We start from the raw sequence: 57,671 nt of genomic DNA, 5'->3' as shown, positions 1-57,671 counted from the left end.
GGGAAGGAGGAGATGATGCCCTCGGGGACGCCGTAGGAGCCGTCCGACGGGATGCCCATCGAGGTCCAGTCGCCGTCGGCGGTGCCGTTGACCCAGGTGTGCACGTGGTCGATGGCGGCGTTGGCGGCCGAGGCGGCCGAGGACGCGCCACGGGCCTCGATGATCGCGGCGCCGCGCTTGGCGACGGTCGGGATGAAGGTGTCGGCGAGCCACGCCTCGTCGTTGACGGTCTCGGCGGCGTTCTTGCCGGCGATCTCCGCGTGGAAGATGTCCGGGTACTGGGTGGCCGAGTGGTTGCCCCAGATCGTCAGCTTCTTGATGTCGGAGACGGCGGCACCGGTCTTGGCTGCCAGCTGCGAGATCGCGCGGTTGTGGTCCAGGCGGGTCATCGCGGTGAAGCGCTCGGCCGGTACGTCCGGGGCGGCGGCCTGCGCGATGAGCGCGTTGGTGTTGGCCGGGTTGCCGACGACGAGGACCTTGATGTCGTCCGCGGCGTTGTCGTTGATGGCCTTGCCCTGCGGCTTGAAGATGCCGCCGTTGGCGGCGAGCAGGTCGCCGCGCTCCATGCCCTTGGTACGCGGGCGGGCGCCGACGAGCAGGGCCACGTTCGCACCGGCGAAGCCGACGTTCGGGTCGTCGGTGATCTCGATGCCGCGCAGCAGCGGGAAGGCGCAGTCGTCGAGCTCCATCGCGGTGCCCTCGGCGGCCTTGAGGCCCTGCGGGATCTCCAGGAGGCGCAGGTTGACCGGCACGTCCGGGCCGAGCAGGTGGCCGGAGGCGATGCGGAAGAGCAGCGCGTAGCCGATCTGGCCGGCAGCGCCGGTCACGGTGACATTCACGGGAGTGCGGGTCATGGCGGTCTCCGTTAGACAGCTGGCGGTGGGGGTCCCGGCCCCTGGTGCCGGACCCTGGTGCGGGGAGACCTCTTCGCGCCCCGACCAATCTTGACGTGAAGAGATTTCCGGCGGCCAGGCTATCGGACCCGGCGGCGGTGGACCGCCCGGCCCCCTGTGGCACCGCACACAGCCCGTCACTCACCGCATGCGGGGCTCGTCTCCGGCGGTGCGGCCCGTGCGTGGGTCGCGCTCCCTCAGGCGGTGCAGCCCTTCGTGCCCGCGGTGAGCGTCGCGCAGGCCTTCGCGTCGGCCGCCTTCTGCACCTCGACCATCGGTGTGTACGCCTCCGAGACGGTGACCTGCCCGTTCTGCGCGTCCGCCACCGCGCCGCCGGTGATCGTCACGGTGTCACCGGCCGCCGCCTCGGTGAGCCGGGCCCAGGCGGCGGAGCAGACCTCGCTGTAGCGGACCTCGACGCGGGAGCCGCCGACCTGGGCGGTGGAGACCGTACGGGCGTGATCGCCGCCGCACCCCATCTCGTCGGGGTTCTGGCCGGCGCAGTCGGCGCCCCGGCACTCGACCCCGGCGGGCAGTTCGGGGGCGGGCGCCTCGGTGGAGGGGTCGGCCGTGGTCGTGGGCGCGGCGGTCGGGGGCGGGGAGGCCTTGGCGGGCTCGTCTCCGCTGGGCGCGAGCATCAGCGCGCCGACGACGACGATGACCGCTCCCGCCGCACCGACGACGAGCATGGCCACCTTGTTGGGGCCGCCGGGCACCCGGCCGGACGCGCCGCCGCCGCGTTGGGACTCCGTCCTCCGCCCGCCCTGCCGCTGCTGCGGGAGCGGGGGGACGGTGCCGCGCTGGGTGGGGACGAAGACGGCGCGGCCGTCGGGAGGGTGGGCGCCGGGGCCGTAGGGGTCGGAGCTGTACGGGTCGCTGTCGTACGAGTGACTGTCGTACGCGTGACTGTCGTACGGGGCGTTGCCGTGGCCGGCCAGGCGGTCGGCGTAGGGGCGGTCGGCGTCCGGGCCGTGCGGGTCGGAGCCTCGACCTCCCGGGCGGTCGGCGTCCGGGGCGTGCCGGTCGGAGCCGTAACCCTCCAGCCCGTAGCCGTCCGGTCCACGGAGGCCGGTTCCGTAACCGTCCTCCGCTCCCCGGCCGTCCGTTCCGGTCGCGGTGGAGCCGCGGCCCGCGGAACCGGCCGCGCTCTGCCGGCCCCCGGCGGACCCGCCGGAGCCGCTCCTGTCGCCGCCCGCCGGGTCCATGACGCTCAGCGCCTCGCGGGCCTGGCTCATGTGGATGGCCCCGATCGTCAGGTCGTGGCGCATCTCGGCCCGGCTCCAGGCGCGTTCGGCCAGCTCCCACATGATCGTGAGGTGGTGCTGCGGGGTGCCCGTCACATCGGCGAGGGCCACGACGGCACGGCGCGGGGGGAGGAGGCGGCCGTTGAGGTACTGCTCCCAGGACGTCATGCTGAATCCGGTGCGGTCGGCCACCGCGTTGACGTTCAGCCCGCTGCTGTCCACGAGCCTGCGCAGCTGGCTGGCGAACTCCCTGATCTGCGGGTCGATTTCTTCCGGCAGTGCCTTCCAACGAGGCATCGCGTATCCCCTTGTCGTCCCCTGCACCCCCCGGTGCGTCCCCGGACGTGCTTCCTGTGCCCCCGCTGCGGCCGGTCCCGCCGGCCAGGTGCGTCCCCGGGCCGGTCCGGCCGTCCGTCCTGCCGGCTGCCCTTCCTGCCGGCTGTCGGACCTGTCCGTCCTGACCGTCCGTCGCGCCGTGACAGTCTGCCATCGTTGCGCGACGATCACACCGTGCCGGAATGGTCACTTCCGTGCCACAGGCCCCAGGGGAACCTTGTACCGGCCTTCCGTGTCCATGACGCTTGAACCCGGGACGGGGCAAGGCCGCTCACTCCGCCGTAAGCCGGGGCCGGTCGTCCCCAAAAGCCCCGCACCGGTGCTGTCCGTCCCTCCTCGGGGGTGGGGACGGGCACCCCGGGCGGGCACCTCCTGACGGGTGCCCGCCCGGGCCCGCGCCCTCCGGCGGTCGGCGCGTCTACCGGATCGTGAAGCGGACCGCGTCCTCCAGGATCGGCACGTCCAGCCACGGCTTCGGCTGCGCGACCAGCGCGAGCAGCACGATGAGGGTGCCCATCAGCCCGTACGTCACCAGGTCGGTGAAGCGGGACCGCACCGCGAGCATGCCGACGGACGGCACCACCCAGCGCAGCACGGCACCGGCGATCAGAGCCGCGCCGATCAGGATGGTGCCGATCCGGAACGCCTCGGCGAACGGGTCCAGAGCCACGATCAGCAGGCCGGCGCCCGCCGTGCAGAGCACGGTGAGCAGCGGCCACTGCCGCGCCGGGGCGGGCGCGTCACCCGATGCTGCCCGGCCACCGCCCTCGGGCCGGGCGGTGTCCCGCGTGAAGAGCGGAAACCGCCGGGACCTGCGCGGGGCCGGGGCGGACGCACCGCCCGGGTCGGCGGCGGCGGAGCCGCTGCCCGTTCCGGCACGCTCGGGCGCGATGGGGGCGCTGTCGACACCGCCGCCCGTTTCGGCACGCTCGGGCTCCGTGGTGGCGCTGTCGACCGCGCCCCCAGGGGCCTTGGAGCCGCCGCCCTCCGCGCTCTCGGCCTTCGCACCCTCATCCGGGCCCGCCAACTCCGTGGCACCACCGCCGGGTTCGGCCTGTTCAGGCGCGCGTCCGGGCGGCGTGGAGCCGCCGCCCGCCGCGCTCCCCGGCCCCGTGGAGCCGCCCTCCGTGGCCGGATCCGGCCCGTCGGGCGCCCGGCCCGTGGGGGCCGGGTCGGCCGGACTCGTACCAGCACCCATGGGGTTCCCTCCGGATCCGGCCGTCAGCTCGCGGCAGCCGCGTCGGCGGCCTCGGCCGCGGTCCGCTCGGCCGCCTCGACGACGTTGACCAGGAGCTGGGCGCGGGTCATCGGGCCGACGCCGCCGGGGTTCGGGGCGACCCAGGCCGCCACCTCGCGGACCCCCGGGTGCACATCGCCGACGATCTTGCCGTTCTCGTCCCGGCTGACGCCGACGTCGAGTACGGCAGCGCCCGGCTTGACGTCCTCGGGCTTGATCAGGTGCTGCACCCCGGCGGCGGCGACGATGATGTCGGCCTGCCGCAGGTGCGAGGAGAGGTCCCGGGTGCCGGTGTGGCACTGGGTCACCGTGGCGTTCTCCGACTTACGGGTCAGCAGCAGCGGGATCGACCGGCCGATGGTGACACCGCGTCCGACGACCACCACATGCGCCCCGGCGATCTCCACGCCGTGCGCGCGCAGCAGCTGGACGACGCCCTGCGGGGTGCAGGGCAGCGGGCCCGTCTCGTTGAGGACGAGGCGGCCGAGACTCATCGGGTGCAGCCCGTCGGCGTCCTTCTCCGGGTCCATCAGCTCCAGGACCCGGTTGGTGTCGATGCCCTTGGGCAGCGGCAGCTGGACGATGTAACCCGTGCACTCCGGGTTGGCGTTGAGCTCCCGTACGACGTCCTCGATCTCCTCCTGGGTGGCGGTGTCGGGGAGTTCGCGCTGGATGGAGCCGATGCCGACCTCGGCACAGTCGCGGTGCTTGCCGTTCACGTACCAGCGGCTGCCCGGGTCGTCCCCGACGAGCAGGGTTCCGAGGCCGGGAGTGATCCCCTGCGCCTTGAGAGCCGCCACACGGACGGTCAGATCGGATTTGATCGCGGCAGCGGTGGCCTTGCCATCGAGAATCTGGGCAGTCATGGCCCCATCCTCGCGGATGACCCCGCCCGCATACCAATTGCCCGCGCCCCACCCCTGGCCGAGATTGCACTTGCACAACGTCCGGGGCTCCGGGCTGGACAAACGCGGGTCGCCCTTATAACGATGAAGGCCGCGGTTGTACGGGGGGCAGGCCGCTGACGCCATCCTTCCTCCGTGTGGCCATCCGTCCCCACACGACTGTTGAAGGAACACCCCTTATGAGCTTCGGCGACCCCAACAACCCGTACGGGCAGCAGCCCGGCCAGCCTCCGCAGGGACCGCCGCAGGGACAGCCGGGCTACGGCTACCCGCAGCAGGCTCCTCAGGGCGTTCCGCAGCAGGGCTACGGCTATCCGCAGCAGCAGCCGGGCTACGGCTACCCCCAGCAGCCCGGCCAGCCCTACGGCGGCGGCCACCCGCAGGGGCAGCCCGGCTACGGCGGCATGCCGGAGCTGGCGCACTGGGGTCTGCGGGCGGGCGGGCTGATCATCGACGGCCTCATCATCGGCGCGCCGTACCTCGTCTTCGTCGGCATCGGCGGCGCCATCGGTGACGCGGCGGGCGGCTTCATCGCCCTGATCGGCGTCCTCCTGATGATCGGCCTCTCCTTCTGGCAGCTGTACCAGGAGGGCACCACCGGCCAGACGATCGGCAAGAAGGCCGTGGGGATCCGGCTGCTGCGCGAGGCCGACGGCCGCCCGCTGGGATTCGGCATGGCCTTCGTGCGCCGCCTGGCCCACTTCCTGGACAGCATCGCCTGCTACATCGGCTGGCTGTGGCCGCTGTGGGACGAGAAGAAGCAGACGTTCGCGGACAAGGTCTGCTCGTCGGTGGTCATCCGCTCCAAGTGACCCCCGCCGCACGGCGCTAGGCGCACGCCTCACGGTCCGCAGGCCGCACCCGTCCACCGGGTGCGGCCTGCGCGCGTACGAGGTCGGGTCCGCGCCCATCCCGCGTGGGCCCGCGCCGTCCTCCGGGGGCCCGCCCGGTGCCCCACCGGCTTGCCCGGTGCCCGTAGGCCCGCTCAGTCCCCCCGTACGCCCGGAATCTCCGCCGGCTCCGGCGTCTTACGCTCCATCACCACGAAGCTGCCACCCCGGTGCTTGAGCCGGTAGCGCGCCTCGGGGTGGAGCTGCTGGGCGTATGCCACCGGGTCCTCGATCGGCCGTGACCAGCCGAAGTCCAGGTTGATCGCGACGATGTCGGGCGCGGTGCCGGGGGCGCCCCCGATCCAGTAGACGGTGCGGTCGGAGGTGAGGTGCGCCATGAGCGTGATGTCGGTCTCGACCCGCGCCCCGGCCGGGATGGCCTTCAGCGCCTCCCGGGCCGCTTCCGTACGGGCGTCGGTGCGGTACGACTCCGGGCGCAGCAGGTCGCGCAGCGGCAGGTGCTGGGTCATCGCGACCGCGATCGCCGTCGCGACCGGCACGGCGACCTTCGCGTACGAGGCGAGCCAGGGGCGGTGCGAATCCCGGCTGCGGCGGACGCCGTCGGCCATCGCCAGGAAGAGCACCGGCATCAGGATCGCGCTGTAGTGCCAGACCATGCCCCAGTGGTTGCTGTCCTGGGAGAGCAGCCGCCAGCCGAGCGTGGGGACGATCAGCAGCGTCAGCGGTGAACGCAGCGCCATGAACCCGGTGATACCGATGAGGAAGACCAGCATCTCGACCTTGGTGGCGGAGTTCAGGACGCCGAGGAGCGAGTCCAGCATCGAGACGTCCTGCTCGCCGTTCTTGTCGATCTTCTGCCAGTAGTCGTACGTCCCCGCGCTGGAGGCCGCCGGGATGAGGACCATCAGCGTGACCACGAAGGCGGCCACCCCGTACGCGGCGAGCAGCGCGCCCTGGAGGCGCCGCCCGTACACGAAGAGCAGGAAGCCGACGACGGCGACGGTCGCGCCCAGGTCTTCCTTGACCAGGACCAGCGGGAGCGACCAGAGCAGTGCGGCCGTGTACCGCTTCAGGAGCAGCGCCCGGCAGACGAGGGCGAGGAGCGGGACGGCGAAGGCGATCTCGTGGAAGTCGGACTTCACCGCCTCCTGGATGCCCCAGGAGAGGCCGTAGGCGACGGTGACGCAGAGCCCGGAGCGGCCGCCGAGGAGCTGCTGGGTGGTGCGGCCGACGATGACCGCGCCCAGGGCGAAGAACGCGGCCTGCGCGAAGAGCAGCGATACGGCGGACGGCCAGAGCCAGTACAGCGGGGCCAGCAGCGCGACGATCGGGGAGAAGTGGTCGCCGAGGATCAGATAGCCGGGGCCCTTGATGTCGACGATCGGCGCCCGGAGGCCGGCGTACGCCCGTACCTCCTGCTCGAAGATCCCGAGGTCCCAGGAGGGCGAGCCGAACCGGGCGTACTGGAGGTAGGAGTAGAGGAAGTAGAGCCCGCACAGGACGGCGCCGACGATCAGGTACGGGCGCAGGGGGACGCGTTCGGCGGTGGCGGTCTCCGTGGTCGGGGAGCCGTCCGCCGGGCGGGCGTCGGGGCCTGCCCCCTGGGCGGGCAGCCGCCCCGCCTCCGGCCGGTCCGTTCCACTCTTGTTCAGCTCAAGCACGGTGACTGCTCCCGCTAGGGATTCCTGTCTGTTCTTCGGATACGGCCGCTCATCGGATACGGCCGTTCATTAGAACAGAGCGGTGAAACGTTTCCATACGCCGGACACGGCGGAGGCCGCACCCCGTGGCGGGGTGCGGCCTCACGGCGTACGGGGCGCGGCCTCACGGCGTACGCGTGCCGGTCGGCGGTCCCTACGGCCGCCGGTCAGTGGAAGAAGTGGCGCGTCCCGGTGAAGTACATCGTGACGCCCGCCTTCTTCGCGGCCTCGACCACCAGCTCGTCGCGGACCGAGCCGCCGGGCTGGGCGACCGCCTTGATCCCGGCGGCGGTGAGGATCTCCAGGCCGTCGGGGAACGGGAAGAACGCGTCGGACGCGGCGTACGCGCCGGCCGCCCGCTCCTCGCCCGCCCGCTCCACGGCGAGCTTCGCGGAGTCGACCCGGTTGACCTGGCCCATGCCGACGCCGACCGAGGCGCCGTCCTTGGCGAGCAGGATCGCGTTGGACTTGACCGCGCGGCACGCCTTCCAGGCGAAGGCCAGCTCCTTCAGCTCGGCCTCGGAGAGTGCGTCACCGGTGGCGAGCGTCCAGTTGGCCGGGTCGTCGCCCTCGGCCTGGAGGCGGTCGGTGACCTGGAGCAGCGCGCCGCCGTCGATCGGCTTGACCTCGGTGGTGGCGGCCGGGGCCTCGGGGGCGCGCAGCACGCGGATGTTCTTCTTGCGGGCCAGCACCTCGACGGCACCGTCCTCGTAGGCCGGGGCGACGATGACCTCGGTGAAGATCTCCGCGACCTGCTCGGCCAGCTCCACCGTCACCGGGCGGTTGACGGCGATGACCCCGCCGAACGCGGAGAGCGGGTCGCAGGCGTGGGCCTTGCGGTGCGCCTCGGCGACGTCGTCACCGATCGCGATGCCGCACGGGTTGGCGTGCTTGATGATCGCGACGCACGGCTCGGCGTGGTCGTACGCGGCCCGGCGCGCGGCGTCGGTGTCCGTGTAGTTGTTGTACGACATCTCCTTGCCGTGCAGCTGCTCCGCCTCGGCCAGACCGCCGGTGCCCGAGGTGTAGAGGGCGGCGGGCTGGTGCGGGTTCTCGCCGTAGCGCAGGACGCTCTTACGGGTGAGGGCGTCGCCCAGGAACTCCGGGAGGCCCGAGTCGTCGGCGGGCGTGTAGCCGTCCACGAACCAGGAGGCCACGGCCACGTCGTAGGCGGCGGTGTGCTGGAACGCCTCGGCGGCCAGCCGCTTGCGGGCGGTCAGGTCGAAGCCGCCCGCCTTCACGGCCGCGAGGACGTCCGCGTACCGCTCGGGGCTGGTGACGACGGCCACCGACGGGTGGTTCTTGGCGGCGGCGCGGACCATCGAGGGGCCGCCGATGTCGATCTGCTCCACGCACTCGTCGTCGGAGGCGCCGGAGGCGACGGTCTCCTTGAACGGGTAGAGGTTCACGACCACCAGGTCGAAGGGGTCCACGCCCAGCTCGGCGAGCTGCTCGCGGTGGGTGTCCAGGCGGAGGTCGGCGAGGATGCCGGCGTGGACGCGGGGGTGCAGCGTCTTGACCCGGCCGTCCAGGCACTCGGGGAAGCCGGTGAGCTCCTCGACCTTGGTGACGGGGACCCCGGCGGCGGCGATCTTCCCGGCGGTGGAGCCGGTGGAGACGAGTTCTACGCCCGCCTCGTGCAGACCGCGGGCGAGGTCTTCGAGCCCCGTCTTGTCGTAGACACTGACCAGGGCGCGGCGGATGGGCTTATTCACCGACATGACCGAGATGAACCTTTCGTCCCTCAATGCGATGGCCGTCACGGGCGATCCGCCCCACGGCCTCGACGAGCAGCGAGCGCTCGACTTCCTTGATGCGTTCGTGAAGGGCGGCTTCGCCCTCCGGGGTGTCCTCCTCGGTCACCTCGACCACGCCCTGCGCGATGATCGGACCGGTGTCGACACCGTCGTCGACGAAGTGGACGGTGCAGCCCGTGACCTTGACGCCGTACGCGAGTGCGTCGCGCACTCCGTGGGCGCCGGGGAAGCTGGGCAGCAGGGCGGGGTGGGTGTTGACGGTCCGGCCACCGAAGGCGGCGAGGAACGCGGGGCCCACGATCTTCATGAAACCGGCGGAGACGACCAGGTCGGGGCGGTGCCCGGCGACGGCCGCGGTGAGCGCCTCGTCCCACTCCGCACGCGTCGCGTGGTCCTTGAGCTTGCACACGAACGTGGGGATTCCGGCCCGCTCGGCCCGCTCCAGGCCACCGGTCCCGTCCCGGTCCGCACCGACCGCGACGATCTGGGCCCCGTACGCCGCCGGGTCGTCGCCGATGGCGTCGAGGAGGGCCTGGAGGTTCGTACCCGACCCGGAGACCAGCACGACCAGCCGGGCGGGAGGGGCGGAGGGGGGCGGGGAGGCCACGTCGGGGCCCTTTCTCACATGATGACCGCGCGGTGACGCAGGTGCGGCGAACTCTTTGTAGGGTCGTACGAAAGAATCGCTTCGCCCGATACGGGGAACCCTACGAACGGGCCGACCGTCAGCAACGATACCGGCACACCCGGCGGCCCCCACGGGACGGGGGCCGGGCCGGGAGGTAGCGTCAGGGGGCAGCGAGCCGTCCACCGGGCGGACGAACCGCCTTCCGGGCGGACATGACGAGATGGGGAAGACGTTCACCACATGCCGGACCGACGCCGTCGCACCGCCTTCCGCCTCCCGTCGCCCGCACGGGCCGCTCTGCTGATGCGGGAACGCCAGTCCTCCTCGCCGGACTCCTCCGGAGGGTCACCGTCCACCTCCGGTTCGCCCGCCTCGGGTTCCTCCGGTGCCGCTTCGCCGGACGCGCCCGCGAAGCCCGCCGACGACAATCCGTTCGCCCCGCCGCCGGCCGACCGGCCCGACCAGCCGTGGCAGCCGCGCCACCCCTCGGGGTCGGAGGACGGCGACGAAGGCTCCGGCGGCCGGCCGTCCTGGGGCAGCCAGTGGAGCAACAAGCAGCCCGGCCGGGGTGGCGGCGGCTTCGGCGGCCGCTCCGGTTCGAACGGCCCGGGCGGCAAGGGCGGGCCCGACGGCGGCCCGGGCGGAATGCGCTGGGACCCGACCGACCCCGTGCAGCGGCGCGCCCGTTACGCCCTGCTCGGCGGCATCTGGGCCATCTTCTTCGCCCTGTTCGACTTCCCGGAGATCGCCCTGCTGCTGGGCGCGCTCTCGGTGTACTGGTCCATCAGCTCGCTGCGGGCCCAGCCCAAGAGCCCGTCGACGAGCGGCGGCCGTCCGGCGGTCGGCGCCGCCACGGGCACCGGGGCTCCGGCCACGGGTGACGGGGACGCCTCGCCCGCGACCACCCCGGCCCAGAGCGGCGACCGCCGCCCGCAGACCACGGCGGCCATCAGCGGTCTGGTGACCGCGCTGCTGGCGCTGATCATCGTGATCACGACGTACACCGTGCAGCTCGTCTACCGCGACTACTACACCTGCGTGAACGACGCCCTGACCAAGACGGGCGCGGTGGCCTGCAACGACCAGCTGCCGAAGCCGCTGGAACCGCTCTTCGGCGTCAAGGACTAGCGCCCCGTCAGGAAGCCGCGCCCGGGCCGTCCGCGTCGGCGGGGTTCGTGTCGGAGGCCTCGGCGTCGGCGGGCTTCCTGCCGGCGGGCTCGGCGTCGGCGGGCTTCCGGTCTGCCGACCGGACGGGCGTCTCCTCGGAGCGCAGGGCGGCCGGTACGCGGGCGGGGAAGTCGGCCATCAGTCCGCCGGAGCTCTGTTTGAGGGAGGCCCACCGGGCCTCCCTCGTCTCCTTCTCGTGCCAGGGGTCGGTCGGCAGGAAGTCGTACGGCTCGAAGCCCGCGTCGTCGTCCGCGGCCTCCTCGTCCTTCTCCCTCCCCTTGCCCTTCGGCTCGGGGCCGGGCTCGCGGGTGGCGGCCAGGCTCTTCGGCTTGGCGGGTGCCGCCGCCTTCTCCCCCGGCTCCTTCGTCCCGCCCCCGTCCTCCTGCGGTACGTCCCTGCGCCAGGCCCAGCCCGGTTCGCGCAGCCGCCACCAGCGCAGGAGCAGGGCCGCCGGTACGCCGATGGCCGCCGTCCACACCAGCGCCGCCGGTCCCGCCAGCCACCACACGGGCCCGAACGCGCTGAGCGCCCGCGTCCCCAGCGGACCGCCCGCCACCCCCGCGAGCAGCGCCGTACCGGCTCCGCACCCCAGCGCGGCGAGCCCCGTGACCAGCACCGTCTCGCGCGGGCTCCAGGCCTGGGCGCGGGGGGCGTCGGCGGGGGCCGCCCTGCGTACGGTGCACCAGGCGACGGCCAGGGCGGCCACGGCCGGTACGGCGAGGGCCGCCCAGTTCAGCGGGGTGGCCGGGCCCCGGTCCGGGACCGCCGCCAGCAGCGGGAAGTGGGGCAGGGCCGGGGTCCCGGTCAGGCCCAGCGGGGTGACCATGGCGCCCGTACCGAGCGCGAAACCGGGGCCGAGCCCGTACGCGGCCCCCCACAGCGCGGCGTTGGGCACCAGCGACACGGCGAGCAGCAGCACCGCCACCCGCCCCGACCAGTCCCCGGCGAGCGCCAGGAAGGAATCCTGCGCCGCCGCCATGTCCCGCCCCAGGGCCACCGCCACCAGCAGCGCACCCCCGCCGATCAGCACCGCCAGGCCCACCGCCGCGCCCCGGCACGCGGCCTCGGCCCGGTTGCGGAAGAGGGTCCGGGCGACGGCTTCCTGGAGCACCAGGGGCGACCAGGACGGCAGCGGCCCGAACGGGCGCCCCGCCGCCGTCCACACCCCGGCCGCCGCCGCACCGGCCACCACCAGCGCCACCGGGAACGCCAGCGACTCCGGCTCGACCCGCAGCGCCCCGCCCCGCGCATAGGCCGCCGCCCCCGCCGCGACCAGCAGATATCCGGCAGTCACCGCACAGAACGCCCCGGTCTGCGAGGGCCTGGCCCGCCCCTCCTCCGGCTCCGCCGCATCGCGCGCCGCCCGGTGCGCCAGCCAGAGGGGGCCCACCACGAGGAGCAGCGGGACCACGCCCACCGGGGCGGGGACACCGCTGAGGGTGCCGGGGCGGACGAGTTCGGCGCCGTGCGCGAGCAGCCAGAGCGCGGCCGCCGCGCGCAGCGCACCGCCGGGTCCGCTGTCCGGGTACGGGGAGCTGATCCAGAACACCATCACCAGCACGGCCAGCGAACCGAGACCCAGCCCGGCGGCGGCCACGCCCCGCAGAAAGGCGGAGGCCAGGGCGAGGGTCCTGGTCCGTTCGGGCGGCAACATCGGGCTGCGTTCGGTCATTTGGGTCACGGCGCCCATGCTCCCAACGACACGCGCTTATCCCGCGTAACGCGCGAACAGCCGCCGTGTCGCTCAATATACGTTTATGTACTTTTTCTCCCAGTGCAGCGCTGCCGGGGGTCGTCCATGACCCGGAGCACCACCGACGAGGCCGCCGCACCGCCGCTGCCCTCCCCCAAGGAGCGGCGCAGACTGCGCGAGGCGAAGTCGCTGACGGAGCAGCAGGTGGCGGAGGCCGTGGGCGTCACGCGCGCCACCGTGCGCTCCTGGGAGACGGGGCGCACGAGCCCGCGCGGCCGCAAGCGCGCGCTGTACGCCCGGCTCATCGCGCCCGAACCGAAGCCGAAGGCGGAGCCGGAGCCGGAGCCGAAGGTGAAACGGCCTCCCGTGCCGCCTCCCGTGAGCGGGCCCGAGCCCGCGTCCGTGATCGCGGCCGGGCCCGCTCCCGCGAGCGCGTCTGAGCCGGTGAGCGGTTCGGCGCCGGCGACCGCGTCGGGCCCGGTGACCGCGTCGGCACCTCCCGTACCGGCAGCCCCTCCCCCGCCTCCCGAGCCGGCGCCCGCCCCGCCCCGGCTCTCCCCCGATGAGGCGTTCGACGCGCTGTACGCCCACGCCGCCCCCGGACTCGTACGGCAGACCTACCTCCTGACCGGCCGTCGCAGTCTGGCGCGGGAGTCCGTGGAGCGGGCCTTCCAGCTGGCCTGGCACCGGTGGCCCGAGGTGGCCGTGGACCGGGACCCGGTGGGGTGGGTGCGCGCGGCGGCGTACGAGTACGCGATCTCCCCCTGGCACCGGCTGCGCCGCGTCCACCGGCAGCCCGACGCCCCGCCCTCCGAACCGGCCCGGCGCGCCCTGTTCGAGGCTCTCCTCGATCTGCCCCCGGCCTACCGGCGCACCCTGCTCCTCTACGACGGGATCGGCCTGGACCTGCCGGAGACGGCGGCCGAGACGGAGGCGTCCACTCCGGCGGCGGCGGGGCGGCTGGAGGTGGCCCGGGCCGCCGTCGCCGAGCGGCTGCCCGAACTGGCGGCGGCCGCCTCGCCCGCCGAACAGTCCGAGCTGCTCCACGACCGGCTCGGCGGACTCGCCCGCGCCGAACACGTCCCGGCCCCGGCGCCCGCCCGCACCGTACGTACCGGCGGCGAGAGCAAGGCGCGGCTCTGGACCCGGGCCGCCATCGCCTTCGCCGCCCTGCTCATCGGCGCGACCGCGCTCACCCTGCACACGGCGCCCACACATTACGAGCAGCCGATCTCGCCCCCCGAACGGGTCGGGGGCGTGCCGCCGCGCGGTGGTCCGCAGAAGCTGACCGCCCAGGACCTGAAGCTGCAGAAGTCGCTGAAGGAGCAGCCGGCGCACGGCCCGGAACGGCTGGTGCCGCGCATTCCCTGACCCCGGTCCCGGCCGGCCTGGAACGGCGAACGGCGCGGGCCCGCACCCCTTGCTCAGGGGTGCGGGCCCGCGCCGTTCAAGCGTGCTCGGCTGCCCGGATCAGGCGCCGAGGATCTCGCGCGCCAGCTTGGCGGTCTCGGTCGGCGTCTTGCCGACCTTCACGCCGGCGGCCTCGAGGGCCTCCTTCTTCGCCTGGGCGGTGCCGGAGGAGCCGGAGACGATGGCGCCCGCGTGGCCCATGGTCTTGCCCTCGGGGGCGGTGAAGCCCGCGACGTAGCCGACGACCGGCTTCGTGACGTTCTTCGCGATGAAGTCGGCGGCACGCTCCTCGGCGTCGCCACCGATCTCGCCGATCATCACGATGAGGTCGGTCTCGGGGTCGGCCTCGAACGCCGCGAGAGCGTCGATGTGCGTCGTACCGATGATCGGGTCGCCACCGATACCGACGGCGGAGGAGAAGCCGATGTCACGGAGCTCGTACATCATCTGGTAGGTCAGCGTGCCGGACTTGGACACGAGACCGATGCGGCCGGGCTTGGTGATGTCGCCCGGGATGATGCCGGCGTTGGACTGGCCGGGGGTGATGAGACCCGGGCAGTTCGGACCGATGATCCGGGTCTTGTTGCCCTTCTCGTTCGCGTACGCCCAGAAGGCGGCGGAGTCGTGAACGGCGATGCCCTCGGTGATGACGACCGCGAGCGGGATCTCGGCGTCGATCGCCTCGACGACGGCGGCCTTGGAGAAGGCCGGGGGCACGAAGAGGACGGAGACGTTGGCGCCCGTCTTCTCCATCGCCTCGGCGACGGAGCCGAAGACCGGGACCTCGGTGCCGTCGAAGTCGACGGAGGTGCCGGCCTTGCGCGGGTTCACGCCGCCGACGATGTTGGTGCCGTCGGCCAGCATGAGCTTGGTGTGCTTCATGCCCGTGGCGCCGGTCATCCCCTGGACGATGACCTTGCTGTCCTTGGTGAGGAAGATAGCCATGGTGTGGAGTCCCTCGTCCTTACTTCGCAGCCGCGGCGAGCTCGGCGGCCTTGTCGGCCGCGCCGTCCATGGTGTCCACACGCTGCACGAGCGGGTGGTTGGCGTCGGAGAGGATCTTGCGACCCAGCTCCGCGTTGTTGCCGTCGAGACGCACGACCAGCGGCTTCTCGACCTTCTCGCCCTTGGACTCCAGGAGCGCGAGCGCCTGCACGATGCCGTTGGCGACCTCGTCGCAGGCGGTGATGCCACCGAAGACGTTGACGAAGACGGACTTGACGTCCGGGTCGCCGAGGATGATCTCCAGGCCGTTGGCCATGACCTCGGCCGAGGCGCCGCCACCGATGTCGAGGAAGTTGGCGGGCTTCACGTCGCCGTGCTGCTCACCGGCGTACGCGACGACGTCCAGGGTCGACATGACCAGACCGGCACCGTTACCGATGATGCCGACCTCGCCGTCCAGCTTGACGTAGTTGAGGTTCTTGGCCTTGGCGGCAGCCTCGAGCGGGTTGGCTGCGTCCTTGTCCTCCAGAGCCTCGTGGCCCGGCTGGCGGAAGTCGGCGTTCTCGTCGAGCGAGACCTTGCCGTCCAGCGCCAGGATGCGGCCGTCCTTGGTCTTGACCAGCGGGTTCACCTCGACGAGGAGCGCGTCCTCGGCGACGAAGGTGTCCCACAGCGTCACCAGGACCTCGGCGACCTTCTCGGCCACCTCGGCCGGGAACTTCGCCTGGGCCACGATCTCGCGGGCCTTGACGATGTCCACGCCGGAGTTGGAGTCGACCGGGACCTTCGCGAGGGCCTCGGGGGTCTTCTCCGCGACCTCCTCGATGTCCATGCCGCCCTGCACCGAGGCCATGGCCAGGAAGGTGCGGTTGGTGCGGTCCAGGAGGTACGAGACGTAGTACTCCGCCTCGATCTCCGGCGACAGCTCGGCGATCATCACCTTGTGGACCGTGTGGCCCTTGATGTCCATGCCGAGGATGTCGGTCGCCCGGGCGACCGCCTCGTCGGCGTCGGCGGCCAGCTTGACGCCGCCGGCCTTGCCGCGGCCGCCGACCTTCACCTGCGCCTTGACGACAGACTTGCCGCCCAGCTTCTCGGTCGCCTCGCGGGCTGCCTCAGGCGTGTCGATGACTTCACCGGCCAGCACCGGTACACCGTGCTTGGCGAAGAGGTCCCTCGCCTGGTACTCGAACAGGTCCACGCGCGTCCGTCCCTTTTCAGTGGTATCGCGGTTCGTTCTTCTGCGTGGGCAGTGCCGCGAAGGGCAACGTGACTGCTCTGTCACCAGGAAGGCGCACACGGTGTCCGAGTACGCGGCATGTCCATCCGGCAGGTTATCCCCGCACTCCGTGTGACCCTAAATCGCAGATCACAACTGAGCGGTGATAACGGTCACAGAGGGTGCTGGAGGGGCGCGTCCCTGGCCGTGTCCGATCGTGTCCGAGGCTGGATCGTCAGGTGGCTACGACCCGGTCTCCTTGTCCGGTATGGGCAGGGGCCGCTTCTCGATCGCGGCGGCCATGATGTCCGGGAAGAGGTCCGGCGTACAGGCGAACGCGGGGGCGCCCAGCGCGCCGAGTGCTGCCGCGTGCTCGTGGTCGTAGGCGGGGGCGCCCTCGTCGGAGAGGGCGAGCAGGGTCACGAACTGCACGCCGGACGCCTTCATCGCCGCGACCCGCTTGAGCATCTCGTCCCGGATGCCGCCCTCGTAGAGATCGCTGATGAGGACGACGACGGTGTCGGCGGGGCGGGTGATCTTCGACTGGCAGTAGGCGAGCGCCCGGTTGATGTCGGTGCCGCCGCCGAGCTGGGTGCCGAAGAGGACGTCGACCGGGTCGTCCAGCTGGTCGGTGAGGTCGACGACCGCCGTGTCGAAGACGACGAGGCGGGTGGCGAGGGTGCGCATGGAGGCGAGCACGGCGCCGAAGACCGAGGCGTAGACGACGGAGGCGGCCATCGACCCGGACTGGTCGATGCAGAGGATGACGTCCTTCTTCACCGACTGCGAGGCGCGGCCGTAGCCGATGAGGCGCTCCGGGACGACCGTACCCGTGTCAGGGGCGCCGTCCGCGCCCGGGACGGTCAGGTAGTTCTTCAGGTTGGCCCGGATCGTGCGGTCCCAGTCGATGTCCCGGTGGCGCGGGCGGCTGATCCGCGCGGAGCGGTCCAGGGCGCCGGTGAGGGTGGCCCGGGTGCGGCTCTCCAGCCGCTTCTCCAGGTCGTCGACGACCTTGCGGACGACGGCGCGGGCGGTCTCCTTGGTCGTCTCGGGCATGGCCTTGTTGAGGGAGAGCAGGGTGCCGACGAGGTGGACGTCCGCCTCGACGGCCTCCAGCATCTCCGGCTCCAGCAGCAGCGCGGAGAGGCCGAGCCGGTCGATCGCGTCGCGCTGCATGACCTGGACGACGGAGCTGGGGAAGTACGTCCGGATGTCGCCGAGCCAGCGGGCGACGGAGGGGGCCGAGGCGCCGAGCCCGGCCGAACGCCCGCCGCTCCGGCCGCCGGGCTTCTTGCCGCCGCCCCCTCCGTAGAGCGCGTCGAGTGCGCCGTCCATCGCGGCGTCCTGCCCGGTCAGGGTGCAGCCGGTGCTCTCCGCGCTGTCCGCGCCGAGCACCATGCGCCATCGCCGCATCCGCTCGCTGTCGGCGGGGCGTGCCGAGGGCTGTGCCGTCGCTGTCTCCGTCTCCACCGTCTCCCCCGTTCGGTCGTGGTCCTGTATGGCGTGCCGGGTGGCGTGTGCGGTCATGCGGTGGCCTCCGCGGGCTCGGGCGCCGGGGCGAGGAGCAGGCGCAGCACCTGCTCCACCGCGTCGGCCCGCTCCGTGTCGAGGCCGGGTCCGAAGCCCGGGTAGGCGTGGTCCGTGGCGTCGCCCCCGGAGTGCTCGGGGACGGGGCCGCGCCGGACGAGCTCGCCGAGGGTGCGGCGTACGCCCGGTTCGTAGGCGGAGAACGTACGGCGCAGGAGCGGCAGCACGTCGGTGAACGTGTCGGCGGGCACGCCGGTGAGCCAGGCGTCGACCAGGGAGAGCAGCCGCTCGTCGTGGACCAGCAGCATGCCGCCGCCGGACGCCCCGCCGACGAACCCCTCGATCCAGGCCGCCGCGTCGGTGGGCGGGGTGCCGGGCGAGAGGGCCAGGCCCATCAGGCGGGCCGCCTCGTCCTCGGTCAGCCGCCCCTCGTCGAGGAGGAGCCGGGTGGCGCGGCCCCGGATCACCCCGGCGACCGTGTCACGGCCGGCCAGCTTGCGCAGGACGGTGCCCCAGCGGTCCCGGAGCCCTTCGGCTGGCGCGGCACCGGCGACGAGCAGCCCGATCGCGCTGTGCACCCCGTCGACCTGGCGGCGCAGCGCCTCGGCCCCGTCCGTGTCGAGGCCGGTGCAGGCCGGGGGCAGGCCGACGCAGATCCGCTCGGCCAGGCCTGCGGCGACCTCGGCGAGCGCGGCCGTGTCCGTGGAACGCACGTCCCCGTAGCGCAGGGAGCGGGCGAGGGCGGGGAGGGCGTCGGCGAGGTGGCCGACGTCCGCGTCGAGTGCGGCGCGGTCGGCGAGGGCCTTCATGACGACGGGCAGGGCGTCGGGCAGCCCGGCCAGGAGGCAGTGCTCGGCGAGTGCGGTGACCTCGGAGAGCGCGGTCGCGGCGAGGGCCTGGGACTCGGCCTTCGCCGTGGCGGCGGTCGCGACCGTGGTCCCCCACACCCCGGCCTCGGCGACCCGGACGTGCAGCTCCGGCTCCCAGCGCAGCCGCCAGCTCTCCCGGAAGGTGCCGGTGCTGCCCCGGCCCACGGCCGGCTCACCCCAGCCGATGGAGAGGAGGCGCAGCCGGTGCAGGAGCCGGCTCCTGGCCGCGTCGGTCTCCTTGCGCAGGTCGAGATCCAGCTCCCGCTCCAGGGCCTCCGGCTTGAGCCTCAGGGTGCGCTGGCTGCGGGTCAGATCGCGCTGGAGCGGGACGGCGGGGGCGCTGTCGGGCACCTCGCCGAGGGTCTCGCCGACGACGAGGCGGTCCTGGACGAGTGCGAGGGGCACGTCGGAGCCCTCGCACATCACGGCCCGTACCGCGTCGGTGGTCTCGCTCAGCCCGGCCAGCGGGCGGCCCCGCATCGCCGCGAGCGCCTCGGCGAGCCGGACGGCCTCGATGACATGGGCGGTGGAGACGAACCGGTCCTCCTCGCGGAGCAGTCCGGCGACCTTCGTCATCCAGCGTTCGATCGGCCGGTCTGCGGCGCCGAAGAGGTGCCCGTACCAGCCGGGTGAGTCGATCCCGGCGCCGTAACCGCTGTGCCGGGCGAGCCTGCGGTGGGTCCACGGCACCCAGGTCATCTCGGCCTTGGCCTTCGGGAGCCCCTTGAGGAGGGCGCGGTCGGCGGCGAGGGTGGTGCGGGCGGCGAGCGCCGGGACGTGCCAGGCGCCGCAGACGACGGCGACGGTGTCCCCGAACTCCTTGCGTGCCGTGCGCAGTTGGATCCGCATGTACGCCTCGCGCACGGCGTCCCGGGGATGCCCGCCGTCCCCGTACGCCTCGCGCAGGGCCGTCATGGCCTCGGCGAGCGCGGTGAACGGGGTGAGCGCGTCGGCGGTGGCGTCGGCGGCCGGTGAGCGGTGTTCGACCACGTCCTCCCACCAGCGCTCGGGGTCGTCGTATCCGGCGGTCTCGGCGAGCACCCGGATCGGGTCGACGAGGGGGGTGACGGCGACCTCCCCGTCGGAAGCCTCAGGGGTCCGGTCAGCCTCAGGGATGCGGGCAGCCTCAGGGGTCTCCGGGGCGGGTGCGGTCTCCTCGCCGGGCCGTTGGTCGCCGCGGGGCTCCTTCAGGGCGAGGGAGTGGGTGGCGGGGAGGTCGATGAAGCGGACCGGGACGTCGTGGGCGAGGGCCCAGCGGATCGCCACCCACTCCGGCGAGAACTCGGCCAGCGGCCAGAAGGCGGCCCGCCCCGGGTCGTCCACGGCATGGGCCAGCAGGGCGACGGGCGGCCGCATCTGCGGGTCGGCGGCGAGCGGCAGCAGCGCGTCGCCCTCGGGCGGCCCCTCGATGAGAACGGCGGCGGGGCGAGCGGCTTCGAGCGCGGCCCGGACCGCACGTGCGGAGCCGGGACCGTGATGCCGCACACCGAGCAGCAACGGCCCGGAGGCGAACGCGGCGGCCACGGGGGCGGCGTCGGCCGGGGCGGCGGTGACCGGCTCGGAGGCGGCGTCGGTGACCGGCTCGGAGGCGGCGCTGACCTGCCCGGAGGCGGCGGGTTCGGAGGCAGCCGGGTCAGAGGCGCTCGGGCCGGAGGAGGACGGGTCGTCGGCGGGTCCGGAGGCGGCGCTGTCCGGCCCGGAGGCGGCAGGCCCGAAGGCAGCGGGTCCGGAGGCGGCAGGTCCGGAGGCGGCGGGTCCGGAGGCGGCGGGTCCCGTAGTGGTCTGGTCGCTCATACGGAGACCTCGCGGCAGGCGCGGTAGAAGTCCTTCCAGCCGTCCCGCTCGCGCACCACGGTCTCCAGGTACTCCTGCCAGACCACGCGGTCCGCGGCCGGGTCCCGGACGACCGCGCCGAGGATGCCCGCGGCGACATCGCCCGGGCGCAGGATGCCGTCGCCGAAGTGGGCGGCGAGGGCGAGTCCGTTGGTGACGACGGAGATCGCCTCGGCCGTGGAGAGCGTGCCCGAGGGCGACTTGAGCTTGGTGCGCCCGTCGGTGGTGACGCCGTCGCGCAGCTCGCGGAAGACCGTCACCACACGCCGGATCTCGGAGAGCCCCTCCGGCGCGGCAGGCAGGTCCAGCGAGCGTCCGATCTGGTCGACGCGCCGGGAGACGATGTCGACCTCGGCGTCGGGCGTCGCGGGCAGTGGCAGGACGACGGTGTTGAACCGGCGGCGCAGCGCGCTGGAGAGCTCGTTGACGCCCCGGTCGCGGTCGTTGGCCGTGGCGATCACGTTGAAGCCGCGGACGGCCTGGACCTCCTGCCCCAGCTCGGGGATGGGGAGGGTCTTCTCGGACAGGATCGTGATGAGCGAGTCCTGCACATCGGCGGGGATGCGGGTCAGCTCCTCGACCCGGGCGGTCATGCCCTCCGACATGGCCCGCATGAGCGGGCTGGGCACCAGCGCGTCGCGGCTGGGGCCGTGGGCCAGCAGCTGGGCGTAGTTCCACCCGTAGCGGACGGCTTCCTCCGGGGTGCCGGCGGTGCCCTGCACGAGGAGGGTGGAGTCACCGCTGACGGCGGCGGCGAGGTGTTCGGAGACCCACGTCTTGGCGGTGCCGGGGACGCCGAGCAGGAGCAGCGCGCGGTCGGTGGCCAGGGTGGTCACGGCCACTTCGATCAGCCGGCGCGGGCCCACGTACTTCGGTGTGATCACCGTTCCGTCATGCAGTGTCCCGCCCTGGAGATAGGTGGCGACGGCCCAGGGCGAGAGGCGCCAGCGGGCGGGCCTGGGGCGGTCGTCTGCGGCGGCGAGCGCCTTCAGCTCGTCGGCGAACGCGTCCTCGGCGTGCGGGCGCAGCGCCTGGGCGCCGGACGCCTGGCCGACTGCGGTGGTGGTTTCGGGCACGGTCATGGATCCCCCTCCAGATCGTCGACTGATCGGTCGACCTGATGTGGTTCCCACCGTGCACCATGCCACTGACAATCGGCCCCGAGCTGGGCTTTCAGGGGTCCTGACCTGTGGTCAGGACCCCTGCGCGGCCTGGGTCAGCCCACGATCGGCGAGACGGCGACGCAGCCGCCCGCCGTGAGCATGCCCTCGCCCTCGGCCTCCTTGATGACCTTGCCCTGGTACGTGATGGTGCAGGTGACGTCGGCGCCGTCGGCCTCGACCGCCATCGGCATCACGGCGGGCGGCATGATGCCGCGCAGCGTCACGGTCTTCTTCCACGGCAGGGCGGGCGAGGTGACGGTCTCCAGCTTCGGGTCCATCGCGTCGCCGCCCCCGCCGTGGAACGCGATCTCGTCGACGCTCGTGCCGGTCACCTCGTAGGTGACGTCGTACGTCTCGTCCACGGCCTTGTCGACCGCCTTGGCGGCCGCCTCGTCCACCGACTCGGCCGAACAGGCCCCGAGGCCGAACACGAGGCCGGTGACCGCGAGGGCGCACGCGGCCGTGCGAAGGCGGCCGCCGGTGCCGGTCGTGCGGGTGGTGCGCTTCATCTGGGATCCCCCCTGGATCGGTCCGCGGCCCGGATCCGTTCCGGGCGCGGAGACCGCAGGAAAACACAAAGGGAAGGTAAAGTCACATCAGTCGCCGAGCAGCGAACGCGCAGGTCGGAGCGGACTGTCAGTGGTGGCCCCTACCGTCGTTCCCATGCTGCTATCTCACGGGGGAGAACCCTTGCCCGCCACGGAATCGGTGGCGCGCTGGACGGTGGAGCAGGTGCTGTCCCTGGCTCCTGACGACGCATCACGCAAGGCGGGGAACAAGCTGGCCGCGGCCGGGCACTGGTCGGGGACCGGCTTCGACGGATCGGGGGCGGTGTGGGGGCTGTGCAAGGGAAGCGGCAGCAAGCCGTATCAGACGGTGGTCGACACCACGGGCCCGGCGTACAAGTGCAGTTGCCCGAGCCGTAAGTTCCCCTGCAAGCACGCGCTGGGGCTGCTGCTGCTCCGGGCCTCCGGCGACGGCGCGGTCCACCAGGGGGAGCCGGCCGACTGGGCCGAGCAGTGGCTCACGGCCCGCCGGGGACGGGCGGAGGCCAAGCAGTCCAAGCAGGAGGCCGCCGCGAGCGGGGAGGCTGCGGACCCTGCCGACGGTGCGGCCGCCAGGAAGCGGGCGGAGCGCCGGGCCGAGCGGGTCACCTCGGGGGCGCTGGAGCTGGAGCAGCGCCTCACCGACCTGCTGCGGGGCGGTCTCGCCACGGCCGACCGCGCGGGCTACACCCTGTGGGAGGAGACCGCAGCCCGCATGGTCGACGCACAGGCGCCCGGACTGGCGGGCCGGGTGCGGGAGTTGGGGGCCATACCGGGCTCCGGGCCCGGCTGGCCGGTGCGGCTGCTGGAGGAATGCGGCCTGCTCCATCTGCTGGACACGGCCTGGCTGGGCCGGGAGCGGCTGCCGGAGCCGCTGGCCTCGACGGTGCGTACGCGGGTGGGGCTGCCCCTGTCCGCCGAGGGCCCGCCGGTCCGCGACCGGTGGCTCGTCCTCGCGCAGTACGACATGGCGGACGGCCGGCTCACCTCCCGGCGGATCTGGCTGTACGGGAGGGAGTCGGGCCGCACGGCCCTGCTGCTCTCCTTCGGTGCGGCGGGCCGCGCCCCGGAGCCGGCGCTGCCGGTGGGCGTCACGATCGACGCCGAGCTCACGCCGTATCCGGGCGGCGGCCTCCGGGCCGATCTGGGCCGCCGGTTCACCATGCCCGCCGCGTCCGTGAGGCCCGATGCGCCTGGTGCACCCGATGCCCCCGCCCCGGTGCCGGGCACACCGCCGCCGGGAGGCTCCACGGCGGCCGCCCTGGCCGCCTACGGGGAGGCGCTGCGGGGCGATCCCTGGCTGGACGCCTGGCCGGTCACCGTGCGGGACGTCATACCCGTGCCGTCCGATGGCGGCTGGCAACTGGCCGACGCGAAGGGCGAGTCCGCGCTGCCCCTCTCCTCGGCGGCACTGTCCCGCCCGGGCCTGTGGAAGCTCGTCGCCCTGTCCGGCGGCGGCCCGGTCACGGTCTTCGGCGAGGTGGGCCATCGCGGCTTCGACCCGTTCGCGGCGTGGGGCGTGGGGGCGGGGTGCGGGGGCCGGTCCGGGGCCGCTTCAGCGCCCGGGGACGCGGCGGACGGGATCGTACGGCTCATCTGATCGGGACGGGCGATCTCGGGCGGGCACCTCATGGGCCACCGCCCAGCCCCACCGACCGCCCCCTGTCCTGCTCCCGCCCTCCGTCCCACCACAGGCTGCCGAACCCGCCACGACCGCCCTGAACTTCACCGAAGGGGACCTGATGCCTCGCACCACCACCGATCCGAGCGGGCCCACGTCCGCCACCACTGCCGCCACCGGCCCGACCACCACCGCAGCCCACGCCCTCGCGTCCCTCCCCTGGGAGGAGCTGGTCACCTCGGCGCTGCTCGGTACCGACCGCCGTCCGCCCGTGGTGCCCGGGGGCCCGGTGCCCGCCGACGGTCCGGCCGCGCTGCTGGGCGCCGCCGCCCTGCACACCGTGCGGCGGCGGGCCGGGCTGCTGCCCGCCGTGGCGGGGGCCAGGCCCGTGCCCGCGCCGCGCGACCCGCGCCCGCACCTCCCCGAGGGGGCCCGGCACCGGCTCACGCAGCTGCTCGCCGACCGGGCCGCGCCGACCGCCTCCGGGCGGCGCGGCGCGACGCCCGACCTGACCGAGCTGATCCCCCAGTGGCTGGCCACCGCCAACCGGCGGGGGTTCCGGCCCCCGGCCGACCTGGTGCCGCCGCTGCTGGACGCGGCGCGGGCCCGCACCGACCTGCGCCCGCAGGCGCTCGCCTTCGCCGGACCGCTCGGACTGTGGCTGGCCGCGCTGAACCCGGAGTGGAAGTTCGCGCTGCGCGGGTCCGCGGGCGGCTCGCTCGCACCCGACACCGGCGATCCGGAGGCGGTGCGCCGACTGTGGGAGGAGGGGCTGTTCGCGGAGCGGGTCGCGCTCCTCGACGCCGTGCGGGCGCAGGATCCCGCCGCCGCGCTCGCCCTGCTCACCACGGCCTGGTCCACCGAGCGGGCCGAGGACCGGCTGATGTTCCTGGACTCCCTGCGGGCCGGGCTCGGCCCCGGGGACGAGGAGTTCCTGGAGCAGGCGCTCGCCGACCGCAGCCGCAACGTGCGCGCCACGGCGGCCGAGCTGCTCTCCGCCCTGCCCACTTCGGCTCTGGCCGGGCGGATGGCGGCCCGGGCGACGTCCTGCGTCAACCCCGACCGTACGGGGGCGGGTGCGTCCATCGCCGTGGAGGCGCCGCACGAGTGCGACGCCGGGATGCAGCGCGACGGGGTGGCGCCCGTTCCGCCGACAGGCCGGGGCGAGCGGTCCTGGTGGCTCGGGCAGCTGGTGGAGGCCACCCCGCTCGGGGTCTGGCACGAGCGGTTCGGCGGACGCCCGGCGGCGGAGATCGTGGCGCTGCCGGTCGCCGACGACTGGGCGGGCGAGCTGCACGCCGCCTGGTGCCGGGCCGCGGTGCGCCAGCGGAACCCGAGGTGGGCGCGGGCCCTGCTCGGCGTGGCCTCGGCGCCCCCGGCCGGCTCCCCCGGGCCCGCGTCGATCGCCGAGCGGTCCAAGCTCCTGGCGGTGCTGTCCGAGGCCGAACGCGCCGACTGGGTCGCCGCGTTCATAGCCGCGCACGGGCTGTCCGAGGCGTTCCAGCTGCTCGGCGTCTGCACGGTGCCGTGGACGGGCCCGCTGGGGCGCGCCGTGGTCGACGCCCTCGACATCGCCCGGGACGGCGGGAGTTACCCGTGGAGCTTCAGCGGGGTGATGGGTCTGGCCGAGCGCTGCCTGGACCCGGCCGAGGCCGACCGGCTGGAGGTCCTCACCGCCACCCCGGACGAGCAGGAGGGGGCCTCGCCGGGGGCGGGGGGCTACTGGGCGGAGGCGTTCCAGCGCCTGGTCTCCACACTGCGCCTGCGTGCCGCGATGGAGGCGGAGCTGACGATCTGACCCCCGCTTCCGCTGGCCTACGCATGCGCGGCCCGGCCCACCCCCGACGCCGCCACGCGCGGCCCGACCGGGCAGCGGCGACGTACGCGGCCCACCCCGGCCACGTAAGCGCGCCCGCATCGGCCCCGGCCGCCGCGCACATGTGCCCGCCCGGGTCACCCACGCACGCGCGGCCCGCGCGTCAGGTCTGTGCGGGCTGGCGGACGTTCGCGTTCACCCAGGTGACGATCTCGGTCGTCGTCGCGCCCGGGGTGAAGAGCTCCGCCACGCCCAGCTGCTTCAGCGGGGCGATGTCGTCCTCCGGGATGATCCCGCCGCCGAACACCTTGATGTCCTCCGCCTCCCGCTCCCTCAGCAGCTCGATCACCTTCGCGAACAGGGTGTTGTGCGCCCCGGAGAGGATCGAGAGGCCGATGGCGTCGGCGTCCTCCTGGATCGCCGTGTCGACGATCTGCTCGGGTGTCTGGTGGAGCCCCGTATAGATGACTTCCATACCGGCGTCCCGCAGCGCCCGCGCGATCACCTTGGCCCCGCGGTCATGGCCGTCGAGTCCCGGCTTGGCCACCACCACACGGATCGGACCGGTCACACCCATCACTGCCTCCACATGGTCTCCCGCGCCTGAAGGGCCGGGGATGTGAACGAACGTTATCCACAGCATCCCGCAAGCCGCCGTTTCGCGGCAGGCGGGGAGGGGGAAATCACACGTGGGACATGTTCGCCAGGCGTCGCCCCCCCGTGGAACGCGGCAATCCGGCCGCGCGGGACCGACGCAGGGAGGGCCGTTACGAGGTCGCCGTACCACCGCGCCGCCAGCCGCACGGCACGGTGGTACGGCCTCATCGCCGCCTCCCCGGTGCGCCAGTGCAGGAGGTCGGCGTGAAGGTCCTCCCTCTCCTCTCCCTGCTGCCCCGGCTCCCCGGACTGCCGGGCCCCCGGCTCTCCACCGCGCTGCTCGGCGCCACCGTGCTGGAGCTCGTGGTCCTCACCGGCCACCTGGCCGTCTACCCCTTCGGGCTCACCCAGGAGCGCCGCACCCCGGCCTCATCCCCGGGGCCGCCCGTGCTGCCCGGGGCCCCCTCCGCCGAGCGCCCCGTCGTCCTCCTCCACGGGTTCATCGACAACCGCTCCGTCTTCGTGCTGCTGCGCCGCGCGCTCGCCCGGCACGGCCGCCGCCACCTGGCGTCCCTCAACTACTCGCCGTTCACCCGCGACCCGCGCACCGCCGCCGAGCTGCTCGGCCGCCATGTGGAGGAGCTCTGCGCCCGCACCGGGCAGCGTGAGGTCGACATCGTCGGGCACAGCCTCGGCGGCCTGATCGCCCGCTACTACGTGCAACGGCTGGGCGGCGACCGCCGGGTGCGCACCCTCGTCACGCTCGGCACCCCGCACGGCGGCACCGCCGTCGCCCCCGGGGCCGGCCTTCACCCCATCGTGCGGCAGATGCGCGGCGGGTCCACGCTGATCGAGGAGCTGCGCCGCCCCGCCCCCGGCTGCCGGACCAAGTTCGTCAGCTTCTGGAGCGAGCTGGACCAGATGATGGTCCCGGTCGACACGGCCTGCGTCGACCACCCCGACCTCGACGCCGCGAACGTGCGCGTCACCGGAATCGGGCATCTCGCGCTGCCGGTGCACCCGGCGGTCGCCACAGCGGTCCTCGACGCCCTGGAGTCACAGGAGGCCCGGGAGGGCACAGCGCCCTCAACCGGAACGACCACTGTCGCTTAAAATAGAACAACTCTCGAACATAGGGCCAAGCCTCTGCCTGCCGTCCACCGAAAGACGGCCGATTGCCCGTTTCCTGAGGACGCAAAACCTGCCGAAGATTGTCGTCCTCACATACTGCCGGGTACAGTCGCGGCCACTGCTTCCCCCATGGGACCCCCCTCACCGGGACCCAGAACAGTCCTGCTGCCGAGGCGAGAGAGAAGTTGGTGAACGACCAGCACCCCCACGCCGGGCCCGTCGGATACGACACCCGATCGACCGGCAGCTTCGACACCGACCCGCTCTTCGGTTCCCTCCCGGGTGGTTCCGACACCGCGGACTACGCGGCTTCCGGTTACGACACCTCTTATGGTGCCCAGACCGGCTCGTACGATTCCTCCGCCTGGGACACGGGCGCGCAGCAGACCGTCATGTACGACGCGTACGCCGCCCCGGCGGAGCACGCCGCCGCCCAGCAGTGGGACACCGGCGCGACGCCGGTCTGGCAGCAGCAGCCCGCCGAGCGGGACATGGCCGGCCAGTGGGCGACCACCGACACGGGCGCCTTCCCCACCGCCGGGTCCACCACGGCCGCGTACGGCACCGCGCCGTACGGGACGGGCACGTACGGGGCGGAGACGGGCACGTACGAGAGCGACGGTTACGACACCGGCGCGTACGCCACCGCCACGTACGACACGGGCAGCGCCTACGTGACCGACGGCTCGTACGGAACGGACCCCTACGGGACCGGCGCGTACGACACCACCGCCTATACCACCGGGGCGTACGACACCGGCGCGTACGACACGGGGACGTACGACACCGGCGCCTATGACGCGACCGCCTGGAACACCGGCGCCACGCCCGGGGACGCCGCGTACGAACCCGAACAGACGTCGCATCAGCTGTACGAACAGCAGACGCACGAAGAGGGCGGCACCGCCGAGTTCGCCGTCATCGGTTCCGAGCTCGGAACAGGTCACGACAGCGGCCTCGAAGCCGGCCAGGAGGCCGGTCACGACGAGGGCCTCGCCCCGCACCCGGAAGCCGCCACCGCGACGGACGACGGCGACACCTCCGGCCCCGCCCCGCTCTCCGTGGACCGCACCGTCGTCCGCACCCCCGGCCCGCGCAACCGGGCCCGCCGCCGCAGCCCCGCCAAGCGGTCCGCCCTCCTGACCGTCGCGGTCCCCTCCGCCTGCGTGATGAGCGTCGCCGGTATCGCGGCCGCCTCCGTCAGCGGGATCAGTGACGACGACAAGCAGGAGAAGACCACCTCGCTGGCCATCGCCGACCCGAGCACGGTCAAGCCGGTCGCCGCGAACAACAAGCTGGACAGCCAGCTGGAGCAGCTCTCCGAGGGCAGCGACGACTTCCGCCAGCGCGCGAGCCGCACCCAGGAGCGCATCGACCTGAAGCAGCGGCAGGTCGAGGAGAAGAAGAAGCGCGAGGAGGAGGCCGCACGCCGCGAGGCGCTGCGCCCCAAGTTCGTCCTGCCGGTCAAGCAGCACGGGCTCAGTGCGTACTACGGCCAGGCGGGTGTCAACTGGATGTCCGTGCACACGGGCATCGACTTCCCCGTCGGCTACGGCTCCCCGGTGATGGCCGCGACCGACGGCACCGTACGCACCCAGTACAACAGCGCCTACGGCAACATGGCGATCGTGACCATGGCCGACGGCACGGAGACCTGGTACTGCCACCTCAGCAGCACCAAGATCCGCTCCGGCCCGGTGAAGGCCGGCGACGTCATCGCGTACGCGGGCAGCTCCGGCAACTCCACCGGTCCGCACCTCCACTTCGAGGTCCGTCCCGGCGGCGGCGCGTCGGTGGACCCGCTGGCCTGGCTGCGCAGCCACGGCGTCGACCCGACCTGACCGCACAGCGACACGACGAGAGGGGCGGGACGGCTTCACCAGCCGTCCCGCCCCTCTCGCGTACCTCGCCCCGCGCTCTCCCGACTACAGCTTCTCGACCGGTGCGTACCGCAGGAGCAGCTTCTTCGGACGCTCGTCGCCGAAGTCCACCGTCGCCTTGGCCTGGTCGCCGAACCCCTCGACCGCCGTCACCGTGCCGAGCCCGAACTGGTCGTGCGTGACCCGGTCCCCGACCACCAGCGTGACCGTGGGCCTCTCCGTGCCGCGCCGGGTCGCGAAGCCCGAGGGGCCGGAGCGGGAGCGCGAGGAGGAGAGCGAGGACGTGATGCCCGAGGTGGGTCCGGCGGGGGCGGCCATCGGGCCCTTGCGCTTCCACTCCAGGTGCGCTTCCGGGATCTCCTCCAGGAACCGCGAGGGCGGGTTGTACGAGGGCTGGCCCCAGGCGCTGCGCATGGCGGCCCGGGTCAGATAGAGCCGCTCGCGGGCGCGGGTGATGCCGACGTACGCCAGCCGGCGCTCCTCCTCCAGCTCCTTGGTCTGGCCGAGGGCCCGCATGTGCGGGAAGACGCCGTCCTCCATGCCGGTGAGGAAGACGACCGGGAACTCCAGGCCCTTCGCCGTGTGCAGGGTCATCAGCGTGATGACGCCGGATCCGTCCTCGTCCTCGTCGGGGATCTGGTCCGAGTCGGCGACCAGCGCGACCTTCTCCAGGAACTCCGCGAGCGTGCCGGTGCCCTCCTCGTCCCCGCGCTCCTGCTCGAACTCCAGGGCCACGGCGGCGAGTTCCTGGAGGTTCTCGATACGGGTCTCGTCCTGCGGGTCCGTGGATGCCTGGAGCTCGGCGAGATAGCCCGTGCGCTCCAGCACCGCTTCCAGCACGACGGCGGGTCCGGCGCCGGACTCGACGATCGTCCGCAGCTCCTCCATCAGCGTGTTGAACCGCTTGACGGCGTTGGAGGAGCGGGCCGCCATGCCGTACGCCTCGTCGACGCGGCGCAGCGCCTGCGGGAAGGAGATCTTCTCGCGCAGTGACAGGGCGTCGATCATGGCCTCGGCGCGGTCGCCGATGCCGCGCTTGGGCACGTTGAGGATGCGGCGCAGCGGGACGGTGTCCTCGGGGTTGGCGAGGACGCGGAGGTAGGCCAGGACGTCCCGGACCTCCTTGCGCTCGTAGAAGCGCACGCCGCCGACGACCTTGTAGGGCAGGCCGACGCGGATGAAGATCTCCTCGAAGACACGGGACTGGGCGTTGGTCCGGTAGAAGACGGCGACGTCGCCCGCCTTGGCGTCGCCCTTGTCCGTCAGCCGGTCGATCTCGTCGGCGACGAACTGCGCCTCGTCGTGCTCGGTGTCGGCCACATAGCCGGTGATGCGGGCGCCGGAGCCGGCGTTGGTCCACAGGTTCTTGGGGCGGCGGCTCTCGTTGCGCTCGATGACCGCGTTGGCGGCGGAGAGGATCGTCTGCGTGGAGCGGTAGTTCTGCTCCAGCAGGATCGTCTTCGCGTCCGGGTAGTCCTCCTCGAACTGGAGGATGTTGCGGATGGTCGCGCCGCGGAAGGCGTAGATCGACTGGTCCGCGTCACCGACGACGCACAGCTCGGCGGGGGCGTCGGCGGCCTCTCCGGAGGGGCCGACCAGCTCACGTACCAGCGTGTACTGGGCGTGGTTGGTGTCCTGGTACTCGTCGACCAGGACGTGGCGGAAGCGGCGGCGGTAGTGCTCGGCGACGTCCGGGAAGGCCTGGAGGAGGTGGACCGTCGTCATGATGATGTCGTCGAAGTCCAGCGCGTTGGCCTCGCGCAGACGGGCCTGGTAGAGCGCGTACGCCTGGGCCAGGGTCTTCTCGAACCCGTCGGCGGCCTGTCCCGCGAAGGTCTCCTCGTCGATGAGCTCGTTCTTGAGGTTGGAGACCTTGGCGGTGAAGGACTTCGGCGGGTAGCGCTTGGGGTCCAGGTCCAGATCGCGGCAGACCAGGGCCATCAGCCGCTTGGAGTCGGCGGCGTCGTAGATCGAGAACGACGAGGTGAAGCCGAGCTTCTTCGACTCGCGGCGCAGGATGCGGACGCACGCGCTGTGGAAGGTCATGACCCACATCGCGTTGGCGCGCGGCCCACCAGCTGCTCCACGCGCTCCTTCATCTCGCCCGCGGCCTTGTTGGTGAAGGTGATCGCGAGGATCTGCCCCGGGTGCACCCCGCGCTCGGCCAGCAGATGGGCGATGCGGTGGGTCAGCACCCGGGTCTTGCCGGAGCCGGCCCCGGCGACGATGAGCAGCGGGGAGCCGGCGTGCACGACGGCGGCGCGCTGCTCGGTGTTCAGCCCGTCCAGCAGCGCCGCGGCGTCGATCACCGGGCGCGGGTGACCGTCCCGGTAATACCCGTCCCGGGGCGGCGGGGGCGCGTCGAAGACACCCTCGAAGAGACCCTCCGGCACCGCTTCGGGTGCGTGGTCCTCCGGGGGCGGCGGCGGGCCGTCCTCCGTGGACTGGAGGCCGGTCAGGAAACTGTCGTCAAAGAGGCTGCTCATCGCCATCCGAGTCTAGGGGGCCGCACCGACAACGTTCGGCCGAAGGCCACAAGCAGCCATCCGGCCCCGTACGCACGGAGAGCGGACTTTCACGTTCCGTGAAGGAGTGCCCGGTCGGAGGGGGTGCGGGGACCCCGATCCGAAAAGGTCACGAAAATGTATCGGGCATATCGCTCATCCTTCTTCCCAGCGGTGCCACGCGTTGGCTAGCGTGCTGGGTCAGGTGATCCGTTATCTCCCTGAGACGAACCGCGTCTCACGGTCACCTCTGCCGAATCCGTGCCGCCCTCCCGGCGGTTCGGAACCGGGGACCCACACGCACAACCGGGGTGAATCGGTCCGTACCCTCGCATCCGGACCGTAGGACAGCCTTCCGTTCCGTCCGAACCCGACAGCTAACCCGGTAGGCGGTCCACGGAAGGAGATGCCGGTCTTGGCATCGCATCGCAAGCCGCGCACGAAGGTGCGCACCACCCCCGCCGTCGGGTTCACGACGGCCGCGCTGGCCTCTGTGACGCTGCTCTCCACGCAGAGCGCGACCGCCGCCCCCGCCGAGCCGAAGCCGGCCATCGAGGACGTCCAGAAGAAGGTCGACGAGCTCTACCGCCAGGCGGGCAGCGCGACCCAGCAGTACAACCGGGCGAAGGCCGCCTCCACCGCCCAGCGCGCCAAGGTCGACACGCTGCTCTCCGATGTGGCGAAGCGGACCGAGAAGATCAACGAGGCCCGCCGGGAGCTGGGGTCCTACGCGGCCGCGCAGTACCGCACCGGCGGTATCGCGCCCACCGCGACCTTCTTCCTGGCGGACGACCCGCAGGCGTACTTCGACCAGAACCAGGTGATGAGCCGGTCGACGGAGCGGCAGCAGAAGGCCGTCGACGACTTCCGTGCGCAGCAGGCGGCGGCGTCGAAGAAGCGCGCGGAGGCCGTGAAGAGCCTGGAGTCGCTCACCGAGACGCAGACCACCCTGCGCTCCAGCAAGCAGAAGGTGCAGACGAAGCTCACCGAGGCCCGGTCCCTGCTCTCGAAGCTGACCGCCGAGGAGAAGGCGCGGCTGGCGGAGCTGGAGCGCAAGAAGGAGGCCGAGGCCAAGGAGAAGGCGGAGAAGCTGGCCCGCAGGCAGGCCGCCGAGGCCAAGGAGCGCGAGGCGGCGGAGAAGAGGGCCCGCGAGGAGGCCGCCAAGGAGTCGGGCGGGGACAGCGGTTCCGGTTCCGGCAGCGGTACGGGTACGGGTACGAGCCCGGGGTCCGGTACGGGTACGGGGACCGGGGCGGGCGGCAGCTACGCCACGAAGGCCGAGAAGGTGCTGGCCTTCGCCCGCGCCCAGATCGGCAAGCCGTACGTGTGGGGGGCCTCGGGCCCGTCCTCGTACGACTGCTCCGGGCTGACCCAGGCGGCCTGGCGGGAGGCGGGGGTGACGCTGCCCCGGACCACCTGGGACCAGGTGAAGGTGGGCACGCGGGTCGCCACGTCGGACCTCCAGCCCGGGGACCTGGTCTTCTTCTACGACGACATCAGCCACGTCGGCATCTACAAGGGCGACGGGATGATGATCCACGCCCCGAAGCCGGGGGCGAACGTCCGCGAGGAGTCGATCTACTACATGCCGATCTACGGCAGCGTGCGCCCGGCGTAGTGCCGCCGAGGGGGCGGTCGCGTCGCAGCGGCCGCCCCGGGGCCCTTCAGGTGCTCAGGCCCCCAGGTCCCTCAGGCCCCTCAGGTCCAGAGGGTGGCGATGAAGATGTTGGCGGCCGTCAGTCCGCCGACCGCCGCGAACGCGCCCTTCTCGACCTTCTCCTCGTCCCGCTTGACGTAGACGAGCGCGAGGATGACGACGAGGAGCGCCAGCTTCACGCCGATCTTGATGTTGTTGACGGCCTGGTCGTCGGCCTGGTTGAGCCCGACCAGGGCGACGCCGGTGACCAGCATGGTGAGCGCGCCGTGCAGCATGGCGGGAACGAAGCGCGCGGTGCCCGCGCCCATGGCCTTCATCTGGGTCAGGAAGCCGCCCAGCAGGGAGGCGATGCCGATGATGTGCAGGGCGACGAAGACGCCGATGAGTGCGTTCATGGCTCCGGAGCCTAGCCATGGCCAGAGCATCGCCGATCAGTGAGGCAAGCCTTTCTTCGGCCCTTCGCCGGAACTGTCCGCCCCGCGCCCGAACCTGCCGGAATGATCAGTTCCGACTCCACATCGCCGGTCGTCCGCCGACGAAGAAACGTCACATCCGGGCAATAGCTGTCATGGCGAACCTTTTCCGTGCGCCCGGATTAGCGTCCCTGGCGGACCTGTCGGCATCCCCCGGCGGGCAGCCGACAGGAAGGATGCCGCCCCCGTGGCCGCGCACCGGAAATCCGCTCACCGGAAACCCAAGCAGCGCCCCTTCACCGGCCCTGCTGCCCGCACCGCCGCCACCCTGGCGCTCGCCGGGGCAGCCACCGCCACCTCGGCCACCGGCGCCGGCGCCGCACCCGCCGAGCCCGCACCCACCGCCGCCCAGGTCCGGGCCAAGGTCGACCGGCTCTACCACGACGCCGAGGTCGCCACCGAGAAGTACAACGGGGCGAAGGAGAAGGAGGCGGCCGCCACGAAGGCGGTCGACACCCTGGCCGACGAGGCGGCCCGCCGCACCGACCGCCTCAACACCGCACGCCACACGCTCGGTTCGATGGCCACCGCCCAGTACCGCACCGGCGCGCTGGACCCCGCCGTACAGCTGGCGCTCTCCTCGGACCCGGACAGCTACCTGGAGCGCGCCGCCCACCTGGACCGGGCGGGCGACCGGCAGGCGAGCCTGCTCAGCTCCATCCGGCGCCAGCTCTCCGGCATCGCCCGGGTCAAGGCCCGCGCCGACCAGGAGACCGAGGCGCTCGCCGCCCGCCGTGCCGAGTTGCAGGAACACCGCACCGCGATCCGGACCAAGCTGGCCGACGCCCGCTCGCTCCTGGCCACCCTCACGGCCGCCGAGCGCGCCGCGTACGAGCGCTCGGCCGACGCGGCCCACGGCGGCGGCCCCGCGGCCCCCGCCGCCCGCTCAGCCACCCACGCCGACCGCTCGGCGCCCCGCGCCCCGGTCGCCGCGCCCAACTCCCGGGCTGCGCGGGCCGTCTCCTTCGCGCACGGGGCGATCGGCAAGCCGTACGTCTGGGGCGCGACCGGTCCCAACGCCTTCGACTGCTCCGGCCTGACCCAGGCGGCCTGGCAGGCGGCGGGCGTCAGCCTGCCCCGCACCACCTACACCCAGATCAACGCCGGGCAGCGGGTCTCCCGCTCCGAACTGGCCCCCGGCGACCTGGTCTTCTTCTACTCCGGCATCAGCCATGTCGGGCTCTACATCGGCGGCGGCCAGATGATCCACGCCCCGCGCCCCGGAGCGCCGGTGCGGATCGCGCCGATCGATCAAATGCCTTTCGCCGGAGCGACCCGGGTGGCATAGTCCCCGGCGCCGGTCCCTCTCCCGCCGAAGGAAACCCCGTATGCCGATGGCGAACTCCGTCCAGGACTACGCCCGCACGCTCACGCTGCGCACCTCCACCCACTACCGGGTGGGCCCGTTCACCGTCCGGTACAACCCGGGCTGGGGGCTGAAATACGCCAACTTCGCCATCCCCGACCAGGACGCGGAACCCACGGCGGACGAGGTGGCGTCCCTGGTCGCGGCGTTCCGGGAGCGGGAGCGGCTGCCGCGCCTGGAGTTCCTGCCCGCCTGGGCCCCGGCCGTCGAACCGGCCCTGCTGGCCGCCGGGTTCACCGTGGAGAACCGGGCCCCGCTGCTCGTCTGCGACCGCGACGGCCTCCGTCCGCCGAAGCCGGTCGACGGCCTCCGCATCGCCGTGCCCACCACCGGGACGGATTTCCTCGACGCCGCCCGCGTCCAGCACCACGGCTTCGGCGGCGAGGGCGAGCCGGAGCTGGGGACGATCACCTGGCTGCGCACGGCGGCGGCCGGTGACGGGGTCGCCGCACTGGCGGTCCTGGACGGCGCACCGGCCGGGGCGGGCGGCTGCTCCGTCCCGATCGACCGCCTCAGCGAACTGGTCGGCCTCGCCGTCGCCGCCCCCTTCCGCCGCCGGGGCATCGGCGCCGCGCTCTCCGCGTGGCTGACCGAACGGGCCCTGGACCAGGGGTGCCGGGCCGTCTGGCTGGAGCCGGGCGACGCCGACGTGGAACGGATCTACGCGAGCATCGGCTACCGCCGGGTCGGCGAGAAGGTCAACATCTCGCTGCCCCTCTGAAGCCGGAGCGCGGCTGAGCGATGCCCGGCCCGCACGGCCCGCCCCGCTCGGCTCAGACCAGCCGTCGCGCCGTCGCCCACCGGGTCAGCTCGTGCCGGTTGGAGAGCTGGAGCTTGCGCAGCACCGCCGAGACATGCGACTCCACCGTCTTCACCGAGATGAACAGCTGCTTCGCGATCTCCTTGTACGCATACCCCCTGGCGATCAGCCGCAGCACCTCGCGCTCGCGCTGGGTGAGGCGGTCCATGTCCTCGTCGACCGGCGGGGCGTCCGTGGAGGCGAAGGCGTCCAGCACGAAGCCGGCCAGGCGCGGGGAGAAGACCGCGTCGCCCTCCTGGACCCGGAAGATGGAGTCGACCAGGTCGGTGCCGGTGATCGTCTTGGTGACGTAGCCCCGGGCGCCGCCCCGGATCACCCCGATGACGTCCTCGGCGGCGTCCGAGACGGAGAGCGCGAGGAAGCGGACCGGGTCCTCGGCCGCACCCATCAGCGGGGCGCAGCGGCGCAGCACCTCGACGCCGCCGCCGCCGGGGAGGTGGACGTCGAGGAGGACGACCTCGGGGCGGGTCGCCGTGATGACGGTGACCGCCTGGTCGACGTCGGCGGCCTCGCCGACCACTTCGACGCCAGTCTCCTCGGTGCGGCCGATCTCGGCCTGCACGCCGGTGCGGAACATCCGGTGGTCGTCGACGAGCACGACCCGTACCCGTCGCTCCGGGCCCCCGGTGGCTTCGGTGTTCTCGGTCATTCGCTCGCCCTTTCCATCTCCAGCTCGACCTCGGTGCCCCCGCCGGGCACCGAACGAAGCCGGGCAGTGCCGCCGTTGCGCTGCATCCGGCCGATGATTGATTCTCGTACGCCCATGCGGTCGGCAGGAACCTCGTCCAGGTCGAAGCCAGGACCCCGGTCCTTCACGGAGACGAAGACCGTGGCGCCCTCGACCTCGGCGAAGACCTGCACGGCACCGCCCTCGCCACCGTACTTGGCGGCGTTGACCATCGCCTCGCGCGCGGACTGCATCTGTGCGCCCAGCTTGTCGTCGAGGGGGCAGTCGCCGACGACCACGACCTCCAGGGGGACGCCGTGCTTGTCCTCCACCTCGGCGGCGGCCCGCTTCACCGCCTCGGCCAGGGTCTCCGGCTCGTCGTCCTCGTCCTTGCCGGTGCCCTCGGGGTTGTAGAGCCAGTTGCGCAGCTCGCGCTCCTGGGCCCGGGCCAGGCGTCTGACCTCGCCGCCGTCGTCCGCGTTGCGCTGGATCAGGGTGAGGGTGTGCAGGACGGAGTCGTGGACATGGGCGGCGACCTCGGCGCGCTCCTGGGCGCGGATGCGCATCAGGCGCTCCTCGGAGAGGTCCTGGACCATCCGGACGAGGTAGGGGCCGGCCAGCAGGGCGATACCGGTGAGGACGGCGATGGCGGCGGTCAGCACGTTGCCCAGCTGGGCGGCCGAGCCGCGCACCACCATGAAGACGGCGAGCCCGAGGCCCACCAGCGCCACTCCGGCCAGCGCGCGGGCCAGTTGCAGCAGCCGGCGGCGGCGGCCGACCTCCATCCAGCGGGCGCGCCGGGCGTTGTCCGCCTGGCGCCAGACGAGGACGGAACCCGCGCCGATGAGGAGCGTCGGCCAGATGTAGCGGTCGGCCTTGCTGCCCATGTCCACGTTGGCGACGAAGACGACGGCCCCGATGAGCAGGGCGACCAGCGCGAAGAGCTGGCCCGGGTCCGGTTTACGGAGCTTGCGCCGGCCGTCCGCCGCCATCTCGAACACCGAGCGCGGGGCGTGGACGCCGCCGACACCCCCGACGCCGAGGGGGACGACGATCCAGAAGACGGCGTACAGCAGGGCGCCCAGGCCGTCGCTGAGGAAGAGGCCGAGGAAGACGAACCGGACCCAGGCGACCGGCAGCCCGAGGTGTCCGGCGAGCCCGCGCGCGACGCCGCCCAGCATCCGCCCGTCGGCGCTGCGGTACAGCTTGCGCAGCGGCGGCTCCTCCGGGTCGGAGGCGAGTGAGCTGTGCCCGGCTCGGGCGGTGGCGGCTGGCATACCCCGATCGTCACACGCGGCGGGGGCGGGAGGCATCAGGGTAGACCCCCTGATCGACCCTGATGCCAGCCCCACCCCCAGGGGCTGATCCTCACGGCGCTCCCCCTGCGGGACCCCCGGCGCAAAATCAGGGACCGGCCAGGGTCGGCGCGGCTCCCACCAGCGGGTGCGGGCCGTCACCATGGAGGTATGACCGCTCCTTCGGACGCCTCCCCCGGCGTCGCACCCCCCGACGCGCCGAAGCCGCAGCTGCGGCGCAGCCCGCGGCAGAAGATGGTGGCCGGGGTCTGCGGCGGGCTCGGCCGGTACTGCGACGTGGACCCGGTGATCTTCCGGATCGTGCTCGGCGTCCTCTCGGCGACCGGCGGGATCGGCCTGATCTTCTACGGCTTCGCCTGGCTCCTGCTGCCCCTGGAGGGCGAGGAGGAGAACGAGGCGCGCCGGCTGCTGTCGGGCCGGGTCGACGGGGCGTCGCTGGTGGCGCTGCTGCTGGCGCTGATCGGCTGCGGGCTCTTCCTGTCGATGCTGGGCAACCGGGGCATGCTGGCGTTCGCGGCGCTGCTCACGGTGGCCGTCGTCGGCTGCTCGGTGTGGACGCAGTCCCGCAGGACGTCGGCGCCGGAGGACCCGGCGGCCCCGCCGGGCACCCCCGCCGCCCCGGCCCACCCGCACGCCGGTGGCCTCGGCACGCCCCCGCCGGAGGTGAAGGCGCCGCCGACGCCGGGCGGTCCGTCGTGGTGGCGGGACCCGATCGTGAAGGACGGTACGACGGGGCCGGTCGGCCCGGGCTATCTGTGGGGTCCCCCGGACACCGATGTGGGCTCGGCGCAGGCCGAGGTGCGGGCCGGGCGGCCCAGCCCGGCCGCGCCGTTCCGGCCGCCGGCTCCGGCGCCCGCCCCGCCGGGACCGCGGTCGATCGGCGGCCTGGTCTTCCTGACCGCGCTGGTGGCGGGCGGCCTGGGCACCGGGCTGAGCTGGGAGCACCACCCGCTGGGGACGGCGTTGCAGATCGGTCTGGTCGCCGCGCTCGCGGTCTTCGGGCTCGGTCTGCTGGTCTCCTCGGCGCTGGGGCGGACCGGGTTCGGCACGGTGACGGCGGCGATGATCACGGCGGTCCTGCTGGCGGGCGCGACGATGCTGCCGAAGGAGATCAGCACGGACTGGGCCCGCCAGGAGTGGCGTCCGGCCGGGGTCGCCGCCGTACAGCAGCGGTACGAGCTGGGCAGCGGCGATGCCCGGCTGGACCTGTCCGGCGTGGTGGTCCCTCCGGGCGGGACCCTGCGCACCCGGCTGGAGGTCGGGGCGGGGCGGGCGGCCGTCGTCGTCCCGAACGGTGTGACGGTGAAGGCGCGGGCCGAGGTGGGTCTCGGGGAGATCCGGCTGGAGGAGGGGCAGCGGGTCCAGGTCCGCATCAACAGCGACCAGTCGACGCGGCGTACGCTGCCGCCGCCCGAGGGCAGCGAGCCGGCCGGGACGATCGAGCTGGAAGTGGAAGTCGGGGTCGGACAGGTGGAGGTCAGCCGTGCTGCGTCATGAGTTCCGGCCCGGACGGGCGGTGGCGGGTCTGGCGATGCTGGCCCTCGCCGGGGGGTACGCGGCGGACGCGGCCGGTGTGTGGGAGGTGCCGTGGGCCTTCTTCCTGGCGGTGTTCGTCGGCGGCCTGTGGCTGGCCACCACGGCGACCTGGACCGCCTACATGCTGCGGCGGCGCCGGGAGGCGAGGAAGGCGTCCAGGGAGAACATCGAGGCGCCCGCGAGCACCAGGGGCAGCCACGCCATCAAGTAGGGCAGGTCGTTGCCGTAGTAGTACGGGGTGGCCTGCCAGCTCACCGTCAGCCAGAGGCTCAGGGAGATCAGCGCGCCGCCGAGCGCGGCGAGCCGGACCCAGAGGCCGACCAGGGTGCCGAGGCCGACGAGGAGTTCGCCGATGGCGATGGCGTAACCGAACCCTTCGGGGCTCTTGAGCGCCAGGTCGACGAGGGCGGGGATCGCGGAGGAGTCGCGGACCCCGCGCATCATCTCGCCGATGGAGCCGGGGCCGGTGGCGGAGAGGAACCCGCTGTCCGTCAGCTTGTCGAGACCGGCGTAGACGAAGGTGACGCCGAGGAAGAGCCGCAGCGGCAGCAGGGCGTACTCACCCGCCCGCTCACGCAGCCCCTTCCGCTCGTCCAGACCGTACGAACCGCCGCCGTAACCGTTCATCACCACTGCCCCGCTTCCCGAAGATCCGTCACCTGACCATACGTACGCCTGTACGGCGCCGCTCACCAGGGCTGCGGAGCGATCGGTGGCAGAATTCGGGGAGGGCGGGTCAGTCCGTCACATCGATCGGACAGCGGTTGGTCTCCACGCCGGCGGCCGTGACGACCTGGACGTCGACGGTCCCCGGCTCGACCTCGACCGGCACGGGGACGGTGAGGACGGTGTCGGTCGGGTTGGCGAAGCCTCCGGCGACCGGGATCAGCGGTACGTGGACGTGGACCGTGCCGATCCGTACGACGAGCCGGGCCAACCGGTCAGGGCTGCCGGCGCCGGGCGGTACGAAGCCCGCGCCCCGGATCTCGATGTCGTCGCCGGTCCGGATCGGGGCGTCCAGGTCCCCGGCCTCCCGGGTCCGTACGACGGACAGCACGACGGGGCGGCCGCCCTCCGCGTACTTCCCGGCGAAGTACGTCGCCGCCGAGACCACCACCAGCAGGGCGAGGCCCCACGGCAGGTCGGGCAGCTGCTCGGGGCGGCGGGCCAGACGGACGGCGGCGAACAGCACGGCGACGGCGCTGACCAGCACGTACTGCACATCGGTGAACGAGCCGCGCCCGGAGTCGTCGGTGAGCAGATCGGCCGCGCGCGGCCGGTCCGCGCGCAGCTTCTGGAGCCGCTGGCCCAGCACCCGTACGGTCACCACGCGGCGTACGACGACGGCGACCGCGCACACCAGCGCGAGCACGGCCACCATCCCGGCGGACCGCACCAGGTCGAGTCCCTCGAGCAGCGCGTCCCGGTCGTCCGGGTCCGAGGCGCCCGCCAGCTGGAGGGCGAGGACGAGCACGGCGAAGACGGCGAGCAGGACCCAGGCGGCGGCGACGGCCCGGGAGGTGGAGAGCCGGTTGTCCTCCCCGATCAGCGGGGCGAGGAGGCCGCCCCGGGCGCGGTGGAAGCGGGCTGCGACGGTCAGCAGGGAGGCGGTGACGACAGCGGCGGCCAGGGCGGCGGTGCGGGCGGTGGTCCAGCCCGGACCGATCGCGGTGAGGCTCGCACCGACGAGGAGGGCGATCACCGCGCCCCACACCACGAACAGGGTGCCCCGCCACACATGGTGGAGCCAGACGTCCCCGGCGGCCCGGCCCCGGTCGGCGACGGTCCGGGCGGACTCGGTCAGCTCGTCGGAGACCCACTGACGGGAGGCGGAGGCGGACTGGGCGACCCCGGCGGGCAGGCCGTTCCCGGCGGCCAGTTCGTCCCGCTTGGCCAGGAACGCGGCGACCGCGCGCCGGTGCCCCTCACGTGCGCCGTGCGGGCAGTCCCCGCACGTACACCCTCCGCCGTGCGTGCCGCCCACTCTCGCCTCGTCCAACGCCACGGAGATTTACACCCTTTCCCGCCCCGGTACAGCCAACTCACCTGTGATACCAGCGAATTGTGCCGTACGGGACGGGCGTCCCCCGCATCGGGTCGGACACGAACGCATACCGTCAGAACGTTCGACTGATCCGCTGCCACAGGGGCTGGTAGTTGATCCACGCCACCAGGTCGCTGCCGAGCTGCTCACGGGTGGTGACGGCGTCCCGGTGGTCGATCAGCACGGGCTTCCCGGCGGCCCGCGCCAGCAGCTGCACCCGGCAGGCGCGCTCCATCGTCAGGAACCACCAGGCGGCCGCGTCGACCGAGTCCCCCACGGTCAGGAGCCCGTGGTTGCGCAGGATGACGGCTTTGCGCTCCCCGAGCACCTCGGCGATCCGCCGCCCCTCCGCCTCGTCCACGACGACCCCGGTGTACGCGTCGTAGAGCGCATGGTCCTCGTAGAACGCACAGGCCTCCTGGGTGATCGGCTCGATCAGCTCCCCCAGCGCGGCCAGCGCCCGCCCGTGCACGGAGTGGGTGTGCGCGACGGCGACGGCCCCCGGCCGGGCCCGGTGCACGGCCGCGTGCACGGCGAAGGCGGCCTGGTTGACGTGGAAGCGCCCCCGCACGACCTGCCCGTCCCCGTTGACGAGGATCAGGTCCTGCGGCGCGATGTCGGCGAAGGGCGCCCCGAACGGATTGACCCAGTAGCAGTCGTCCAGCTCCGGATCGCGCACGGTGACATGCCCGGAGACCCCGTCCTCGAACCCGTACTCCCCGAACAACCGCAACGCCCCCGCCAGCCGCTGCCTCCGGTACGCCCGCTCCTCGTCCGGCGACACGTGCACGGGCGGCATGGCGAAGTGCAGCTGCTCCACGGGGATGGGCGCGGGGGCGGGCACGGCAGGCGGCTCGGACATGGCGGCTCCTCACTTTCCCGGGAACGTACGGGATCGGAAGTTACCGGCGGGTGGAGTGAGGGGGAAGGGGTGCGGCTACGGACGACGCTGGTTGAAGCCGGTCGAGGTCCTCCGGGCGGGGGAGCCGGGCGGCGGTCGGTCGCGGGTGGCTCGTGCGACGTCTCCATGGGCGCGCTGTCGGGCCCCGGCTCGGCTCTGCGCCGGATACGGCGATGCCGCCGCCCGGACGAATGAGCGACGGCATCAGCGTTGGCCATGGGGCCCTAGGGGTTCACGCGAACCCGGGCAGTCACTCCCACTCGATCGTCCCCGGCGGCTTGCTCGTCACGTCGAGGACGACTCGGTTGACGTCGGCGACCTCGTTGGTGATGCGGGTGGAGATCTTCGCCAGCGTCTCGTACGGCAGGCGGGACCAGTCGGCCGTCATGGCGTCCTCGGAGGAGACCGGGCGCAGCACGATCGGGTGGCCGTAGGTGCGGCCGTCGCCCTGGACGCCGACCGAGCGGACGTCGGCGAGGAGGACCACCGGGCACTGCCAGATGTCGCGGTCCAGGCCGGCCGCCGTCAGCTCCTCGCGGGCGATGGCGTCGGCGTCCCGAAGGAGGTCCAGGCGGTCCTTGGTGACCTCGCCGACGATGCGGATGCCGAGGCCGGGGCCGGGGAACGGCTGGCGCTGGACGATCTCCTCGGGGAGGCCCAGCTCCTGGCCGACCATCCGGACCTCGTCCTTGAACAGCTGGCGCAGCGGCTCCACGAGCTGGAACTCGATGTCGTCGGGGAGACCGCCCACGTTGTGGTGGGACTTGATGTTGGCGGTGCCGGTGCCGCCGCCGGACTCCACCACGTCCGGGTAGAGCGTGCCCTGGACCAGGAAGGCGACCTCGGGTCCGTCCTCCTGGAGGATCTCCAGCTGGGCCTGCTCGAAGACCCGGATGAACTCGCGGCCGATGATCTTCCGCTTCTGCTCCGGGTCGGAGACCCCGGCCAGGGCGTCGAGGAAGCGCTTCTCCGCGTCGACCACCTTCAGCTTCGCGCCGGTCGCGGCCACGAAGTCCTTCTCGACCTGCTCGGTCTCGCCCTTGCGCATCAGACCGTGGTCGACGTACACACAGGTCAGCTGGGAGCCGATGGCCTTCTGGACCAGGGCTGCCGCGACCGCGGAGTCCACACCGCCGGAGAGGCCGCAGATGGCGCGCTTGTCGCCGACCTGCTCGCGGATGAGGGCGATCTGCTCCTCGACCACGTTGGTGGTGGTCCAGTTCGGCTCGATGCCCGCGCCGCGGTAGAGGAAGTGCTCCAGGACCTGCTGCCCGTGGGTCGAGTGCATGACCTCCGGGTGGTACTGGACGCCGTAGAGCTTCTTCTCGTCGTTCTCGAACGCCGCGACCGGGACCACGTCCGTGGAGGCCGTGACGGTGAAGCCCTCGGGCGCCGCCGAGCAGGCGTCGCCGTGCGACATCCACACCGGCTGCTCGGTGGGCGTGCCCTCGAAGAGCGTCGAACCCGCCTTCGTGACGTGCAGCGGGGTGCGGCCGTACTCACGCGCCCCGTTGTCGTCGACCGTGCCGCCGAGCGTGGTCGCCATCAGCTGGAAGCCGTAGCACATGCCGAAGACCGGCACCCCGGCCTCGAAGAGCGAGCGGTCCAGGGACGGCGCGCCCTCCGCGTAGACCGACGACGGGCCGCCGGAGAGGATGATCGCGCGGGGGTTCTTGGCCAGCATCTCGGCCACCGGCATGGTGGACGGGACGATCTCGCTGTAGACCCGGGCCTCACGGACACGGCGGGCGATGAGCTGGGCGTACTGCGCGCCGAAGTCCACAACGAGGACCACGTCGGCCGTGGTGTCGGGGGCGGCGGGGGGTGCTGCTGGCACGGGGCGGCCTTCCGGCGGTGGTGAAGGGGGTCGGTTCTTCCGATTCTACCGGCCGTGCGCACACCCTCCGCCGGGCCGGTGACGCCAGGGGGCGGCGCTCTCCTGTCTCACGATCCGGGCCCCGGCTTGGTGGGCCCGGCCGGGCGGGCCATACTGTCCCCATGCGTCAGCACACGACCTTCGTCTTTACCTATGGCATCCGGCCCGCCGGCTGCCACGGTCGTGCTGCTTGAGCTACTGACAAGCAACGTTCCAGGCGCCCCGGGCCACCAGGCCCGGGGCGTTCTGCGTGTCCGGGCCCATCGCCCCGGGTGGCCTCCGGCCCACCAGGAGTCACCATCATGAGCACCACCACCAGCACCACCCCCGCCGAGGAGACCGGCGCGCGCACCGACGAGGCCGCCGCCCTGATCGGCGGTGCCCGCGAGCGCGTCGACGCCCTCGACGACCGGATCATCGGCCTCGTCCAGGAACGGATGGCCGTCTCGGCGGTCATCCAGGAGGCCCGGATCACCTCCGGCGGCCGCCGGGTCAACCTCTCCCGTGAGACGGCCGTGCTCGGCCACTACAGGGACGCGCTGGGCAAGCCCGGCACCGCTCTGGCGATGACCCTGCTGGAGCTGTGCCGCGGCCGGGTGTGACCCGCGGGACGGCGACCGCAGCACCGTATCTGCGTTCGGTGCCCGTCTCACCCGTACGGCGCGTGACCGGGACCGGCGTGCCTTCGTTGGTCCCGGTGTCCGTGCCAACCAGGGGCGGCATCGGTAGAGAACCACGCGTGGCTCCGCCGGGACGTGTGACGTACTGCAGGTACGTCGTGGGACCACTTCCCGGCGCACGTGACCGGTCCGCAGGGGACAGCAGCCCGGTCACCCCATGTGCGGCCGTACCCGGGGACGCCCGGGTCGGTCGCATCGGGACAGTCGAACGAGGTGGAGGCGTTCCCCCCTCCCCTCCCCCAGGAAGGACGCACCGCCCGGCCCGGTTCAGGACCTCCGCCGCCCGGCCGCCAGGAACAGCGCCAGTCCCGCCGTCAGTGCCGCGACCGCCATCGCCGCCGCCGTCAGGACGGCCGACGCTCCGGTGGAGGCCAGGGTGCCGCCGTCGTTCCCGGTGGTCACAGGCGCGCCCGTGCCGCCCGCTCCCGGGGTGGCCGTGGCGGAAGGAGCCGTGCCGGCACCCGCACCCGGCCCGCCCTTCGTCGGCGGAGCGGGAGACGGTGACGGCGTCAGGCCGCTGCCGCTCCCCCCGTTCAGCACCACCCGGGCCGTGTTGTTGCCCGGCTTGGGGTCGAAGGGCAGCCCCGGCGCCCGGAGGCCGGGGCCCCGCACCGTGACGCTCCCGGCCGCGCCGCTCAGCACCTTGTCGATCCGCAGCCCGAAGGAGAGGTCCAGGCCGCCGCCCTCGCGGACGGTCGCCGGGGTCGGGCAGACGTAGCGCGGCGCGGGCGCCTGGCGGTCCTCCCGATAGGCTCCCTCGGCGGTCACGCCCCGGCACCCCTTCGGCGCGGAGGTCACCGTCGCCCCCTGCGGAACGGTGAAGTCGACGGCGGCCACGGTCTCGCCGGAGCGGAGGTATCCGATCCAGGCCGGGCCGTCGTTGCGGAAGCCGAGGCGCGCGGTGACCGTGGCACCGGCGGGCCCGGACGCCTCGTCCCCGTACGCGATGAAGTCGGCCGTGTTCGCCGTACGGAAGTCCGCCTCCTGCTCGTTGTCGCCCGGTTCGAGGTCCACGGACCGCGCGGACGGGCGCTGTTTCACGGGTACGGCCCTGAGCACCGCGCCCGGCCCGCGCTCGGTGGTGGGCGCGGCAGCGGCGGCGGCGCGCCGGGCCGTACCCGCCTCGTGGATGCCGTAGACGAAGATGTCGCGGTAGGCCCGGGCCGTGGCCTGAAGGGTCAGCGGGGCCGCCAGGGTGTAGGTCGCGCCCGCCTCGAAGACGCCCGGGACGGAGCAGCGGGCCGTGGTCCAGGTGGCGTCCGCCGTGTAGGCGCAGTTGGAGTAGCGCTGCGGGATGTCCAGGCCGCGTGAGTACCGCAGGGTGAGCACGACCCCGTCGGCGTCGCGGCTGCCCCTGTTGGTGAAGGTGATCGGCGCCTGCTGTTTCCGGCCGGGGGTGGGCTCGTGGTCGAAGGGGAGCTTGTGCATCACGAGGTCGGGGCCGCCGACGGTGACCTTGGTGGTGTAGGGGGTGAAGGCCGCGCCCCCGGCCTCGCCGGTGACCCTGACCGTGCCGGACGCACCCTGACCGCTGCCCGCCGCGGCGCTCAGGAGGAGGTCGGTGACGGTGGAGGGGCCGGGCGATATGCCGTGGCCCGTGCAGACCGTGGTCCGGGGGCCGGCGGGCGCGCACTCCACTCCGGCCCGCGCGTCGAAGGCCGCATCGGCGACACCCGCGATCCCGGTCAGGTCGAAGGTGACGGTGAACTCACCCTCGTACACCTCATCGGCCGCACGCGTCACCGTGATCCCGGCCGTCGACCGCTTGGGCTCCCCGCCGCCCTCCGCGTACGGGTGCAGGGCCGTCTCGGCCGGGCCACCCAGGGCGTACACCGGGTCGGCGGCGCGGGCCGGGGCGGCGGCGGCCACGGTGAGCGGACCGGCGGCGAGCAGCAGGGCGGCGGCGGCGAGGCCACCGGCCCTGCGGAGCGGCGCGGTTCGCGGGCAGAAGCGTGTCATCGCGGACCTCTGGTACTCGGCAGGAGCTGTGCGACCGCCCCAAGAGCTGCGAGGCGGTCAGGCTTTCGACCCCGCAGCGTACGGGGTCGGCCGCACGGCTCTCCGGGGAGCAGCCGAAGATCCGGTCACGGATTGGGTACGGGGGTGTTCCCGACGCCCCTCACCTCGGCCCCGGCCTCCACCGTCCCCTTCGGCGGTACGACGGGCATGCCCAGGAACGGCAGCTTCAGCGCCGCGAACGCCTCCTCGGGCACGGTCGGCGCCAACGGCTCCACGGGGGCCAGGCGTTCGTAGGCCGCGCCCGGCTCCGGTCGCGGGTCCGCCTCGCCCTTGTTGGGCCAGAAGGACATCGCGCGCTCGGCCTGGGCGGTGATGGTCAGCGAGGGGTTGACGCCCAGGTTGGCGGAGACCGCCGAGCCGTCGACGACGCTGATGCCGGGGTGGCCGTACAGGCGGTGGTACGGGTCGATGACGCCCTCCTCGGCGCTCGCGCCGATCGGGCAGCCGCCGAGGAAGTGGGCGGTGAGCGGGGTGCCCATCAGCTCGCCGACGTTGGAGCCGGCGAAGCCGTTGATCTCCTCGGCGAGGAGCGTGGCGCCGCGGGTGGCCTCGGGGATCTGGGCCGGGTTGGGCGCGCCGTGGCCCTGCCGGGCGGTGAGCAGGCCTTTGCCGATGCCGCCCGGTTTGCGGTACGTCGTCAGCGAGTTGTCCAGCGACTGCATGACGAGCCCGATGATCGTGCGCTCGGACCAGTGGTGGTTGGAGAGCGAACGGACGGCGAGGGTGGGGTGCTTGACCATGTTGGCGAGCCAGCCGCGCACCCGGCGGGTCCCGTAGGGCACCTGGAGGATCGACATCGCGCCCATGGCGTTGGAGCCCTTGCCGTAACGCACCGGCTCGATGTGGGTGTTGTCGTCCGGGTGGATGGAGGAGGTGATCGCGACGCCCTGCGAGAAGTCGGCCTTGGCGATGCCGTGCTTCTTGCGGTAGCGGCGGTCGCTGGTCTGGGAACCCACCAGCGCCTCGGAGTTGGTACGGGTCAGCTCGCCGAGCCGGGTCGAGAGCCGGGGCAGCAGGCCGCGGTCCCTCATGGTGTGCAGCAGGGTCTGGGTGCCGTACGTGCCCGCCGCGACGACCACCTTGCGGGCGCGCAGCCGGGTGGGCTTCGCCTTGCGGCGGCGGTCGGTGGGGACGGTGAGGACCCGGTAGCCGCCCTCGGGGTCGTCGGTGACGGCGACGACGGAGGTCATCGGGTGGATGACCGCTCCGGCCCTCTCGGCGAGGTGGAGGTAGTTCTCGTTGAGGGTGTTCTTCGCGCCGTGGCGGCACCCCGTCATGCACTCGCCGCACTCGGTGCACGCCTTGCGGGCGGGTCCGGCGCCGCCGAAGTACGGGTCGGGGACGGTGCCGCCGGGCTTGGCCTTGGCCGTGCCGTCGGCGTCCTTGCCGTCGCCGAAGAAGACGCCGACCGGGGCCAGGTGGAAGGTGTCGCCGACGCCCATCGCCTCGGCGGCGGCCTTGAGGTGGATGTCGGAGGGGGTCATGGTCGGGTTGAGGCGGACCCCGAGCATCCGGCGGGCCTGGTCGTAGTACGGCTTCAGCTCGTCCTGCCAGTCGGTGATCGCGGCCCACTGGCGGTCCTCGAAGAACGGCGCGGGCGGCACGTACAGCGTGTTGGCGTAGTTGAGCGAGCCGCCGCCGACCCCGGCGCCCGCCAGCACCATGACGTTGCCGAGGAGGTGGACGCGCTGGATGCCGAAGAGGCCGAGCGCGGGGGCCCAGAGGTAGTTCTTCAGGTCCCAGGAGGTCTTGGGGAGCGTGCCGGGGGTGAAGCGGCGGCCCGCCTCCAGGATGCCGACGCGGTACCCCTTCTCCGTCAGCCGGAGCGCCGAGACCGCGCCCCCGAAGCCCGAGCCGACGACCAGGACGTCGTAGTCGTACGCGGCGTCGTCCTCGGCCGGGACATGGCTCACGGGCTGTTTCTGGGCAGGGCTGTCCTGGGACATGGCGCTCCTCGGTACGGAAAGGGCAGGGTTACGACGTCTCAGCGGGTTCTCGGCCGGCTTCCAGCGGGCTCTCAGCGCAGCCGGAACGCCTTCATCGCCTTGAGGCTGCGGGTCATGAACGCGGCGTACTTCTCGTCGTCCATGCCGAAGGACGGGGCGAGCGGGATCAGCCGCTGCTGGGCGACGGTCTGGGCCTCGGTGTACTTGAGGATGCCCTCGGACCCGTGCCGCCGGCCGAGACCGGAGTCCTTCATGCCGCCCATCGGTGACTGGACGCTGCCGTAGGCGGGGGCGTACCCCTCGTTGATGTTGACGGTGCCGGTCCGCAGCCGCGCGGCGACCTCGTGGCCGCGCTTGGAGTCGGTGGTCCAGACGCTGGAGTTGAGGCCGTACGGGGTGGCGTTGGCCAGCGCGATCACCTCGTCCTCGTCGCTGAAGCGGTAGACGGAGACGACCGGGCCGAAGGTCTCCTCGGTGCAGACGGCCATCGGTGCCTCGACACCGTCCAGGATGGTCGGCTCGTAGAAGAGCGGGCCGATGTCGGGGCGCGCGACCCCGCCCGCGACGAGTGTGGCGCCCTTCTCGACGGCCTCGGCGACATGGCGGCTGACCGTCTCCAGCTGGCGCTCCCCCACGAGGGAGCCCATGTCGGCGCCGTACGCGAGGGAGGTGCCGAGCCGCATGGCCTTCGTCCGGGTGGCGAACCGCTCCACGAAGTCGTCGGCGATCGACTCGTGGACGTACAGCCTCTCGATGGAGATGCAGAGCTGTCCGGCGGAGGAGAAGCAGGCCCGGACGGCGCCCGCCGACGCCTTCTCCACGTCGGCGTCCTTCAGGACGAGCATGGCGTTCTTGCCGCCCAGCTCCAGGGACACCCCGACCAGCCGGGAGGCGGCGCCGACGGCGACCTCGCGGCCGGTGCGGGTGGAGCCGGTGAAGGAGACGTAGTCGGCGCGGCTGACGACCTCGGGGCCGACGACGGGTCCCTCGCCCAGCACGACCTGGAAGACCTCGGCGGGCAGCCCGGCCTCGATGAGCAGGTCACGGGCCCACAGGGCGGTGAGCGCGGTCTCCGTGTCGGGCTTCATCACGACGGCGTTGCCGGAGACGAAGGCGGGCAGCGCGTCGCCCACCGACAGCTCGAAGGGGTAGTTCCAGGGGGCGATCTGGCCGATGACCCCGCGCGGCTGGCGCAGCTCGGTGACCTTGGTGAGGGTCGGGACGACACCGGTGTGGCGGCGCGGCTTCAGGTAGGCGGCGGCCCGGCGGCCGTAGTGGCGGGCGGCGACGGCGACCGACTGCACCTCCTCGTGGGCGTGCAGGCGGGCCTTGCCGGTCTCCAGCTGGATGAGGTCGAGGACCTCGGACTGGCGGCTGAGGACCAGGTCGTGGAAGCGCAGCAGGATCGCGGCCCGCTGCCGTACGGGGGTGGCGGCCCAGGCGGGCTGGGCGGCGCGGGCCCGGTCGAAGGCGGTGGCGACGTCCTCCGGCGTGGACTCGGGCAGGTCGGCCAGCTTCTCGCCGGTGAACGGCGAGTGGTTGGCCGTACGGCCCGATCCGATGACGCCGCGGACCAGCTGGGCGATCACCTCGGGGGTGACCACATCGGCGGCCGTGCGCACGCCTGCGGGGGCGACCGCGACGGGGTTCGTACCGAGAGGGGCGTCAGGGGCCTGCGAGTCCGTCATGAGGCCGAGAGTATGTCCAGCCGCACCCTTTGGGTACCCGTCGGTAACAGTTTTTCACAGGACCCGCCACCCACCCGGAGCCACCACCGCGACCGAGCCAGTGATCGCTGGCGACATAACCGCTGATCAGTGGCTATGCGGCAGTCCAGCCACCCTCGTCGCACCCGCCGCGCTCAGGAATCATGAATCTTCAGCCCGTCGGTGACCCCGGCGAGGACCTTGTCCCCGTTCCGGGGCGCACGGCCCGGCGGGCACCGCCGAGGCCGGTCAGCGGGGTGCAGAGCCGTGGCGTACGGAGTGTCCGACGGCCGTCACGTGGAGATGGCCGGGTGTCCGTGACGTGCGGGAGATCCCGCCGTCGCTCAGTTCCGCGCGCCCGGCGCCCGCCAGCTGCGCAACATGATGTCGAACTTCTCGCGGCTGGCCTCCCAGCCCTCCTGCGGGGCGGTCAGGTACAGGGCGTACTCGGGGCCGCCGGGACCGCCGTAGTACATCTGGTCGATCCCGTGCCGGGACCCCGCGTGGTCCTTGGTCTCGTGCCAGGTGAACTCCCAGAGCGATCCCGGCCGGTCGCGGAAGGTGTTCTTCTCCAGCCTGATCCGCTGGTAGCCCGGCAGCCGGTCGGCCAGCTGCTCCTCCATGTTCCGCATGTGCAGATACGGATGGTCGAAGTCCGGGTCGGGGTCGACGCTGATCCGGATGCGGTGGGCCCCGTCGTCCGGGGTGTAGTCGATCTGCCCGGCGTTCACCTGGCGCGTCCACTCCTTCGGGACGACGAGGCTGAAGCCCGCGGGGTCGTCGACCCGGTGCCAGCCGTCGGGTATCTCCGGTGTCCCCTGGGCGGGCGCGGTGTCGGAGGGTGCCGGGGTGGTCTGCGGGGCGGAGGGGGTGGTGGGCCTGGCCGTACGGCCTTCGGCCGACGCGCCCTGCCCGTACTTCATCGCGGCCAGCCCGGCCGCGCCCCCGAGGACCGCCGCCGCGACGACCACGACGAGGACCGTACGCCAGCGTCCCGAGCCCGCTCGCCGGGTGACGGGGGCGGAGGTGCGGCCGGTCACGGGGGCGGTGGGAGCCGGGGTGGAGGGGGCCGTTCCGGGGAGCCGAGCCGTGGAGCCGTCCGCGCCCGCGTACGCGAACCTCCCCTCCTCCGCGACGCGCTGGGTCGGCACGTGCGCCTGCGCCGACCGCGGCTCCCGGCCCTCCATGGCGTCCAGCAGCATCTGCTCGGTGTCGGCGGCCGTGGGCCGGTCGGCCGGGTCCTTGCGGAGCAGCGCGGTGATGACGGGCCCGAGGGGACCGGCGTTGACGGGGGCGGGCGGTTCGTCGGTGACGACGGCCTGCATGGTGGAGATCGGGGACGTGCGGCGGAACGGCGAGCGCCCCTCCACCGCCGTGTAGAGCGTCGCGCCCAGGGACCAGAGGTCGGAGGCGGGGCCGGGGTCGCCGCCGCGCACCCGTTCGGGCGCCAGATAGTCGATGGAGCCGACCAGTTCACCGGTCCGGGTGATCGTGGAATCGCCCTCGATCGCGGCGATCCCGAAGTCGGTGAGGAGCACCTGCCCGTCGCGGGCCAGCAGGACGTTGCCCGGCTTGACGTCGCGGTGCAGCACCCCGGCGGTGTGGGCGGCGCGCAGGGCGCTCAGGACGTGGAGACCGATCCGGGCGGCCTCGCGCGGGGCGATGTCGCCCTTCTCCTTGGCCTCGTCGGCGAGCGAGGGCCCGTCGACGTACTGCATGACGATCCACGGGCGCTTGTCGTACTCGATGACGTCGTGGACGGTGACGACGCCGGGTGCGTGATGCGGGCGGCGGCGCGCGCCTCCTTCTGGGTGCGGGCGTGCAGCACGAGGCGGTCTGCCTCGGCGACGTACAGCCCGGCGGTCAACTCCTTGACGGCGACCGTGCGGTGCAGCACCTCGTCGTGGGCGCGCCACACCTTGCCCATGCCCCCGCGGCCCAGCACCTCGCCCAGCCGGTACCGTCCCGCCAGCACCAGTCCCGCAGCCGTGCCCTGTGATCGATCCACGTGTGTCCCCGCCCCCGTTCCTCAGCTAGCCAGATTACGGAGCGCGGACGGCGGGGCGGAACGGGGGATCGCCCACGAGACCGCACTGTGATGGTTGTCGGCATCGCACAACGACCGGGCCCGACAGGCCCGATGACAGGGGATCAGGGGGTGACGCGGTAGGAGGCGATGGCCTGCTGGTAGATCTCGGTGACCTTGTCGCGGTCGTTCACCGGGCCGATGACCTGGACGATGTGGTAGCGGCCGTTGACGATCATCGCGAGGTTGCGGGCGAACACCTCACGGCCGCCGCTCTCCAGCCAGGTGAACTGCCCCTCGGCCATGGCCTGCCGGCCCACGTCGACCCGGCGCAGACCGGACGAGGTGGACCAGCCGGAGTCCCGGAACGGCTGGAGTTCGGGCTCCTTGTCGCGCTGGTAGTCCAGCGGGTCGCCGCCCGCCGTCTTCACGGTGTCCCGGCCGGGCACCACGAGGAGGGTGAAGCCGTCGCTGCCGTAACGGATCTGACGGTCCGCGTTGGCGGGGCTGCGCTGCCAGTCCTTCGGTACGCCGACCTCGAAGCCCTCCGCGTCCTTGCGGAGCGCGTAGCCGGGGGCGAGCGCGACGGCGGAGCGGCTGGTCTGCGGCTGCTGGGAGCCGGGGTCGGTGCTCGCGCCGTCGGAGGGAGCGGGCGAGCCGGAGGCGGCGGGGGGCGGCGGTGCGGAGTTCGTGGGCCGGCCCGTCGCGCCGGTCTCGCCGCCCGGCTCCTGCTTCGGCATGAACATGAAGGCGTATGCGATCGCCGCGGCCATCAGCAGCAGGATCAGGATGAGGATCAGCCGGCCGAGTTTGCGCGGCGAGCCTCCCCCGCGCGGCCGGGCGGGCTCGCGCAGCACCTTGGGGCCCTTGGGCTCGCGGGGTGCGCGGGACGGGCGGGGCTCCCAGGCGTCGACGGGGTGGCCGCGGTCCTGGTCGGGACCGGGGGGCAGCAGCGACTCATGGCGCGGGGGCGGCTGCCGCAGGTCATGGCGTTCGGCGGCGCGCTGCTTCTCCAGCTGCTGCCGCTGCCGCTTGCCCTGCCGGTGGCGGCCGTGCGCGGAGCCGCCGCCGAACCGGCCCCGGCGCCTGCGGACCAGCTCGCCCCGGCGGCGTACGACGGGGAGCCGGGTGGCGTCGGGCGCGGGCAGCGGGACGACGTCGGCGCCGGCCTCGGGCTCGGGGGCGGACCGCACGAGGGAGCGCAGCCAGCCGCGCAGCTCCTCGAAGTCCGGCCGCTCGGTAGGGTCCTGGCGCAGCAGCGACTCGACGACGGGCCGCAGCGCGCCGCACTCCTCGGCGAAGGCGGGCGGCTCGGCGCAGACCATCTGCACCAGCTCGGCCGCGCTCTCCTCGGGGTAGGGGGCGTGCCCCTGGACCGCGCGGTAGAGCAGCGCGCCGAGCGCCCACAGGTCGGTGGAGGGCCCGATGGGCGGCGCGAGCTGCCAGTTGTCGTGGACAGGACCGGCCTGCTCGGGCGCCCAGCGCTCGGTGACGGGTCCGACGACGGCGATCCTCGCCTGCCGGGCGCGCTCGGCGGCGAGCGGGGTGGTGGGGCCCCGGTAGACGGCGGCCGCACGGCTGCCCGCGACGGCCTCCTCCCAGGTGCTGGAGGGGGCCCGCTCGGCGGGGAGGCGGGTGGCGGGGGCGATGGCCGCCTGCCCGGGCCGGCGGGAGTCGGCCCGCAGCGCGTCCTGACCGGAGCCGCCCGCGGGCACGGGGCGCCCGGCCCCGGGCCCGTCGTCCCAGGTGCCGGCGAGATGGACGCGCCGCCCGGGCGGCCGGGGCCCTTCCTCGTCGTCCTCGTCGTCCTCGTCGTCGTAGGGACCCTCGGGCGGACTGCCCCAGGGGCCGGTGAGACGAGGGGCCGGGGGGCCGGTGGGGGCGATGGAGTCCGGGGTGGAGGGGCCGGGGGCGTCGGTGTCGGAGGCGGTTGTTCCGGGGGTGCCGGCATCCGGGGCGGCGGTTCCGGAAGCGGCGATTCCGGAGGCGTTGCCGGTGGGGGTGTTGTCGTGGGGGCCCGGCTGAGCCGTGCCGGGCTCAGCGGTGCCGGGCTCAGCGGTGCCGGGCTCAGCGGTGCCGGGCTCAGGCCGCTGGACGGGCACGATGCCCGTCGCATCCTGCTGCGGGCCCTGCGGCCCCTTCGAGAGATCGGCGGGGGCGCTCCCGGCCGCCTGCTGGCGGTCCTCGGTGACCCGGGCGGCAGCGCGCGCACCGGCCCGGTAGGCGGCGATCGCCCCGGCACGGGCAGCCCGCAACTGAGCGGCACTCCCGGCTCCCGGCTCGGCGGGGGGCCTGGGGGCAGCGGTGTAGGGCACGGCGGGCGTGGCAGGCCGGGGAACAAGCTCCTGGCCGCCGGACGTGCCCGGGGCGTAGTCCTGGCCGCCGGACGTGCCCGGTGTGCGGTCCTGGCCGCCGGACGCTCCCGGGGCGAACCCCTCACCGCCTGACGTGCCAGGTGCGAACTCCCGTCCGCCGGGCGCCCCGTACGCCTCCTCCACCCCGGGCGCCTCACGGCCCCCACGGACCTCCCGGGCTTCACGGCCCCCACGGACCTCCCGGGCTTCACGGCCCTCACGGACCCCCGGAACCCAAGAAGCCTCAGGCTCCTCGGGCGCCCAGCCCGCCCGCTCCTCGCCGCCCTCCGGCCGGTACGCGTCGTCCTGCGGCGGCTGCGCCCGTACATACGGTGGTACGAGCGGGAGTTCCTGGCTGTCGTGGGCCCTGGCCGGCGGCAGCGAGTAGGCGCCGTGGCCCTCCGGCGCGCCGGGCCGCCGGTCCGGCAGCTCGCCCGGCTCATCGGTCTCGACCGCCTCGACGACCGGTATCCCGAGGGTGTCGTCGGCCGCGCCGATCCCGGACGCCTCATAACCCCCCGGCGCCTCGTACGCCCCCTGCGCCCCGGACGTCTCCGCCCGCCCGCCGTAGGAGTCCGACCGCTCCCCGTACGTCTCCACCCCCGGCTCGTCGTCGGGCAGCGGCTCGGGGGCGTACCCGCAGAGGGCCTCCTCGGCGGCGCCCGCCGCGAGGCCGGTGAGCATCACGCGGCCGTCGTCACAGACCAGGACCGTGCGGGCGGTGATGTTGCGGTGGGTCCAGCCGTGCGCGTGGAGCACCCGCAGGGCGGTGAGCACGTCGGAGCCGATCTCGGCGGCCCGGTAAGGGTTCAGCGGGCGTTCGGCGAGGAGTGCGGCGAGCGGGCGGGCCGCGACGAGCTCGCTGACTATCCAGAGCGAACCGGCCTCCGCGAACACGTCGAAGACCTGGTCCAGCCGGGGGTGGTCGGGCACCTGGGCGGCGGCCTGCGCGGCCTCGATCGCCCGGCGGACCGCGGGGTCCGTGCTGCGGCGCACCGCCCGACCGGTGGTGCGGCCGCCCGCCGACGACCGGCCGTCGGCGTCCAGCACCTCGGCGTCCACGATCTCCGGCAACGGCACCTGGCGGACGAAGACTTCCTGGCCGCTGTAGGTGTCGAACGCCCGGGTCTCGACCAGCTCGAACCCGTCGGACGGGGGCAACGGAAGGCGGTAGCGGTCGGCAAGCACCCGACCCGCGTAGTCGTCCACGACGCCTCCCCAGAGCGCGCTGTTCCCCCGGCCATCGAACCGTGCGAATCAGTCAGTTGTGTTCATTCGGCGGGCAATTGACCCACTGTTCCGGCTGCGTACGGTCTCCGTCGTCTTACGATACGTGGCAACGCGGGCCAACGGGCCGGGTCGCACCAACCCGGCCCACCCAATACGCCTCGCGACCGGCCCCGAACCGTCCCCCGGCGGCTACTTCGTGGGCGTGAAGGTGGCGAACGCCGTCTCACGCAGCGTGCGGCACTCGTCGCCGTCCCACTCGTCCACCTTGCAGCTGATCATGATCGAGTAGCCGCGTCCGGCGTCGACCTTGAAGCCGCGGTTGAGCACCCGGACCCGGACGCCGTTGTGGCTGCGCTCGAACGTCCAGTCGGCGACGGTCGGATACCCGTTGTACTCGACCTTCTCTATGCTCACGTGCTTGTAGTTGTCGCTGAGGACCTTGGCGCTGGCGACGGCCCCGCGCCAGGCGGCGGCCGCGTCGTCCTTGGGCGAGCTGCTGAAGTCGACCTGGACCCGGGGGAAGCTGCCGCGCTCGGCGTTGTAGATGCCGCCGGAGTTGGTGCCCGCTATGGCCGTGCGCTTGAAGCTGTCCGGCATCGCCATGCTGAAGTGGAACCGGTCGTCGGGAACCGTCCTGTACCCGGCGGGCAGCGCGTCCCCGGGGCCATCCGTCTCCGGGTCCTCGCCCGCGGGGTCGTCCGTCTTCGGGTCGCCCCCCGCCGGGTCGTCGGGTGCCTTGCCCTCCTCGGTGCCCTGGCTCTCCTTCTGGCCGCCCTCCGAACCGGCGCCCTTGTCGTCGCCCTCGGACCCGCCTGCCGCGGCTCCGGCGGTGGCCCCCTTGTCGCCCTTGCCCTCACCGGCGTTGCCCTTGTCGTCACCGCCGCCCAGGGTCAGGGCCAGCACGGTGCCGAGGATCGCCAGCGCGACGACGGCCGCGATGATCACGAGCGTGCGGCGCGGCACGACATCGGTGATCGACGCGTGGGTGGTGGCCGGTGAGGTCGGCGGGCGCTGCGGGGGTACGGCCGCGCCAGAGGCGGCCCCGGCACCGGCCGGCTTCGCGGCGGACTTCGGGCCGGTGGCCAGGGCGGTGGCGACCGCCGGCCCGGACGGCGAGGCCGTGGCGGCCTTCCCACTGGAGACGCCGGAGGCACCGGAAGCGTCGGAGGCCCCGGACGTGCCCGGCGTGCCGGGCTTGGGCGGGGCGACCGGTGAGCCGGTCGCCGGGGATGCGGCGGCCGGGGAGGCGGAGACCGCCGCCGCACCGGCCGCGCCCGCCGCGGCCCCGGAGGCCGCCTTCGCACCGCGTACGGAACGCAGCGCTCCGCGCAGCCGGTCGCGCGTGCCCTCGCCGGTCTCGCCCGACGCACCCGTCTGCTTCGTCAGCTTGGGGCCCTTCGAGGCCTTACCGGCGCCGAGTTCGGCGTCGGGGACCGTCGGCAGGGCCATGACCTGGGTGGAGTCGGCGGGCGGAACGGCGGGAGCGTTGATCACCTTGTTGAGCAGCGCCCGCGCCCCGGCGTCGTCGAGGCGCTGGTCGGGGTCGCGGGCCAGCAGCCCGTAGATGACCTCGGTCAGCGGTC

At 73.3% G+C, this 57,671-nt stretch carries 40 protein-coding genes, 2 pseudogenes and 1 riboswitch (2 of these 43 only partly in view); of the genes and pseudogenes, 13 read left to right on the top strand and 29 right to left on the bottom strand.

The window, feature by feature from the left end; genetic code table 11:
- The 4 genes from D6270_RS21285 to D6270_RS21270 all read right to left on the bottom strand — a co-directional run.
- Positions 1-854: the 5' portion of a malate dehydrogenase gene (locus D6270_RS21285; protein ID WP_109164019.1), read on the bottom strand. 136 nt of this gene lie to the left of the window's left edge; 854 of the gene's 990 nt are visible here — the first part of the coding sequence; the start codon lies at positions 852-854; its stop codon lies beyond the left edge, outside the window.
- A gap of 236 nt (positions 855-1,090) precedes the next feature.
- Positions 1,091-2,434 (bottom strand): helix-turn-helix domain-containing protein, encoded by a 1,344-nt coding sequence (locus tag D6270_RS21280; RefSeq protein WP_109164020.1) that lies wholly within the window; start codon positions 2,432-2,434, stop codon positions 1,091-1,093.
- Positions 2,435-2,891: 457 nt separating this feature from the next.
- Positions 2,892-3,671 (bottom strand): DUF3017 domain-containing protein, encoded by a 780-nt coding sequence (locus D6270_RS21275; protein ID WP_109164021.1) that lies wholly within the window; start codon positions 3,669-3,671, stop codon positions 2,892-2,894.
- Between the two features lie 23 nt (positions 3,672-3,694).
- A complete protein-coding gene (locus tag D6270_RS21270; protein WP_109164022.1) occupies positions 3,695-4,576 on the bottom strand; it encodes a bifunctional methylenetetrahydrofolate dehydrogenase/methenyltetrahydrofolate cyclohydrolase in 882 nt (293 codons plus the stop codon).
- Between the two features lie 218 nt (positions 4,577-4,794).
- On the opposite strand from D6270_RS21270, the gene D6270_RS21265 reads away from it, so the two are divergent.
- Positions 4,795-5,427: an RDD family protein gene (locus tag D6270_RS21265; RefSeq protein WP_109164023.1), complete on the top strand. Its 633-nt coding sequence runs from the start codon at positions 4,795-4,797 to the stop codon at positions 5,425-5,427.
- Between the two features lie 173 nt (positions 5,428-5,600).
- On the opposite strand, the gene D6270_RS21260 is transcribed toward D6270_RS21265, so the two are convergent.
- The 3 genes from D6270_RS21260 to purN all read right to left on the bottom strand — a co-directional run bounded on the left by D6270_RS21260 (position 5,601) and on the right by purN (position 9,530).
- Positions 5,601-7,127, bottom strand: a complete 1,527-nt coding sequence (locus tag D6270_RS21260; RefSeq protein ID WP_109164024.1) for a DUF2079 domain-containing protein — start codon at positions 7,125-7,127, stop codon at positions 5,601-5,603.
- 206 nt (positions 7,128-7,333) lie between these two features.
- Complete coding sequence (purH, locus tag D6270_RS21255; protein ID WP_109164025.1) at positions 7,334-8,887, bottom strand: bifunctional phosphoribosylaminoimidazolecarboxamide formyltransferase/IMP cyclohydrolase; 1,554 nt, start codon at positions 8,885-8,887, stop codon at positions 7,334-7,336.
- Positions 8,874-9,530 (bottom strand): phosphoribosylglycinamide formyltransferase, encoded by a 657-nt coding sequence (gene purN, locus D6270_RS21250; RefSeq protein WP_109164026.1) that lies wholly within the window; start codon positions 9,528-9,530, stop codon positions 8,874-8,876. Before purN ends, purH begins: the two co-directional genes overlap by 14 nt.
- 261 nt (positions 9,531-9,791) lie before the next feature.
- On the opposite strand from purN, the gene D6270_RS21245 reads away from it, so the two are divergent.
- Positions 9,792-10,679, top strand: a complete 888-nt coding sequence (locus D6270_RS21245; RefSeq protein ID WP_109164027.1) for a tol-pal system YbgF family protein — start codon at positions 9,792-9,794, stop codon at positions 10,677-10,679.
- A 7-nt stretch (positions 10,680-10,686) separates the two neighbouring features.
- On the opposite strand, the gene D6270_RS21240 is transcribed toward D6270_RS21245, so the two are convergent.
- Positions 10,687-12,390, bottom strand: a complete 1,704-nt coding sequence (locus D6270_RS21240; RefSeq protein ID WP_109164028.1) for a cell division protein PerM — start codon at positions 12,388-12,390, stop codon at positions 10,687-10,689.
- Between the two features lie 126 nt (positions 12,391-12,516).
- On the opposite strand from D6270_RS21240, the gene D6270_RS21235 reads away from it, so the two are divergent.
- Positions 12,517-13,782 carry a helix-turn-helix domain-containing protein gene (locus D6270_RS21235; protein WP_109164029.1) on the top strand — a complete coding sequence of 422 codons (1,266 nt, stop codon included), beginning with the start codon at positions 12,517-12,519 and terminating at the stop codon, positions 13,780-13,782.
- A gap of 99 nt (positions 13,783-13,881) precedes the next feature.
- Here the strand turns inward: D6270_RS21235 and sucD are convergent, their stop codons facing one another.
- The 6 genes from sucD to D6270_RS21200 all read right to left on the bottom strand — a co-directional run bounded on the left by sucD (position 13,882) and on the right by D6270_RS21200 (position 21,886).
- A complete protein-coding gene (gene sucD, locus D6270_RS21230) occupies positions 13,882-14,766 on the bottom strand; it encodes a succinate--CoA ligase subunit alpha (RefSeq protein ID WP_093690497.1) in 885 nt (294 codons plus the stop codon).
- Positions 14,767-14,785: 19 nt separating this feature from the next.
- Positions 14,786-15,967, bottom strand: a complete 1,182-nt coding sequence (sucC, locus tag D6270_RS21225; protein WP_109164030.1) for an ADP-forming succinate--CoA ligase subunit beta — start codon at positions 15,965-15,967, stop codon at positions 14,786-14,788.
- A 261-nt stretch (positions 15,968-16,228) separates the two neighbouring features.
- A complete protein-coding gene (locus D6270_RS21220) occupies positions 16,229-17,512 on the bottom strand; it encodes a VWA domain-containing protein (RefSeq protein WP_109164031.1) in 1,284 nt (427 codons plus the stop codon).
- Positions 17,509-20,175, bottom strand: a complete 2,667-nt coding sequence (locus D6270_RS21215) for a DUF5682 family protein (RefSeq protein ID WP_225976918.1) — start codon at positions 20,173-20,175, stop codon at positions 17,509-17,511. The genes D6270_RS21220 and D6270_RS21215 overlap by 4 nt, the downstream gene beginning before the upstream one ends.
- Complete coding sequence (locus D6270_RS21205) at positions 20,172-21,296, bottom strand: ATP-binding protein (RefSeq protein ID WP_109164032.1); 1,125 nt, start codon at positions 21,294-21,296, stop codon at positions 20,172-20,174. Before D6270_RS21205 ends, D6270_RS21215 begins: the two co-directional genes overlap by 4 nt.
- A 134-nt stretch (positions 21,297-21,430) precedes the next feature.
- Complete coding sequence (locus D6270_RS21200) at positions 21,431-21,886, bottom strand: MmpS family transport accessory protein (protein ID WP_109164033.1); 456 nt, start codon at positions 21,884-21,886, stop codon at positions 21,431-21,433.
- A gap of 154 nt (positions 21,887-22,040) precedes the next feature.
- Between D6270_RS21200 and D6270_RS21195 the strand changes: the two genes are divergently transcribed.
- Positions 22,041-23,522 carry an SWIM zinc finger family protein gene (locus D6270_RS21195; protein ID WP_109164034.1) on the top strand — a complete coding sequence of 494 codons (1,482 nt, stop codon included), beginning with the start codon at positions 22,041-22,043 and terminating at the stop codon, positions 23,520-23,522.
- 142 nt (positions 23,523-23,664) lie between these two features.
- On the top strand, positions 23,665-25,341 hold the full coding sequence (locus D6270_RS21190) for a DUF5691 domain-containing protein (protein WP_109164035.1): 1,677 nt from the start codon (positions 23,665-23,667) through the stop codon (positions 25,339-25,341).
- A gap of 181 nt (positions 25,342-25,522) precedes the next feature.
- Here D6270_RS21190 and D6270_RS21185 read toward each other — a convergent pair whose 3' ends face one another.
- Positions 25,523-25,936 carry a coenzyme B12-dependent isobutyryl CoA mutase small subunit gene (locus tag D6270_RS21185; protein WP_109164036.1) on the bottom strand — a complete coding sequence of 138 codons (414 nt, stop codon included), beginning with the start codon at positions 25,934-25,936 and terminating at the stop codon, positions 25,523-25,525.
- 284 nt (positions 25,937-26,220) lie between these two features.
- On the opposite strand from D6270_RS21185, the gene D6270_RS21180 reads away from it, so the two are divergent.
- Together D6270_RS21180 and D6270_RS21175 are read left to right on the top strand one after the other, a co-directional pair.
- A complete protein-coding gene (locus tag D6270_RS21180; RefSeq protein WP_109167334.1) occupies positions 26,221-27,069 on the top strand; it encodes a lipase family alpha/beta hydrolase in 849 nt (282 codons plus the stop codon).
- Between the two features lie 206 nt (positions 27,070-27,275).
- Entirely contained in the window at positions 27,276-28,928 is a 1,653-nt protein-coding gene (locus D6270_RS21175) for a peptidoglycan DD-metalloendopeptidase family protein (RefSeq protein WP_109164037.1), read from the top strand.
- 84 nt (positions 28,929-29,012) lie between these two features.
- Here D6270_RS21175 and pcrA read toward each other — a convergent pair.
- Positions 29,013-31,453 (bottom strand): annotated as a pseudogene (gene pcrA / locus D6270_RS21170) (DNA helicase PcrA).
- Between the two features lie 259 nt (positions 31,454-31,712).
- Positions 31,713-31,879, top strand: a riboswitch (cyclic di-AMP (ydaO/yuaA leader).
- On the opposite strand from pcrA, the gene D6270_RS21165 reads away from it, so the two are divergent.
- Entirely contained in the window at positions 31,878-33,089 is a 1,212-nt protein-coding gene (locus D6270_RS21165; protein WP_109164039.1) for a C40 family peptidase, read from the top strand. It overlaps the preceding riboswitch by 2 nt.
- An 80-nt stretch (positions 33,090-33,169) precedes the next feature.
- Here the strand turns inward: D6270_RS21165 and D6270_RS21160 are convergent, their stop codons facing one another.
- Positions 33,170-33,523, bottom strand: coding sequence for a hypothetical protein (locus D6270_RS21160; protein ID WP_109164040.1), 354 nt, complete (start codon positions 33,521-33,523; stop codon positions 33,170-33,172).
- Positions 33,524-33,788: 265 nt separating this feature from the next.
- On the opposite strand from D6270_RS21160, the gene D6270_RS21155 reads away from it, so the two are divergent.
- Together D6270_RS21155 and D6270_RS21150 are read left to right on the top strand one after the other, a co-directional pair.
- Positions 33,789-34,889, top strand: a complete 1,101-nt coding sequence (locus tag D6270_RS21155; protein ID WP_109164041.1) for a C40 family peptidase — start codon at positions 33,789-33,791, stop codon at positions 34,887-34,889.
- A gap of 40 nt (positions 34,890-34,929) precedes the next feature.
- Positions 34,930-35,688: a GNAT family N-acetyltransferase gene (locus tag D6270_RS21150; protein ID WP_109164042.1), complete on the top strand. Its 759-nt coding sequence runs from the start codon at positions 34,930-34,932 to the stop codon at positions 35,686-35,688.
- A 52-nt stretch (positions 35,689-35,740) separates the two neighbouring features.
- Here the strand turns inward: D6270_RS21150 and D6270_RS21145 are convergent, their stop codons facing one another.
- Complete coding sequence (locus tag D6270_RS21145) at positions 35,741-36,436, bottom strand: LuxR C-terminal-related transcriptional regulator (protein WP_093691859.1); 696 nt, start codon at positions 36,434-36,436, stop codon at positions 35,741-35,743.
- A complete protein-coding gene (locus D6270_RS21140; RefSeq protein ID WP_109164043.1) occupies positions 36,433-37,731 on the bottom strand; it encodes an ATP-binding protein in 1,299 nt (432 codons plus the stop codon). The genes D6270_RS21145 and D6270_RS21140 overlap by 4 nt, the downstream gene beginning before the upstream one ends.
- 189 nt (positions 37,732-37,920) lie before the next feature.
- On the opposite strand from D6270_RS21140, the gene D6270_RS21135 reads away from it, so the two are divergent.
- Both D6270_RS21135 and D6270_RS21130 read left to right on the top strand, forming a co-directional pair.
- Complete coding sequence (locus D6270_RS21135; RefSeq protein WP_109164044.1) at positions 37,921-39,267, top strand: PspC domain-containing protein; 1,347 nt, start codon at positions 37,921-37,923, stop codon at positions 39,265-39,267.
- Complete coding sequence (locus D6270_RS21130) at positions 39,254-39,517, top strand: hypothetical protein (protein WP_109164045.1); 264 nt, start codon at positions 39,254-39,256, stop codon at positions 39,515-39,517. Before D6270_RS21135 ends, D6270_RS21130 begins: the two co-directional genes overlap by 14 nt.
- On the opposite strand, the gene D6270_RS21125 is transcribed toward D6270_RS21130, so the two are convergent.
- The 4 genes from D6270_RS21125 to guaA all read right to left on the bottom strand — a co-directional run bounded on the left by D6270_RS21125 (position 39,424) and on the right by guaA (position 44,088).
- Complete coding sequence (locus tag D6270_RS21125) at positions 39,424-39,933, bottom strand: DoxX family protein (protein WP_109167335.1); 510 nt, start codon at positions 39,931-39,933, stop codon at positions 39,424-39,426. The two genes, D6270_RS21130 and D6270_RS21125, sit on opposite strands and share 94 nt — an antisense overlap.
- A 109-nt stretch (positions 39,934-40,042) precedes the next feature.
- A complete protein-coding gene (locus D6270_RS21120; protein ID WP_109164046.1) occupies positions 40,043-41,311 on the bottom strand; it encodes a hypothetical protein in 1,269 nt (422 codons plus the stop codon).
- A 112-nt stretch (positions 41,312-41,423) separates the two neighbouring features.
- Positions 41,424-42,212, bottom strand: a complete 789-nt coding sequence (locus tag D6270_RS21115) for a class II aldolase/adducin family protein (RefSeq protein ID WP_109164047.1) — start codon at positions 42,210-42,212, stop codon at positions 41,424-41,426.
- Between the two features lie 289 nt (positions 42,213-42,501).
- Positions 42,502-44,088: a glutamine-hydrolyzing GMP synthase gene (gene guaA / locus D6270_RS21110; protein WP_109164048.1), complete on the bottom strand. Its 1,587-nt coding sequence runs from the start codon at positions 44,086-44,088 to the stop codon at positions 42,502-42,504.
- Positions 44,089-44,429: 341 nt separating this feature from the next.
- Between guaA and D6270_RS21105 the strand changes: the two genes are divergently transcribed.
- The gene (locus D6270_RS21105) at positions 44,430-44,729 is read left to right on the top strand and encodes a chorismate mutase (protein ID WP_202417978.1); all 300 of its coding nucleotides are present in this window, start codon (positions 44,430-44,432) and stop codon (positions 44,727-44,729) included.
- Between the two features lie 345 nt (positions 44,730-45,074).
- Here D6270_RS21105 and D6270_RS21100 read toward each other — a convergent pair whose 3' ends face one another.
- The 6 genes and pseudogenes from D6270_RS21100 to D6270_RS21075 form a co-directional block, all read right to left on the bottom strand.
- The gene (locus D6270_RS21100) at positions 45,075-46,766 is read right to left on the bottom strand and encodes a peptidase (RefSeq protein WP_109164049.1); all 1,692 of its coding nucleotides are present in this window, start codon (positions 46,764-46,766) and stop codon (positions 45,075-45,077) included.
- A gap of 125 nt (positions 46,767-46,891) precedes the next feature.
- Complete coding sequence (locus tag D6270_RS21095) at positions 46,892-48,772, bottom strand: GMC oxidoreductase (protein ID WP_109164050.1); 1,881 nt, start codon at positions 48,770-48,772, stop codon at positions 46,892-46,894.
- A 71-nt stretch (positions 48,773-48,843) separates the two neighbouring features.
- Positions 48,844-50,460, bottom strand: coding sequence for a succinic semialdehyde dehydrogenase (locus D6270_RS21090; protein ID WP_109164051.1), 1,617 nt, complete (start codon positions 50,458-50,460; stop codon positions 48,844-48,846).
- Positions 50,461-50,822: 362 nt separating this feature from the next.
- Positions 50,823-52,486: pseudogene (locus D6270_RS21085) on the bottom strand (protein kinase domain-containing protein).
- A 143-nt stretch (positions 52,487-52,629) separates the two neighbouring features.
- Positions 52,630-56,067, bottom strand: a complete 3,438-nt coding sequence (locus tag D6270_RS21080; protein WP_109164053.1) for a serine/threonine kinase C-terminal domain-containing protein — start codon at positions 56,065-56,067, stop codon at positions 52,630-52,632.
- Between the two features lie 210 nt (positions 56,068-56,277).
- A protein-coding gene (locus tag D6270_RS21075; protein ID WP_109164054.1) for a serine/threonine-protein kinase crosses the window boundary here: on the bottom strand, positions 56,278-57,671 show its 3' portion. The gene runs 748 nt beyond the window's last position; only the last 1,394 of its 2,142 coding nucleotides appear in the window; its start codon lies off the right edge, out of view; it ends in the stop codon at positions 56,278-56,280.

The sequence above is a fragment of the Streptomyces griseus subsp. griseus genome (genome assembly GCF_003610995.1).
GTDB lineage: Bacteria > Actinomycetota > Actinomycetes > Streptomycetales > Streptomycetaceae > Streptomyces.
Note: the sequence above shows the minus strand (reverse complement) of the source record. Positions and strands in the feature narration are given on the sequence as shown.

What these genes read in the sequence shown, in the direction of transcription:
- D6270_RS21100 (WP_109164049.1), bottom strand. Translation starts at nt 46,766, where the DNA reads ATGACACGCTTCTGCCCGCGAACCGCGCCGCTCCGCAGGGCCGGTGGC.
- D6270_RS21185 (WP_109164036.1), bottom strand. Translation starts at nt 25,936, where the DNA reads ATGGGTGTGACCGGTCCGATCCGTGTGGTGGTGGCCAAGCCGGGACTC.
- D6270_RS21135 (WP_109164044.1), top strand. Translation starts at nt 37,921, where the DNA reads ATGACCGCTCCTTCGGACGCCTCCCCCGGCGTCGCACCCCCCGACGCG.
- D6270_RS21280 (WP_109164020.1), bottom strand. Translation starts at nt 2,434, where the DNA reads ATGCCTCGTTGGAAGGCACTGCCGGAAGAAATCGACCCGCAGATCAGG.
- D6270_RS21140 (WP_109164043.1), bottom strand. Translation starts at nt 37,731, where the DNA reads ATGCCAGCCGCCACCGCCCGAGCCGGGCACAGCTCACTCGCCTCCGAC.
- purH (WP_109164025.1), bottom strand. Translation starts at nt 8,887, where the DNA reads ATGTCGGTGAATAAGCCCATCCGCCGCGCCCTGGTCAGTGTCTACGAC.
- D6270_RS21090 (WP_109164051.1), bottom strand. Translation starts at nt 50,460, where the DNA reads ATGACGGACTCGCAGGCCCCTGACGCCCCTCTCGGTACGAACCCCGTC.
- D6270_RS21165 (WP_109164039.1), top strand. Translation starts at nt 31,878, where the DNA reads ATGCCGGTCTTGGCATCGCATCGCAAGCCGCGCACGAAGGTGCGCACC.
- D6270_RS21115 (WP_109164047.1), bottom strand. Translation starts at nt 42,212, where the DNA reads ATGTCCGAGCCGCCTGCCGTGCCCGCCCCCGCGCCCATCCCCGTGGAG.
- D6270_RS21145 (WP_093691859.1), bottom strand. Translation starts at nt 36,436, where the DNA reads ATGACCGAGAACACCGAAGCCACCGGGGGCCCGGAGCGACGGGTACGG.
- D6270_RS21275 (WP_109164021.1), bottom strand. Translation starts at nt 3,671, where the DNA reads ATGGGTGCTGGTACGAGTCCGGCCGACCCGGCCCCCACGGGCCGGGCG.
- D6270_RS21265 (WP_109164023.1), top strand. Translation starts at nt 4,795, where the DNA reads ATGAGCTTCGGCGACCCCAACAACCCGTACGGGCAGCAGCCCGGCCAG.
- D6270_RS21125 (WP_109167335.1), bottom strand. Translation starts at nt 39,933, where the DNA reads ATGAACGGTTACGGCGGCGGTTCGTACGGTCTGGACGAGCGGAAGGGG.
- D6270_RS21205 (WP_109164032.1), bottom strand. Translation starts at nt 21,296, where the DNA reads ATGACCGTGCCCGAAACCACCACCGCAGTCGGCCAGGCGTCCGGCGCC.
- D6270_RS21215 (WP_225976918.1), bottom strand. Translation starts at nt 20,175, where the DNA reads ATGAGCGACCAGACCACTACGGGACCCGCCGCCTCCGGACCCGCCGCC.
- D6270_RS21190 (WP_109164035.1), top strand. Translation starts at nt 23,665, where the DNA reads ATGCCTCGCACCACCACCGATCCGAGCGGGCCCACGTCCGCCACCACT.
- D6270_RS21195 (WP_109164034.1), top strand. Translation starts at nt 22,041, where the DNA reads ATGCTGCTATCTCACGGGGGAGAACCCTTGCCCGCCACGGAATCGGTG.
- D6270_RS21240 (WP_109164028.1), bottom strand. Translation starts at nt 12,390, where the DNA reads ATGACCGAACGCAGCCCGATGTTGCCGCCCGAACGGACCAGGACCCTC.
- D6270_RS21220 (WP_109164031.1), bottom strand. Translation starts at nt 17,512, where the DNA reads ATGACCGCACACGCCACCCGGCACGCCATACAGGACCACGACCGAACG.
- D6270_RS21235 (WP_109164029.1), top strand. Translation starts at nt 12,517, where the DNA reads ATGACCCGGAGCACCACCGACGAGGCCGCCGCACCGCCGCTGCCCTCC.
- D6270_RS21160 (WP_109164040.1), bottom strand. Translation starts at nt 33,523, where the DNA reads ATGAACGCACTCATCGGCGTCTTCGTCGCCCTGCACATCATCGGCATC.
- D6270_RS21150 (WP_109164042.1), top strand. Translation starts at nt 34,930, where the DNA reads ATGCCGATGGCGAACTCCGTCCAGGACTACGCCCGCACGCTCACGCTG.
- D6270_RS21200 (WP_109164033.1), bottom strand. Translation starts at nt 21,886, where the DNA reads ATGAAGCGCACCACCCGCACGACCGGCACCGGCGGCCGCCTTCGCACG.
- D6270_RS21095 (WP_109164050.1), bottom strand. Translation starts at nt 48,772, where the DNA reads ATGTCCCAGGACAGCCCTGCCCAGAAACAGCCCGTGAGCCATGTCCCG.
- sucD (WP_093690497.1), bottom strand. Translation starts at nt 14,766, where the DNA reads ATGGCTATCTTCCTCACCAAGGACAGCAAGGTCATCGTCCAGGGGATG.
- D6270_RS21270 (WP_109164022.1), bottom strand. Translation starts at nt 4,576, where the DNA reads ATGACTGCCCAGATTCTCGATGGCAAGGCCACCGCTGCCGCGATCAAA.
- D6270_RS21105 (WP_202417978.1), top strand. Translation starts at nt 44,430, where the DNA reads ATGAGCACCACCACCAGCACCACCCCCGCCGAGGAGACCGGCGCGCGC.
- D6270_RS21245 (WP_109164027.1), top strand. Translation starts at nt 9,792, where the DNA reads ATGCCGGACCGACGCCGTCGCACCGCCTTCCGCCTCCCGTCGCCCGCA.